Source organism: Streptomyces sp. GbtcB6 (genome assembly GCF_019091475.1).
Classification (GTDB): domain Bacteria; phylum Actinomycetota; class Actinomycetes; order Streptomycetales; family Streptomycetaceae; genus Streptomyces; species Streptomyces hyaluromycini.
In genome coordinates this window covers 1-56,865 of the sequence record NZ_JAGXJL010000002.1, presented here as the reverse complement: position 1 = coordinate 56,865, position 56,865 = coordinate 1, and the positions used below count along the sequence as shown (strand labels likewise).

Genomic DNA, 56,865 nt, shown 5'->3' with positions numbered 1-56,865 from the left:
GCGGCGCCGACCGCTTCGGCTACGACGGCTCCTTCAGCATGATCGGCAACGCCCTGCCCGTCCTCGCGGTCCAGGACGGCTCCGGCTGGCACCTGGACCCGTACACCAACAACGGCGAGTCCTTCTACTCCCTGGCCGCCGACTTCAAGGTGACCCTGGACCACCCCACCAGCATCCTGGTCCCGGCGACGGGCACGTCCACCGACACCCCCGGCTCCAGCGGCCGTACCGTCACCACCGCCACCGCCTCCAAGGTCCGTGACTTCGCCTGGGCGGCCGGGCCGTTCACCAAGATCTCCGGCACCTCCCCCGGCGGGGTCCCGATCAACATCTACTCCGTGTCGGGCATCAGCTCCTCCAGCGCCCAGTCGATGCTCACCACCGCCAAGTCGGCCGTCGACGCGCACGCCGGTCGCTTCGGGGCCTACCCGTACGGCGAGCTGGACGCGGTCATCGACAACAACTTCTGGTTCGGCGGCATGGAGTACCCGGGCTTCGTCCTGGACCTCGTCAGCACCACCGCGCTCACCCACGAGATCGGCCACCAGTGGTGGTACGGCATCGTCGGCGACGACGAGTACAACAGCCCCTGGCTGGACGAGGCGTTCACCGACTACGCCACCGACCTGGCGCTGGGCAGCACCGGCACGAACTGCTGGAACAGCGTCTCCTGGGCCTCCTCGGCGGAGAACATCACCAACTCGATGGCGTACTGGGACGCCCACTCCTCCCGCTACTCCACCGTCGTCTACGGCTACGGCAAGTGCGCCCTGCACGACCTGCGCCGTCTCATCGGCGACACCGCCATGACCAACCTCCTGAAGAGCTACGCCAGTGCGCACTGGTACGGCGTCTCGACCACCGCCGAGTTCAAGGCGGCGGCCCAGGCGGCCACCAGCACCGACCTGACGTCGTTCTGGACCACCCACCGCATCATCGGCTGACACCTCCGGCCCGCAGGGCCGGACAGGCGCGGGACGGCCGACGGCCGTCCCGCGCGCGTCGATGCCTGAAGGGGCGGGAGATTTCCCCGACGGGCAGGAGTGCGGACCAGGGGATCTCTCCCGCTCCGCGCGTACACCGCCATGTGGTACCTCTTGCGTCGTCCGTACGCCGACGAACACCTGGTGTCCTTCACATGAGCAACTCCCGCCCCTTTGTACTGCGTCGCAGCGAGACCGCCGTGAGCCCCGAGCGACTGTCGATGCTCGGCGACGCCGTGTTCGCCATCGCCATCACCCTGCTCGCCCTCGACATCACCGTCCCCGAGGGCCTGCACAACTCGGAAGTCGCCCACGCGGTCCGGGAGGCGCTGCCGGCCGTCGGCGCGTATCTGCTGAGCTTCGCCGTGATCGGCGTGCTCTGGCTGTCCCAGCACGCCCTGTTCGAAGAGGTCACCACCGTCGACCGCCCGCTGCTCTACCTGTACTTCGTGCTCCTGGCCGTGGTCGCCGCACTGCCCTTCCCGACCAAACTGCTCAGCGAGTACGGCGACACGACCACGGCGACGGCGATTTACGCGGGAGCGATCGCCCTGGCCCTCGCCCTCCTCGGCGCTATGTACCTGCGGCTGCTGGCCGTCCCCGCGCTGGCCACCCCGAAAGCGTCGCCGGAGCGGCTGAGGAGGACGGTCCGCCGCAGCGTCCTGCACACCCTGATCTTCGCCACGTCGGTTCCGCTGGCGTTCGTCTCGCCCGGTCTCGCCAAGTACTGGTGGCTGCTGCCGATCCCGGTACGGTTCCTGTCCCGGGAGCCGGCGGAGACCGCGCAGGCACCGGCCGGGGAGGAACTGCCCGGGGACCTGTCCGTGGACACGCAGGCCTGAGCGGACCCTAGGGCTGCTCGGAGACGGTCTCGGCGGCCTGGGTGATGACGGCCGCCACCGAGGCCGGGCGGGAGACGTAGACGGCGTGGCTGCCCGGGGTCTCCGTGACGGTCGCGCCCGCCCGCTCGGCCATGCTCCGCTGGACCGGCGGCGGGATCATCCGATCGTCGGCGGCGACGAGATACCAGGACGGCCTGGTCCGCCAGGCAGGCTCGGACACCGTGCCGCCGAGCGCCTCGACGCCCCAGGGGACCTGCGAGTCGGCCATGAACGCCGCCTGCGCGGCGGGCAGATCGGCGGCGAAGGACGCCGCGAACCTCTCCCGGTCCAGGGCCAGGAAGCCGTCGGCGGGCGGCAGGATCGGCGGAACCGGTGCGCCGGGCGCCGGGTCGGCGACCAACGTGCCGACCGACTCGCCCTTGTCCGGGGCGAACGCGGCGATGTAGACGAGCGCGGCGACACCGGGATGGTGGCCCGCCTCCGTGATGACGGCGCCGCCGTAGGAGTGGCCGACCAGGACGGCGGGACCGTCCAGGCCGTCGAGGACCTGACGGGTGGCGGTCACGTCACCCGCCAGCGACAGGGTCGGATTCTGTACGACGGCCACCCGGTAGCCGTCGGCGGTCAACCGCTCGTGCACCCCCTGCCAGCCCGAACCGTCCACGAAACCACCGTGCACGAGCACGATGTTTCTGATTGTCGTCATGATGCCCCTGACCTGGAGGGACAGGCCCGACGCCCGTCCGCTGCGGATCAGTCAAGCCGGGTCGCCGCGGCCGGACCACGCAGAACAGCACGCAGAAACACCGCACGTTCGGGCAGTCGGCGCGGTCAGGGCGCGGCGGTGGCCCGGGCCGCGCAACGGCGGTGCGCGTCGGCGTCGCCGAGCGTCTCGAACATGAGGGCCGCCCGCGCGTAGGCCAGGCGGCTCTCCGCGTCGCGGCCCTCCTCGGCCAGCAGCGCCGCCAGCTGCTCCAGGGCGTCGGCCTGCCAGTGGCTGGGATCGAGCCGCTCGCCCGGAGCGGTGGCCTCGGTGAGCGCCTCGACGGCCTCGGCCCGACGGCCCAGCAGCGCCAGGGACCCGCCGAGCGGGGCGAGCGCGTGCCGCCGCACGAACGCCGCGGTGCCCGGGGTCATCCCCGAACCCGCGGCGCCCGCGAGGGCGACCACTTCGCGGAGACTCTCCAGCGCCTCCTCGTGGCGCCCCTGGTCCCGCCGGCACAGACCGAGGTTGACGAGACTCGAACAGTAGGCTCGGGTGTCACCGAGCCCCTTGAACATCCGCGCCGCCCGCGACGCCGACGCGGCGGCCTCGTCGAACCGCCCGAGCAGCCGGTAGCCCGGTACGGCACGGCAGTGCGCCCACGCGATCTGCGCCGTGGCGCCGCTGCGGGCGGCGAGGTCCATCGCCTCGGCCGTGCAGCGCAGGACGGCCTCCGCGTCGAGCGTCTGCACCCCGTGCACCCAGGCCACATGGTTCAGCTGGGCCGCGTGCCGCCCATGGTCACCGAGGGCCGCGGCGGCCGTGGCGCCGAGGGTGAAGACCTCGTTCCAGTGCGGGCCGTGCACCCACCGGTCGGAGTACCACCCCATCGACTCGGCGCAGTCGAGCACCTCGGTGTGCCGTCCGCCCTCCGCCGCGAGCCGCAACGCACCCAGCCAGTTGTCCACACCGGCGCGCAGCCACTCGTCCGCCTCCTCCGCGGACGCCAGGGGAGCGAGTCCGGCGAGCCCCGCGTCGGGTGCCTCCGGACGGCCGTCCGCGGGCCCGAACCACGCGCCGGTGGCCGTCGCCGTCCGCAACAGCCACGACGTCGTCCGCTCGGCCAGCGCGGCGCGCTCGGCGACCGTCTCCTCCCGCTGCAGCCGGTCCCGGGCGAAGAGCCGGACCAGGTCGTGGAAGCGGTAGCGGCCCTCGGTGGTGTCCTGAAGCAGACCCAGGTCGACCAGGTCGTCGAGCGCGTCCCAGGCGTCCTCGGCCGAGGTCCCGCCGGCCACCGCGGCGAGCGCGGCGTCCACGTCCCGGCCGGGCACGACGGCCAGCCTGCGGAAGATCCGCCGCGCGGCGGGCGCGAGTTGCTCGTACGACATCCCGAACGCATTGGCGATCTTGAGGTCGCCGGCCCGGAACTGCTCCAGGCGGCGCTCCTCGTCGGCCAGCCGGCGGGCGAGCTCGTCCGCGCCCCAGTCGGGCCGGCTCACCAGCCGGTTGCCGATGATGCGGAGCGCCAGCGGCAGCCCGCCGCACAGCTGCGCGAGCCGGGTGAGCGCCGGCTCCCCGTCGGTGGCGGACCGTTCACCGAGGATGCCGGTCAGCAGTTCGGTGGCCTCCGGCAGTTGCAGCGGGCCGAGCACCAGCCGGCGCACGCCCTCCAGGCCGGACAGCAGCCGGCGGCTGGTGACCAGCACCCTGGCCGTGCCGCCGGCCGGCAGCAGCGGGCGCACCTGCTCCTCGGACGCGGCGTTGTCGAGCAGGACGAGGACCCGGCGCTCCCGCAGCAGCGAGCGGTACAGGGAGGCACGCCCGTGGGTGTCGGCCGGCACCTGCTGGGCGGCGACCCCGAGCGCGCCGAGGAGCAGCGCCAGCGCGTCGTCGACGGGCAGCGGCCGCTGGGACATGCCGAACGGGTCGAGGAAGAACACCCCGTCGGGAAGGCCCGGCCGCGCCGCGTGGGCGGCCCGGACGGCGAACGTGGTCTTTCCCAGCCCGGCCGAGCCGGTCACCAGCCCCACCACGGCGACCCCGGGGGCGAGGTCGCTGCGCACGAGATGGTCGACCCAGGCCAGTTCGGCGGCGCGGCCGGTGAAGTCGTCGACGGAACGGGGCAGTTCGCACAGCCCGGTGGGCCGCGTCCAGTGGTCCCGCAGGCGGGCGCCCCGCGCCAGCTCCAGGAGTTGCCGACGGGCGTCGTCCCCCAGGGAGAGCGCGTCCGCGACGGCGGTGACGGTCCGCTCCTGGGGGCCCTTGCTCCGGCCGCGCTCGATGTCCGACAGGGTGCGCGCACTGACCCCCGAGGCCTCGGCCAGCTGCTCCAGGGTCCAACGGGCCGCGCGCCGATGCCGGCGCAGCAGCTGCGCGAAGGTCGGATGCTCGTCGATCGGGCTGCTCCTTCTCGGCGGAACGGGTGCGGCGATATGGGCACTTGACCCACTTCGATCAGCCGCAAGCCTACTCAGGCTCAGGGGATGGCCAGTTCGGCCCAGATGGTCTTCCCCGACCCGGTGTAACGGGTGCCCCAGCGCTGGGACATCTGGGCGACCAGGAACAGGCCGCGGCCTCCCTCGTCGTCCCGGCGGGCCCGCCGCAGGTGCGGTGCCGTGTGCGCGTTGTCGGAGACCTCGCACAGCAGGCTGCGGTCCCTGATCAGCCTCAGCAGCACGGGCCCGGTGGCGTACCGGATGCTGTTGGTGACCAGCTCGCTCACCACCAGTTCCGCGGTGAACGCCAGCTCGGACAGGCCCCAGGTCTCCAACTGGCGCTCGGTGTCCGTGCGGGCCCGGGCCACCATCGCCGGGTCGGGCGGCAGCTCCAGGTCCACGACCTGGCCGGCGCCCAGCCGCCGGGTGCGCACCAGCAGCAGCGTGGCGTCGTCCGCCTGCGGCCCCGGCGGCAGGGTCGACAGCGCCCGGTCGCACAGCTCCTCCAGCGGGCACCGCTGCCAGGTGAGCACATGGGCGAGGCGGTCGATACCGCTGTCGATGTCGGTACGCCGGTCCTCCACGACGCCGTCGGTGAAGAACGCCACCACGCTGCCGCTGGACAGGCTCAGCTCGACGTTCTCGTAGGGCAGGCTGCCCAGCCCCAGGGGCGGTCCCGGTGCCAGCGCGGACAGCGCCACCGAACCGCTCGCGTCGGCCACGATCGGCGGGGGATGGCCCGCGCTCGCCCAGACACAGCGGCCGCTGACCGGGTCGTAGATCGCGTACAGGCAGGTCACCCCGAGCGCCTCGTCGCCCAGCCCGTCGTCCGCGCGGGACTCGGAGTCCTGCGCCACCAGGCCGTCGAGGCGGGTGAGCAGCTCGGCCGGGTCCAGGTCCAGCAGGGCCAGGGTCCGTACGGTGGCGCGCAGTCGGCCCATGGTCGCGGCCGCGTGCACACCGTGGCCGACCACGTCGCCGACGGTCAGCCCCACCCGGGCACCGGACAGCGGGATCAGGTCGAACCAGTCGCCGCCCACACCGACCCGGCTGTCGGCGGGCAGGTAGCGGTACGCCACGTCGACCGCGCTCTGCTCGGGCAGGTGCTGCGGCAGCAGGCTCCGCTGCAGCACCAGGGCCGCCGCGTGCTGGCTGGTGTACCGGCGGGCGTTGTCGATGCCGACGGCGGCGCGCTCGGTCAGCTCCACGGCGAGCGTCTGCTCCTCGGGTCCGAAGGGGTCGGGGTTGCTGCTGCGCCGGAAGGTGGCGAGGCCGAGGACCGCGTCCCGGGCGACCAGCGGGACGAACAGGCTGGAGCGCCGGTCGGCCGGTGCCGGCTCGTCCGCCGAGCTGTGCGTGGCGGCGTCGACGACGGGGCGGCTGGTGGCCAGACTCAGCGCCTGCGGCGACGACGGCGGATAGGAGACGGGAGTGGTCCGGAACTCCTCCGGGGTGCGGCCGTGCATGCGCAGCAGATTGTGCCCCGGCGCCGAACCTGTCGGCGGCTGCCGGCCCTCGATGACCGCCGGCGGCAGGTCCACCAGCACCTCGTCGGCCAGCTGCGGCACCGCCACGTCGGCGAGCTCCGCTGCCGTACGGCGTACGTCCAGCGAGGCGCCGATGCGCTTCCCCGCCCGCACCAGCAGCGACAGCCGCTCCTGTGCGCGGTAGCGGTCGGTGATGTCCAGGGACTCCTCGAACAGCCCCAGCGGCTCGCCTCTGGCGTCCACCAGCCGGTGGTACGAGCAGGACCAGACGTGCTCGCGCACCGGGTCGGCGGGAGCCCGCCCGCGATAGTGCATGCCCATGATCGGTTCGCCCGTCGTGAGCACGTGCTCCATGATCTGGTCCTCGTCCGGAGGATGGTGGCGGGAGATGAACTCCCCCTCGGGAAAGAGGTCCGCGGCCGGGCGGCCGACGTACTGGGCGATCCCCGCGAGCTCCAGATCGGTGGAGACGTTCCCCCAGACGACGCGCATGTCCGTGTCGAAGATCGTCAGACCCACGGAGGACTCCGTGGCCAGCCCCTGCAGCATGGCCAGCTGTGCCTCCCAGCCGCGCAGCGCCTCCAGCTCCGCCGCGACCACGACGGTCGCGGCCACGCCCTGGGGCGCGAGCGGGCTGAAGGTCACGGCCGCGCGCAGGGTGTGCCCGTCCCGGCACGACAGGTCCAGTACCGTGCTGCGGGGCCGGAGCGCCGTGCAGAGCGCGGAGAGCCGCTGCCCCGGATCCGCCGCCAGCAGGCGGGCCGCCGGCCGGCCGAGCACGTCCTCGGGCGGATGTCCGAGGAGGCGCTGGGCCGAGGCGCCCCATCCCGAGATGCGGCCTTCGGCGTCCAGCACCGCGGCCGCGGCCTTGGTGAGGTCCAGAGGACTGTGGAAGTCGACGTCGGCCGCGTTCGGAAAACGATCCATGGGCACCGCTTCCCTCCGTGCTCCCTCAGCATCCCGTGCCACAGGACGGACGACAACCGCACGCACCGCCGCCTCCGGCGGACGCCGCGTCCCGGGACCGCGCCGGGAGGAGGCCGCGCCTCCTCGCCGGGACCGGCTCCGAGTGCTGCGTCCGCCTGGCGCACGGCCGCGGCCGCAGCCCCTCCGAGCTGGTGCCGATCGGCATCGCGGGCACGCCCCGGCCGGACGAGGACGCCACCGCCTGCCTGATCCGGCTCGGCACCGTCCCGCAGGCCGCCCGCGGCCGCCGGGCCCGCCCGCCGTAGAGGGCCGGCGACGGCATCCGCACGCCGATCGCAGGCCGGCCGCCGACTCCGGCGTGCCGGCACCCGGACCGTCGGGAGTCGGCACGCCGGAGTCGTGGGGTCAGCCGGTGTGGCCCTCGCCGTGTCCGCCGTGGGCCGTGCCGTGGTCGAACTTCATCGCCTCCTCGGGCATGACCACGAAGGGCCGCATCATCCCCGTGTCCTCGTGTTCGAGGAGATGGCAGTGGTACATGAAGCGGCCGTACGCGCCGTCGAACCTTCCCATCACGCGCAGGATCTGGCCGCCCGGCACCCGGAAGACGTCCTTGTGGCCGAGCTCGTTCGGCGCCAGCGGAAGCGGCTTCGCCGCGTCGTACGCGATCGGCTTGCCGGTTCCGCCCACCGCGGGGTCGAAGCCGGAGACGTCGTAGGCGTCGCGGCCCAGCAGCTGGAAGTCGGCCAGGTGGATGTGCATCGGGTGGACGATCGGCGCGAGGTTGAGGAAGCTCCACTGCTCGTAGGAGCCCTCGGCGATGGTGAAGCCCAGCGCGTCGTTGAAGGTCCGGGAGGTGCGCCGGTAGGTCTTCGTCGTGCCGTCCGCCCCGGTGAGCTGGACGATGCCCTCGGCGGGGACCTGGACGGAGCCGGGGTCGGTGACCTCGGTCATCTCCCAGATCTCCGGGTGGCCGCCGGCGCCCTTGGTGGCCGGCGGGGTGAGCACGATCAGGCGGTGGCCGTGCGGGACGTCGTGCGTGAGCCGCCGGAAGGAGCCGGAGAGCACCTCGGGCAGCTCGAAGCCGTCCGCCGCACCGCCGCAGCCGACCCGGAACTCCAGGACGGCCGGGTAGCGCACGTCACCGGCCGGGTCGGGCGCGCCCGGCGGCTGGTTGCGGCCCTTGTTGACCAGGCGCAGCTTCTTGCCGGCCAGGCCCCGGAAGTCGGCGAGCAGGTCGAAGCTCCCCCACTGCCTAAAGGGCGTGGGGGGACCCCCATGGCCGGGGCCACGGTGAGCGTCGGCAGCGCCGCGTCGAAGCCGACCGGGACCGGGCGGGGCAGCAGCCCGCCGTCGCTGCCGATCTGGTGCAGCACGCCCGGGACCGGGTTGCCGTCCTCGTCGACGAGGACGAGTTCGTAGATGCGCGCGTTGGACGCGTTGACGAGCCGGAAGCGGTACCAGCCGTCGGCCACCTCGGCGAACGGCCAGATGCGGCCGTTGACCGTGGTGTACGGGCCGGTGAACGGGGTGGAGACCGGCTTGCCCGTCTCCGGGTTCTGCTGCTGGACGACCACCGTCTTGTGCAGCAGCCGGCCGTTGAGACGGCCGTCCTCGTCGGTGTCCAGGTTGCGGTCGGCGAGCAGCAGCGGGATCTCCCGCTCCCCGCAGGGCAGTTGGAGGGCGTCCTCCTCGTCGTCACGGACGAGGTAGGTGCCGTACAGGCCGGTGTGCACGTTCCACCGGGTCACGTTCATGGCGTGGTCGTGGTACCACCACTGCACCGCCTGGTGGTCGTTCGGGTACTCGGAGAGCTGGGCGTCGCCGGAGCCGACGGCGGTGTCCGCCCAGCCGTCGTTGCCCCCGCCGGTCTGTGCGCCGTGCAGGTGGGTCACCGTCCAGGCGGGCAGGGCGGCGACGTCCTTGTCCGGTTCGACGCCCTCGCGGCCGGGCTCGGTGTTCGCCTGCGGACGGCCGTCGGTGCGCAGCGGCACCTGCACCGAGGTGACCGGATACTCACTGCCCTTGGGGATCCGGTTGGTCCAGGCGATGCGGACGCGCTGGCCGCGGCGGACCTCGATGGTCGGGCCCGGCACCTGCCCGTCGTACCCCCACATCGGGGTCGGCGGGAGCTGCGGGTGCAGCCGGACCCAGGTCGGGCGCAGCGCGATCTCCGTCTCGCGCAGGACGTCGCCGGTGCCGGGCCGCAGGACGGGCGGGATCGGCAACGGCGCGACGTACGGCGTCAGTTCCTCCGGCGTCGGCGCCGCTTCCCCGGCGCTGCTCTCGGTGATCCTGTCGATGATGTCGGTCAAGGTCGAACACCCCCGTGTGTTCTGTGTGCTCTATGGCTCTTGTGTGGTCTGCGGTTCTTTTCCCCTCACTCCAAAGGACTCCCGGTCCACGTCCGACGTTCCAGGAATGCCCTGTTCCACCCGAAAGGGCGAGTATTTCCGGCCAGCCGTGTTCCTGCGCCCGAAACGCCGATCGGCGCGGTCCGGGGAGGAGGACCGTGCCGATCGGGTCGGGGCGGGGGAGGGTCAGGCGGCCGTGCGCTGCCTGCGGCGCAGCGTCAGGTACGAGCCCATGGCGCCGGCGGCCACCAGGGCGCCCGCACCGAGGCTGACCGGAAGGGCCGGGAACTGTCCGGAGTCGGTCGTCGCGGCCGTGTTCACCATCGCCGGGCCCGGGGTGATGTGGGTGCTCACCGCGGAGACGTGGCGGATCGGGCCGATGTGCTTGACGGAGCCGTCCGAGTTCAGCAGCACCTGCTTGTTGTTGGGGTGCCGGAAGTCGAACATGTTCGTCAGCGAGCCCGCGGTGGCGTCGAAGGAGTGGTCTCCGACGCGGCCGGTGCGCCAGTTGTCCTCGATGAAGCGGGTGATCGAGGACTGGTCGGTCTGGGTGTGGTCGACCTTGTTCACCTTGCTGTAGGGCGAGATGACCAGCAGCGGCTGCCGGGTGCCCGGGCCGCAGCGGTCGGCGTAGCCGCCGGACGCGGCCGGGCCCGCCTGGCAGGCCGCGCTGTCCAGGGCCTTGCCGTTGGAACCGACGGTGGAGTCCTTGGAGCCGTTGCGGGGCTTGGCGTAGGCGTGGTCGTACCAGCCGTCGGAGTCGTCGTACGCGATGACGATCGCGGTGGACTTCCACTGCGGCGAGCTCTGGACGGCGTTGATCTCGTTGACGAGGAAGTGCTGCTCGTCGGTCGGGTCCGAGTAGCCGGCGTGGCCGTCCTGGTACTCGCCGGCCTTGAGGAAGCTGACGGCCGGGAGCTTGCCCGCCTTGGCGGCCGCGGTGAAGTCGGTCAGGTCGTAGTTGTGGTTCGCCTGGCCGTTGTGACCGATCTCGTTGACGTTCTTCGGCGCCACGTGGTGCGGGTTGGATGTCGACTTGTAGTACGAGAACGGGTTGTGGTGCGGGCTGTAGTCGACCACGGAGGCACCGCCGACGTTCGTGTGCGTGGTGTCGCACTTGGCGTACGAGCCGGACGTGCCGTCGTAGGCCGTGGACGGGCGGAAGCCGCCCTGGAACCAGCCCCAGGTCACCTTCTTGGAGTTGAGCAGGTCACCGATGTTCTTGCCCTGCAGCGACGCGAGCGCGCTGGTGCTGGTGTGGTCCTTGTCGGAGCAGTCGTCGTAGGCCGGGTCGGGGTCGTTGACGACCGTGCCGACGCCCTTCGCGTCCGGGGAGGCGATGGCGTACGAGTCCGGGGTCGACGTCTGCTTGCCGGTGACCGAGTCCACCGAGATCGCGCCGTGCGTCTGACCCGAGATCAGGTTGAGCGCGCCGGGCGTGGACGGGCCGTAGACCGAGCTGTAGGAGCGGTCGTTGAGGGCGTACTGCTGGGCGTAGTTCCACAGACCGGTGACGGTGTTGCCGTCGTAGTAGTCCATCACCAGGCCCGGCTCGCCGAAGAGGCCGCCGCTGCACTTGTCGACCTCGGTGTTCTGCACGAACTGGTCGGCCTTGCCGCCGTCGTAGGCCAGCTGCTCGGGCCCGTAGGAGTGGTTCTGGTCGCAGGTCATCGCCTGCGACGAGGAGAGCCGCTTGGGCGTGTACTGGTTCGGGTTCTTCGTGAGCAGCCCGGCGTGCGCGACGGTGTCGATGTCCTTCGGGGTCTTCTTGGACGCCGTGAACTTCGTGCCGTCGGTGTTCGCGGCCTTCGGGTAGGTCGCGAAGTAGTGGTCGAAGGAGATGTTCTCGTCGAACAGCACGACCACGTGCTTGATCGGGGTCGCGGTCGACGAGCCGCCGCCGTGCCCGGCGGGTACGGCGGCCCAGCTGGGCGCGGTGCTCCCGAGGACCGTGAGTGCGGCGGCCCCCGCGAGAGCGCCGAGGCTCCTCATCGCCGTTCGTCTTCCTGTGCTGGACATTGCTGGTTCCCCTCCGGGCATGAACGTCACTGCGTCGTACAGGCAGGGATGCTTCGCCCGCTTGCGGGCGCTCCGGCGGAGCCATGATGGCGGGTGAATGAACACCGGGTCAGGGATGCTGGGGCAAACCTTGACTGTGTATTGACCGTTTGGGCTAGGGAATTGCCATGGAGTTGTTCGAACAAGCTCAGGCGAGGAGAGCGCGGCCGAACCAGTCGTTCCGGTCCCGCACCCCGGGCAGGGCGAAGAAGTAGCCGCCGCCGAACGGCGAGATGTAGTCGACCAGCGGTTCCCCGGCCAGCCGCTTCTGGACGGTCTCGAACTGCCGGGCCAGGTCCTGCTGGTAGCAGGAGAACAGCAGGCCCATGTCGAGGTTGCCGTTGCTGTCCATGCCCCGGTCGTAGTTGTAGGCACGGCGCAGGATCCGCTGTTCGGCGGTGGCCGTGGTGCGCGGGTTGGCCAGCCGGATGTGCGCGTCCAGCGGGATGACGTCGCCCTTCGGGTCGTCGGCGTAGTCGGGCGTGTCGTGCTCGGCGTTGCCGTCCAGGGGCGCCCCGGACTCGCGGGAACGGCCGAACATCCGCTCCTGTTCGCTGAGGGAGACCCGGTCCCAGAACTCCACCAGCATGCGGATCAGCCGCACCACCTGGTAGCTGCCGCCGACCGCCCACTCCGGTTCGCCGGAGTCCTTGCCGACCCACACCAGCCGGTCCATCTCCCGGGCGCTGGTGGTCTCCGGGTTGGCGGTGCCGTCCTTGAACCCCAGCAGGTTGCGCGGGGTGCCGGACGGGCGGGGCGGACTGGTGAAGCCGTCCAGCCGCCAGCGGACCTGCATACCGCCCCGGGTGTGCCGGGCGATGTCGCGCAGTGCGTGCAGCACGGTGTCGGTGTCGTCCGCGTGCAACTGCAAACTGAGGTCGCCGTGGCACCACTCGGGCCGCAGGTCGTCGTCCGGGAAGGCGGGCATCTCCGTCAGCCGACGCGGTCTCAGTTTCCCGAGCCCGTACCGGTCGTCGAAGAGCGAGCCGCCGACGCCGACGGTCACCGCCAGCGCACCGGACGGCAGTTGCTCACCGAGGACGCCCGAGTCGGCGGGCGGGGCGGTGACACCGACCGGGTCCGGGGTGCCGCCCGAGGTCAGGAAGCGGGCGCGGTCGGTGAGCGTGTGCAGCAGCTCGGTCAGCTCGGCGCGGCTCTCGGCGGTGAGGTCGAAGGACGTGAACACGGTGGTCCGGCGGGGCGCGGCGATCGCGGACTGCTGGCGGGTGCCGTGGAAGGGGGCGACTGTGCTGGGGGTGGTGGGGTCCGTGCCGGGGGCGGCCGCGCCGCCGGCGGCCAGCCCCGCGCCCGCGAGGGCCGCGCCGCGCAGGAACCCGCGGCGGCCCACTCCGCCCTTGCCGGTCGTCTCGTTCGTGCTCATACCGTCCTCCGCGGATCGCACAGGGTCGCCACCGACGCCAGCCGCTCCACCAGGTCGCCGAGGACCGCGTCGACGTCCTCGCGCTGCCGGTGGCCGAGCTTCCCCAGCGGGGTCCAGGTGCCGCCGTGTCCGAAGCCGTCGAGCGTCTCGCCGGCCTGCTTCAACTCGGTCTCAAGACCGGCCAGACCGGCGTACCGGGTGGCCAGCAGCGGGTGCAGCCGGGACATGACCTCCACCGTGCCGTCCAGGTTGGCGCGGGCGGTGGCGAGGTTGCTGCCGCTGCCGAAGTCGGTACGGCCGGTCAGCTCGAACTGCACCGTGTTCTCCAGGATCTCGTGCGCCCGCAGCCCCAGCTGGGCGGGGTCCATCCGGGTCTGCGCCCAGTCGTCGCGCAGCGCGGTCACCGCCTTCACGAGATCGGCCGCCGGGCCGCGCAGGCCGGTGGCGGACTCGCCGTGCCACAGGCCGTACTCGATCCGGTGGAAGCCGGTGAAGTCCTTGTCGTGCACCCCGCCGGGCAGCCCCGCGTCCGTGCCGTTGATCGCGCCGTCGGCGTCGCCGAAGGCGTCGTACGCCGCGCCCAGCCGCTCGTACTCCAGGTGCGCCGGCAGCCAGGCGGTGCGGGCGGCGGCGAGGTCGCCGTGGTCGATCGCGTCCCGCAGGGCCGTCGTCAGCCGTACGGTGTCGGACAGGCCGTTGCCGACCCACTTCTGGTAGGCGAGCGCGGGCGGGATCAGGTCGTGCTCGGTGACCGGAGCCGCGGCCGGTCCGCTGCTGCCCTTGGTGATCCGGACGGTCGGCCCGGTGACGGCGTCGGCGTCGTCGGGCACGCACTTGAAGGCGTACGCGCCCTTGCCGAGCCGGACGGTCAGCTCCCGGGTCGTACCGGGCCCGATGTCCTCCACCTCGCCGTACACGGCCTGGCTCTTCGGGTCCTCCAAGAGGACCTCGGCGGCCCCGTCGGTCGGGTTGTGCAGGTCGAAGACCTGGACACCGGGCACCGGCGCGCTCCACCCCCGGCCACAGCGGCTGGCGGACACCTCCACGGTGGTGTGCGGCAGCGCGGCCGGGTCGGCGTGTGCGGGGCGTGAGTCGTGCGTGAGCGCCAGAACTCCGGCCACCAGGCATACGACGGCGACACCGACGACCGCCCAGGGACGCAACGACCTCCAGCTGAGGCCGGACAACACCATCCCGAGCTCCCGGGGGTTCGTACCGTTCGTGATCGCCTCATGTTAGGCAGCCCTTTGTACTCGAACGGCCGTCCAGGGAAACCCATGACCAAGAGTTCCCTGCCGGTTCACCGGGCCTCCAGGGAAGCCGCTCAGTCGGTACCGGGCTGGACCATCCTGAAGAAGGCGCGGGCACCGGCGCGCCGCACGGACTGCCGCAGCCGTGCGGGAAGCGGCCGGGAGGGAGCCGGGGCGGGGGTGCCGGCCGCCAGGCGGGGGAAGAGCGCCTCGGCGTTGCCGCGGTCGACGGCCGCGAGGGTGCCGGGGTCGACCCCGCTGTCCAGCCCGTTGGCGAAGTACTGGCCCGCCGCGGCCGGCGCGAACGGCCAGTCGCTGCCGAACAGGACGTGCCCGGGCCGGGCGAAGGCGAGCAGCGTGGGCAGGGCGGCCGGGCTGGAGGACAGCGCGGTGTCGAAGTAGAAGCCGCGGAGGTCCTCCAGGATGTCCAGGGGATTGCGCCCGCTGTCGGCCGCGAGGGCGACGGCCATGCGGTGGGAGGCGTACGGCACGAAGCCGCCCGCGTGGCTGAGCACGAACCGGATGCCCGGATACCGGCGCACGACACCGCCCCGCACCAGGAGGTAGGCGGCCCGGGTGGTGTCGAGCAGGAAGTCGGCGGCGAACGGCGGGATCCCGTCCACGGCGGGCCCGGGCAGCTCGGCCGGGTGGACGAACGCGACGGCGCCGTGCTCGTCCAGGACCCGCCACAGGGCGTCCTGGCCGTCGGCCCCGAGGTAGTCGCCGCCGGTGTTGGCGAGCAGGGTGACGCCGTCGGCGCCGAGCTCGGCGAGGGCGCGCTCGGCCTCCCGGGCGGCCGCGGCGGCGTCCGGCAGGGGCAGGGTGGCGAACCAGCCGAAGCGGCCGGGGTGTTCGGCGGCGAGCGCGGCGGAGAAGTCGTTGAGCCGCCGGGCCAGGGCGGTGGCCTCGCCGGGGTCGGTGAGGAAGCCGGTGCCCGGGGTGGAGACCGACAGGATCGCTGTCTCGGTGCCGAGCAGATCCATCAGCTTCAGCGCCGCCTCGGGACTCCACTCGGGCAGGGAGCGGCCGCCCGCCTCGGTGATCCCGTGCCCGGCGAGGGCGTCCCGGTAGAAGGGCGGGACCAGGTGCTGGTGGACGTCGATCCGGCGCGAGGCGCTGGTCATGGGGCTGCTCTTCCCGTCGGGACGGCACTGGACCGCCTACTGACGGCCTGCGTACCGTAGCGTTTATTACAATTGGAGTAAACACTACGGTAGTGGCTGGTGAGCGGAACCGGTGCCGAGGACGGCGCCCAGGGCGCGGCGGTGATCGGCTACGGGCCCACGGGCGGTGACCGTGGCGAGCCTGCTGGGCGGGGCGCGTTTCTCCCGCGCGCGGGCCGTCGCCGGCCGCAAGGAGGTCATCCGGATCCGGCGGCCGCTCGACCACTGCGGGGGCGTGGGGGTGCCGCTGCGCGACGAGTGCCTGTGGCTGCGCCAGGACTCGGCGGGTTCCGCCGCGACGCTCGCCCCCCTCGACGCTCGCCCCCCGACGCGCCCGCCGCCCTTCGCTCAGCCGTTCTGGGCGGTGGCCCGCAACGGGCATCCGGTACCGACGCGCGCCGCCAACTCGCCCCGCAGGGAAGTCAGTTCGGCGATGCGGGCGTCGACGACCGCGATCTTCTCCTCGAACAGCGTGGACAACGCCCGGGCCGTGTCCGGCGCTTCGCTCAGTTCCGCGAAGTGCCGGCCGATCTCGGCGAGCGAGAAGCCGAGGGTCTGCGCGGTGCGCACGTAATGCAGCCAGGCGACCGTCTCCGGCGGGAAGTCGCGATAGCCGTTGGCCAGCCGACGACCCGTGACAAGGCCGATCCGCTCGTAGAAGCGAATGGTGTCCCTGCTCATGCCCGCCCGCGCGGCCAGCCCCCCGATGCGCACGACCTGCCCCCACTCACACTTGACCTTGGACCGTACTCCACTGTTTAGCGTGAGGCCGCCGCTGCCACTCGACCAGCAGGAGCCTCGCCGTGAGCCGTCCGTCCGCTCCCTCCCGACCCGCCTATCTCCAAGTCGTCCGCGCGAGCGCCTGGTACGACCTCGTCGTCACGGCGGGATTCGCCACGCCCTGGACCTACGCTCTGGTCCATGACTCCCTGTCCTCGATGGGCGGGGAGCTCGGGCTGGGCGTCCTGCCCGCGCTCGATCCGATGCAGACCCTCTACGCGAACCTCATGGGTTCGGTCGTGGTGATCTGGGCACTCCTGCGGATCGTCAGGCCGCAGCCGTCGCACGGACTGTTCGACGGCGCGGCCCGTGTCCTGTTCGCCACCTGGCAGGCGTACGCGCTGGGCCATGGCGCGCCGCGACTGCTGTGGCCCTTCCTCACGCTGGAGGCGGCCTTCGGTCTCGCCCAGCTGTGGCCGGGGTGGTGGACCCGGCGGACCGGCCCCGGCCTCCGCCTCGCACCCACTCGGCCGGCGGGCCGGTACACACGGATGCGACACCCCCTAGCCCAACGGCCTGCCCGCGTCGTCCGTCGCCGCGAGGATGCGGCGGCCGATCTCGTGCAACTGCCGGACCTGGGACCGGGTCAGCGGGTCGAGGACCATCCGGCGTACGGCCGCCACGTGCCCGGGTGCCGAGTCGACGACCTTCTCCCAGCCGGCGTCCGTCAGCGTCGCCACGGTGAAGCGGACGTTGTCCGGGTCCGGCTCCCGGCGCAGCCAGCCCCGGTCCTCAAGCCGCTTGGCGACGTGGGAGGGCCGGGACAGCGAGCCGTTGGCGAACATCGCCAGTTCGCTCATCCGCAGGGTCCGGCCGGGTGCCTCGGAGAGTCCCGCCAGCACCTGGTACTCGAAGTGGCTGATTCCCGCGTCCCGCTGCAACTGCGCGTCCAGCTCCGCCGGCAGCCGGACCAGCACCCCGGCCAGAACGAGCCAGCACTGCGTCTCGTCATCCGTCAGCCAGCGAGGCTCGGGAGTCTCCATGAGAAAAGGCTAGCTTGACGGCTCAACTGTCCATACCCGTGGGTAGGTTATCGCGCGAGGGCCTGACCAGCCCGGCTTGCCCGGCGGGCGCCCTTCAAGTCCCCTCCGGTCACAGTCTGTTCATCCATGCCATGGACGGACGGGCAGTCATTGAGGGGCGAACGGCCGCGGTCCGGCCGGTTCGTCCGGTCCGGCCCCGTGAGCACCGTTACCGACGGTTACGTTGCGCCTGGCGGCGGACGGGCCGAGGCCGAGACGGGCGAGACGGCCGAGGCGTTCACCGTGCCGAGGACGAGAAGGGCGAAAAGGGCGAGGGGGGCGACCGACGCGGTCGACCGCACGCCCGCCCTCGGCGCTTCGGAGATCGCACGCCACCGGCTGATGGCCGACGCCGCCGAGCGGCCCGTGACACCCTGGTCTCCGAGGGGCCGGCCACGCCGGACGGCCTCGCCCGTTGGGACACCGCCTTCCGGAAGGTCGAGGCCGACACCAGCGGACTCCGCTTCTTCGGAGCCTCCTTCGTCACCGGCGGCCGCCGCGCCTGGCCGTCGGCCGTGGCGGCTCGGGCCCGGGCCGGTCGGTGTCCTGCGACGGGTCGGCGTGCTGTGGACGGAACGGGCACGAGAAGATCGTCCGTGACCCACGCGTCCACCCGACCCCGGAAGGAACCGACGAGATCATGCGCCTCATCGTGGCCCGCGGCCCGGCGGAGGTGTCCGGATGACCGGCGCCGAGGAACACGTCCTGCTGCACGTCGACGGACGGGCCGCGCACATCACGCTCAACCGGCCGAAGGCCATCAACGCGCTGTCGCACGCGATGGTGCGCCGCATCGACGAGGCGCTCACCGCCTGGGAGCACGACCCGGCCGTCCGTACCGTCGTCATCACCGGAGCGGGGGAGCGCGGTCTGTGCGCGGGCGGCGACATCCGCGCCGTCCACGACGACGCCCGCGACGGCGACGGGTCGGCCGCGGCTGCCTTCTGGCGGGACGAGTACCGGCTCAACGCCCGCATCGCCCGGTACCCGAAGCCGTACGTCGCCGTGATGGACGGCATCGTGATGGGCGGCGGGGTCGGTGTCTCGGCCCATGGCAGCGTCCGGATCGCCACCGAGCGGTCGCGGATCGCCATGCCCGAGACCGGGATCGGCTTCGTGCCCGACGTCGGCGGCACCTACCTGCTCGGCCGCGCGCCCGGCGAACTCGGCACCCATCTCGCCCTGACCGGCGCCCGGATCGGCGCCGCCGACGCGATGCTGTGCGGACTCGCCGACCACTACATGCCCTCCGGCTCGCTCCGGGCGTTCGTCGCCGACCTCGCCACCCTGGCCGTGCCCGAGGCGCTCGCCCGGCAGGTCCGGCAGGCGCCGGACGGGGAGTTGGCCGGGCACCGGGCGTGGATCGACGCCTGCTACCCGGCCGACACGGTCGAGGAGATCGTCCAGCGACTGCTCGCGCACGGCGACCCGGCGGCGAAGGAGACGGCGGACACCCTGCTCGCCAAGTCGCCCACCGCCCTGAAGGTCACGCTGAAGGCGCTGCGCCGGGCCCGGCAACTCGGCTCGCTGGAACGGGTCCTGGACCAGGAGTACCGCGTCTCCTGCGCGACCCTCGCGAGCCATGACCTGGTGGAGGGCATCCGTGCCCAGGTCGTCGACAAGGACCGTGCCCCGCACTGGTCCCCGGAGACCCTCGCCGAGGTCACCGACGCCGACGTCGACCGCTTCTTCGCCCCGCTCGGCGAGCGCGAACTGGGCCTCGCCCCACCCGTCTGAGCCGTCCCACCGGCCGCCCACCAGGCGCGAGATGAAGATCACGCCTGGTGATGCGGTCTTGGCCGTGCCCCTGACACGCGGTACGGTCTGTCCGATATCGACGACGGCGAGACGGAAGCCGGTGGAAATCCGGAACGGTCGCGCCACTGTATGCGGGAGCCCCAGGGCTGCTCGTGAGTCAGACCCGTGGCCGTCGTCCTGTGCACCACCGAGATGGGACGCGAACTCCCAGAGGAGGTCCTGCCATGGCGCAGACCGTCGCTCCGCCGACAGCCACCACCCCCGCCGTTCCCGCGAAGCTGCCGCTGTCCGCGATAGCTCCCTGGGCGGTGTTCTTCGGCATCCTGATGCTGATCCTGCTCTACTTCGTCGGCGCCGAACAGGGCGCCACCTCCGTGTTCAGCGGCACGGACGTCCACGAGTGGGTGCACGACGCCCGCCACCTGCTCGGCTTCCCCTGCCACTGACGCGAGGGGCGCCGTACCACCCATGAACTCCGCAACGGTCCGGAACCTCCTGGTGCGGGGCATGCTCGCCGGCCTGGCCGCCGGCCTGCTGGCCCTCGTCGTCGCCTACCTGCTCGGTGAGCCGAACGTCGACAAGGCCATCAGCTTCGAGGACGCCCACTCGCACGAGCACGAGATGGAGGTCGTCTCCCGCTCCCTGCAGTCCACCGCCGGCCTGGCCACCGGTGTCCTGGTCTACGGGGTCGCCTTCGGCGGCATCGCCGCCCTGGCCTACTGCTTCGCCCTCGGCCGGGTCGGCCGCTTCTCGCCGCGGGCGACCGCGCTGCTGCTGTCCGGCTGCGCGCTGACCGCCGTCTACGTGGTGCCGTTCCTGAAGTATCCGGCCAACCCGCCGTCGGTGGGCGACCCGGACACCATCGGCAAGCGGACCACGCTGTACTTCCTGATGATGCTGCTCAGCGTGCTCCTCGCGGTCGCCGCCACCATCCTCGGCAAACGGCTCCAGCCGCGGCTGGGCACCTGGTGGGCGACCGTGCTGGCGGTGGTCGCGTTCGGCGTCCTCATCGGGCTGGCGTACCAGTTCCTGCCGGTCATCAACGAGGTGCCGAAGGACTTCCCGGCCACCCTGCTGTGGCGGTTCCGGCTCTCGGCGCTCGCCATCCAGGCGGCGCTGTGGGGCGGATTCGGCCTGCTGTTCGGTGAGTTGGCCGACCGCGTCCTCAACCCGAGGCCGGCGAAGGCGCCGGCCGCCGCACGCACGGTGCCCGCGGCACACTGACCGACTCCGCGGCACACCGAACGACACACGAGGGCCCCCGGGAACCGTCCGGGGGTCCTCGCGCGTCCGCTGTGCCGACCTCACGTGCCGGTGGACGGCCCCACCTTCACCGACAGCTCCGTCGAGCCCTTGAGCGGCAGCGAAAGGGTGCGGAAGCCGTTGGCCGGGTCGCGGATGTAGTCGAGGTAGTCGGGCTCGGCGTTGTCGTTCATCACCAGCGCACCCCGGCGCAGTTGCGGTGCGACGGTCTCCATGACCTGGCGGGCCAGCGAGGGGCCCGAGTCGACCGGCCAGCCGTCGATGAGCGCGAAGTCGACGGGCCCGCCCAGGTCGCGCAGCGTCTCCCGGGCGTCCCCGATCCGGAGGTCGACCAGGTCGGCGAGGCCCGCCTCGGCGAGGTTGCCCAGGGCGGTGGCCGCCTTCTCCGGAACGATCTCGGAGCCGATCACCGTGCCGCCGCCGTTGTCACGGACCGCGGTGGCGAAGTAGAGCGTGGAGACGCCCAGCGAGGTGGCGAACTCGACGACACGCCTGGCGCCGACGGCCCGGCACAGCAGATAGATCAGGTCGCCCTGTGCGGGATGGACGGCGAAGCCGACGTCGGGAAAGGCGTGCGGGTCCCGGGTGCCGCCCCGTGGACCACCCCCGGCGGGGCGGCGGTGCTCGGCCTGGATCCGGTCGAGTACGGCCCGGACCCGGGGATCCTGCAGCGGACTGGTGGCGTGCTCGGTCGACATCCCGAACCCTCGATTCCTGCGGTCAACACCATCGATACGGTCTGTGGAGTATCACGATATATCGATTGGGTGGGTCTGGGGGTCCCTGCGGGTGCTGCCTTGCGCAATCAATGCTTGCGGGCGTCCGGCCGACGGGGCCGTATCCTTCGGGCCGTGACGGCGACTTATGTACTGGACGGCACCGAGATCAGGACCCTGGAGGACTTCTGGCGGGTGATCGGCGAGGCGGTCAACGGGCCCGGCGGCTACTTCGGCCGCAACCTCGACGCGTTCGTCGACTGTCTCAGGGGCGGCTTCGGCACACCCGAGGACGGTGATTTCGTGTTCGAGTGGCGCGACCACGAGACGTCCCGGGCACACCTGGGCCATGCGGAGACCGCTCGTCAACTGGAGCTCCGGCTCGCCCGCTGCCACCCGGCCAACCGTGCGACGGTCGCGGCGGAGTTGGCCGAGGCCCGCGCCGGTCGCGGGGCCACCGTCTTCGACTGGCTGGTGGCCATCTTCGAAGAGCAGGCCCCCGGTGCGGTACGACTGCTGTGAACCCGCCGTGAACCCGTGGTGTCTTCGGCGCGCGGCCGGTGCCGCACTCGCGTCCGCGGCCGCTGACAAGGAAAGATGGGCGGCGAGCGATCGATCAACGACTGCGGAGGAAGTGGACTCATGCCGCATGAGCGAGCGGGCCGGCCGGCGGCTCCGGAGGACCTCGTCGACGTGGCCCGGCTGGTCACGGCCTACTACGCGCTGCACCCCGACCCGTCCGACCCGGCCCAGCGGGTGGCGTTCGGCACCTCGGGACACCGCGGATCGTCGCTGACGACCGCGTTCAACGAGGACCACATCGCCGCCACCAGCCAAGCCATCTGCGAGTACCGCAGCGGCCAGGGCACCGACGGCCCCCTTTTCCTCGGAGCCGACACCCACGCCCTGTCCGAGCCCGCCAAGGTCACCGCACTGGAGGTCTTCGCGGCCAACGGCGTGACCGTCCTGATCGACAGCGCCGACGGCTACACCCCCACCCCCGCCGTCTCGCACGCCGTCCTCACCCACAACCGGGGCCGTACGACCGGCCTCGCGGACGGCGTCGTGGTCACCCCCTCGCACAACCCGCCTGCCGACGGCGGCTTCAAGTACAACCCGCCCAGCGGCGGCCCCGCCGCCTCCGACGCCACCTCCTGGATCCAGGACCGCGCCAACCAGATCATCGCGGGCGGGCTGAAGGACGTACAGCGCATCCCGTACGAGCGCGCGCTCGCCGCGCCGGCCACCGGCCGGTACGACTTCCTCGGCACCTACGTCGACGACCTCCCCAGCGTCCTGGACCTCGACGCGGTCCGGGCGTCCGGGCTGCGCATCGGCGCCGACCCGCTCGGCGGTGCCTCCGTCGCCTACTGGGGGCGGATCGCCGAACGGCACGGGCTCGACCTCACCGTGGTCAACCCGTACACCGACCCCACCTGGCGGTTCATGACGCTGGACTGGGACGGCAAGATCCGCATGGACTGCTCGTCGCCGTACGCGATGGCCTCCCTGATCGAGAAGCGCGCCGAGTTCCGGGTCGCCACCGGCAACGACGCCGACGCCGACCGGCACGGCATCGTCACCCGCGACGCCGGCCTGATGAACCCCAACCACTACCTGGCCGTGGCCATCTCCTACCTCTACCGCCACCGCGACCGGTGGCCGGCGAGCACCGGCATCGGCAAGACCCTCGTCTCCTCCTCGATGATCGACCGGGTGGCCGCCGACCTCGGCCGTCAACTGGTCGAGGTCCCGGTCGGGTTCAAGTGGTTCGTGGACGGACTGGCCGGCGGCGCCATCGGGTTCGGCGGCGAGGAGTCGGCCGGCGCCTCCTTCCTGCGCCGGGACGGCTCGGTGTGGACCACCGACAAGGACGGCATCCTGCTCGCCCTGCTCGCCTCCGAGATCACGGCCGTGACGGACAAGACCCCGTCCGAGCACTACGCCGACCTCACCGCCCGCTTCGGCGAACCCGCCTACGCCCGCATCGACGCCCCCGCCTCCCGCGAGGAGAAGGCCCTCCTCGCCAAGCTCTCCCCGGCCCAGGTCACCGCCGAGACCCTGGCGGGAGAGCCGGTCACCGCCGTCCTCACCGAGGCACCGGGCAACGGCGCGGCGATCGGCGGGATCAAGGTGACCACGGAGAACGCCTGGTTCGCGGCCCGCCCGTCCGGCACCGAGGACGTCTACAAGATCTACGCCGAGTCCTTCCGGGGCCCCGACCACCTGGCCCGGGTACAGGAGGAGGCCAAGGCGGTGGTGAACACCGCACTCGGCGGCTGACGACGGGGGCGGCCCGGTGCCGGGCCGTCAGGTCGCGAAGGTGCGGCGGCGGGCCCGGGCCTCGGCCAGGTCCGCCGCCGCCCGGCGGGCGTTCGCCGCGAGGTGGGCCGATCCCCAGGCGTGCGCGGTGCGTTCGGCCAGCGCATAGCCCTCGGCCGCCGCCCGGTCCTCGCCGAGAAGCCGCTGCAGGTCGGCGAGGGCATGCGCGAGCGGACGGCTCGCGTACACCGCGCCCGCCGCGCCCGCCAGCTGGTCCCGCAGCGGCAGCAGATGCCCGAGCAGGGCGGCCGCCGAGTCGCGGTCCCGGTGGAGCACGGCGAGCTGGGCGCGGAAGTCGAGCTCCAGACCGTAGAGATGGTCCTGCAACGGCTCCGGGGACACGGGTACGGCCAGGGCCTCGTCGAGTCTGCCCAGCCGGGCCAGGACCAGTGCCCGGGGCACCGCGACCGGAGCTCCGGCGGACTCGTACACGGCACGGACCACCGGTTCGATCTCGGCCGCCCGGCCCTGGACGAGCCGTATGTTGATCAGCGCCAGCGCGCGCACACCGGTGGCGTGGTGGGCGCCCACTTGCCGCAGCAGGGTGTCCGCCTCGGCGTAGGCGGCCTCCGCCGCCTCGAAACGCCCGGCCACGGTGGCCAGCATCGCGGAGGTCGCGGCGCTGAGCCCCTGCGCCCACACCATGCGGTAGCGGCGGGCGAGGACCAGGCCCTCCGCGGTGTGCCGCTGCACGGCGGCGGGGTCGTTGCGGGCGGCGGCGGTCATCGCGTCCAGGTTCTCGCAGACCCAGCGATAGGCGGGCAGGTCGTGGGCGTGGGCGAGTTCGCGCAGTTCGGCGGTGAGCGACGGCCGGGTGCCGGTCCGGGTCTCGTGCGGCAGCAACCGCGCCGAGGTCATCAACGCGGCGGCCATCAGGGAGGGTTCGCCGTCGGCGCGGGCGAGTGCCAGCTGGTCGCGGGCCGCCTCCAGGGCCCGGGGCGGGTCCTCGGCGGCGACCGCGTCGACAAGGGCCTGCAGGACTCGGGCCCGGGTCGGGCCGTCGAGGCCGGGATCGGCCGCGAGCCGTTCGAGGCGGGCCAGCGCGGTCCGGTCGTACCGTCCCTCGAGCCGGCTGCGCCAGGCCGCGGGCTCGGTCCACACCCCGTACACGGCCGCGACCAGGTCGCCCCGGTCGGCCTGTTCGGCGAGTTCCACCGCGCGCTGCCGGGTGCGCCTGGCCGCGTCCGTGGCACCGGTCCGCACCTGCGCCCCGAGCAGCCGTACCAGCAGCTCGATCAGCCGGTCGGGCGGGGCGTCGTCGCCGGTGGTCGCGGTATGGGTGTCGATCGCCTGCTGGATCAGGGCGACGGCGACGTCGTGGGCGTAGCGCCGTTCGGCGGCCTCGGCCGCCCGCAGCGCGTAGTCCACGGCGAGCGGGGCGTCCGCCGCGCTGCCGGAGCGGGCGAAGTGATGTGCCAGAGCCGCGAGTTCGGCGGGACGGTGGTGGCGCAGGAGGCGCGCGACCCGGGCGTGCAGCCGGGAGCGCCGGGCACCGGACAGGTCGGCGTAGACGGTGTCGCGGACCAGGGCGTGCACGAACCGGACGCGGCCCGGCCCGGGTTCGGCGAGCAGACCGGCGGCCAGCGCCGCGTCGAGACCCTCCAGCACCTGTTCCTCGTCCGCCTCGGCGGCGTCCACGAGCAGCGCGACCTCGGCCTCCAGGCCCAGCACCGCGGTGAGCTGTACGACGGACCGGGCGGCGGCGGGCAGCAGGGCGAGGCGCCGGCGCAGCACGTCACGCACGCCCTGGGGGACCTCGGAGACCGCGACCAGGGCGCCCTCGTCGGCCAGGAGACGGGCGCTCTCCAGGACGTAGAACGGATTGCCGCCGGTGCGCTCGGCCAGCGCCGTCACGGTCGCCGGATCCACGGGCGCCCCGCAGACGGCGTCGACGAGGGTGGCGGTCTCCCGTGGGGTCAGGCCGCCGAGCGTGATCCGGTGCGGGGCGGCCGGGGCGAGCTGGGCGAGGGTCTTGAGGAGGTGCTCGCCGACCTCGGTGGGCCGGTAACCGGCGACGGTGAGCAGGGGCACCCCGGTGACGGCGGCCGCCGCCTCGACCAGGGCGAGGGTCTCGGCGTCCGCCCGGTGCAGGTCCTCCAGCAGGACGGCGAGGGGAGCGCGGGAGGCCGCGTCGCGCAGCCAGGCGGCGAAGGCGCGGTGCATACGGAAGCGGCCGGCGGTGGCCTCGGACTGGGTCGGGCCGGCCGTGCTCTCCGGCTCCCGCAGCAGTACCGCCAGCTCCTCCGGGCGGGCCGGCGGCACCTCGCGGGCGAGCGCGCCGAGCGCCTCCACCCAGGCCCAGGCGGGCGGTGCGCCCTCGTACTCGGGGCAGCGCCCGATCACCACCCGCCAGCCCGCCTCCCGCAGCCGGGCGGCGGCCCGGTCGAGGAACGCGGACTTGCCCGCCCCGGCCGCGCCCGTGACCAGCACGAGGCCGCCCGTCTGCCGCGCGGCCCGGGCCGCCCCGTCCAGGCTCCGCAGTTCCGGGCCCCTGCCGACGAACAGTCCGCGCCCGGTGCGCGCGGCGAGTTCGGCGACGGGCTCGGCCTCGGGCACGGCCGCACGCAGCACGTCGAGCCGCCCGTTGAGCACGGCGTGCTCCAGCTCCCGCAGGGCGGGCCCGGGGTCGCAGCCGAGTTCGGCGCGCAGCACGGCGGTGGCCCGGCGCAGCGCGGCGAGGGCGTCGGCCCGCCGGCTGCAGGCCCAGTGGGCGAGGGCGAGCAGCCGCCAGCCCTCCTCGCGCAGCGGGCTGTCCCGGACGAGCGACCCGGCGTCGGCCGCGGCCTGTGCCGCCCGGCCGGTGCGCAGGTCCGCGGCCACGGCGAGTTCCCGGGCCTCCGCGCGCAGCCCGGTCAGCCGGGCCACCTCGACGGCGGCCCACTCCTCGTCCGCGTGCTCGGCGAAGGCCGGTCCCTGCCACCAGCCCAGCGCCTCGGCGAGCAGCCGCCGGGCCTCCTCGGGCGGGGCGGTACGGGCACGCCCGATCCAGGTCTCGAACCGCCAGGCGTCCACCGCGTCCCCGGCCAGCCGCAGGGCGTATCCGGGCGCCGTGGTGACCAGGACGGTGGCCGGGGCCCGTGGCGGCCGCCCCGGCTCCAGCGTCCGGCGCAGGTTGGACAGGTAGGCGTGCAGCGACACGGCGGCCTTGGCCGGCGGCTCGCCCCGCCACAGCGCGTCCGTCATCCGGTCGACCGGCACGACACCGCCGCGGGCCGCGACCAGCAGGCCCAGCACGGCACGCTGCCGCGGAGCACCCAACTCGACGGGTGTTCCGGCGACTTCGGCACCCAGCGGACCCAGGACTCGCAAACGCAGCACGGCGCGGGAATCTACCCGAGCGCTGCATCGATCCTGTCAACAGATGTTGAACGCGCGCTGTACGAGGCCGGCGGGCCGACCGTCGACGCGCCGCCGATCCGGGCGCCAAGCCGGTCGCCAAGCGGACGCCAAGAGAGGTGGGCAACGGTGGGCGGCTGACGTACACACCAGATCGTTGGAGCAGGAAAGCGTGTCCCTCAACAGCAGTCACGGCGCCTCCGCCACCGCGGAGCGTCCTCATACCCACGAGATGGTCGTGGTCCACCGGGTCTTCCGCCGCGAGTCGGCGCTGCTGCCCCGGCTGGTGCGCGCGGTGCCCGACGGCGACCGGGCCCGTGCGGTACAGGTAGCCGCCGCCCTGCGCGACTACACCCTCGGCCTGCACCACCATCACCACGCCGAGGACGAGCTGATCTGGCCGCTGCTGCGGGCCCGGGCCGCGCACGACGAGGCGCTGGTGGAGCGGATGACGGAGCAGCACGAGGCGATCGACCGCACCCTGGCGGCGGTCACCGAGTGGATGCCCCTGTGGGAGCGGTCCGGAGACCGGATACCCGGCGAGGAACTGGCGCTGGCGCTGGACGCGCACCGGATCGCGCTCCTGGACCACCTCGACGAGGAGGAACGCTCGGTGCTGCCCCTGATCGCCGAGCATCTGACCGTCCCGGAATGGGAACTGGTCGGACAGCGCGGCCTGGAAGGGCTGCCGAAGAACAAGCGCCTGCTGGCCCTCGGCGCGATCCTGGAGGAGGCCACCCCCGAGGAGAGCGCCGTCTTCCTGGGCAAGGCCCCGCTGATCGGCCGGCTGCTCTGGCAGGCCGTCGGCCGCCGCCAGTACGCTGCCTACTGCCGGACCATGCGCGCCCCGCTGGACGGAGAGTAGACCATGGCCCTCCTCGACTCCGCCCCGCTCGACGTCCTGGACGCCTACCGGACCTGCGAGTTCGTCACCCTGGGCCGGGACGGCACCCCGCTCGCCTGGCCGACGGCCGTGCGGCGGCGCCCGGACGGGACGCTGCTGCTCAGCACCTCCCTGGCGTTCGCGCAGAAGGCGCTGAACATCCGCCGGGACGGCCGCGTCGCCCTGCTCTTCTCCGACCCCACCGGCAGCCGCCTGGAGAAGGCCCCGCAGATATTCGTCGGCGGCCACGCCGACTGCCCCGACGAGATCATGACCGGGCCGCAGGGCGCCGAGGACTACTGGCGGATGCTGTTCGAACGGCAGCCGCACAGCAGGTCGTACGTCACGGCACCGATGCGGCTGGTGATGGACTGGTACTACCTGCGGCTGCTGATCACGGTGACGCCCGACCAGGTCGTCGTACGGCCGCCGTTGCCCACGTCCGACGTGCCCGCGCCCGCGCCCGCGCCCGCGGCGGCGGCCGGTGACCTGTTGGGCGCCGCGCAGCTCGCCCGCTTCCCGACGGCGGTGCTCGCAGCGCGCGACGCCTCCGGGGCGCCGGTACTGGCCCGCACCCGGCCGGTGCCCGCGGGCGAGGGGTTCGCCGTGGACGTACCGGCCGACTGCCCGGCCGCTCCGGGCCCCGCCGCCCTGCTGGTGCACCGGCACGACGAGCGCCTCAACCACATGCAGAACGCGCTCGTGCGCGGCGAACTGCGCGAGAGCGGCTCCGGACTGCTGCTGGTCCCCACCAAGGTGGTGGAGCCGATGGGATCGGGCCGGGTCAGCGACGCGGTGAACGTGCTCCGCAGCACCAGGCGGGCCACCGACCGCTATCTGCGGCGGCGCGGCCTGTCCCGGCCGCAGGTGGAATGGCGGGAGTTCAGAGCGCTCGCGCAGGAGTCACGGCGGCGCGACGGGGCCTGATCCTGGCGCGGAGCTCCGGGCCGTCCCCGTCAGGACGGCCCGGAGGCGCCCGTCAGTGCGGGGACGCGTTGCAGGTGACGTCCGTGGCCGGCAACCGCCCGGTGGCCAGGTATGCGTTGACCGTCGTGTCGGCGCAGTCGCTGCCGTAGACGCCGAACACCGCGTGCTGGTCGGCGCCGCTCAGGGTCACCAGCCGGGAGCCGGGCCAGGCACGCCGCACCGCCTGCGCACCCTGATAGGTGGTGCGCGGGTCGCCGGTCGCGTTGACGAGCAGCGCCGGCAGGTCGTCCCTGATCGTGGTCGGGCGCTCGCGCGGCGCGTCCCAGAACGCGCACGGTCCGATGTCGTTGGTCACCGGCCCGAACAACGGGTCCTGCGTCCGGGCGCGTTGCACGTCACGCCAGTACGTCTCCGGATCGCGCGGCGCGCCGACGTCACCGCAGAGGATGGACGTCTGCACGCTGCCGTACTCCGACTCGGAACCGGTCAGCAGAAAGCCGAGCGAGTCGGCGAGCCACGGACTCGGGACGACCGTCCTGCCGTCGGCCGCGTCACGCAGGTCGCGTACGGCCGCCGCGAAGTCGCCGTACGCCGCGTCGTTGTCCTGCGAGAGGCCGTTGAAGACGACCATCGGCGCGACGCTCTCGTCCACCCGGTAGCCGCCCACCCGCAGCGGCGCGCGCCCGGCGGCGGCCTGGACCCGGTCCACGACCGCCAGCACCGCGTCCCGACCGCGGCCCAGCCCGTACGTCGTGTCGCGGGCGGCGGCCCAGGCGGCCCAGTCCCGCAGGGCGTGCCGGTTGGCGGACTCCGCGCCGCGCAGCAGCCGCGGGTTGTAGCGGTCGGGATCGATCACCCCGTCCAGGACGACCCGGTCCGTGCGTTTCGGGAACATCGTGGCGTAGACCTCGCCGAGGTAACTGCCGTACGAGTAGCCGAGGTAGGAGATCCGCCGCTCACCGAGCGCCGCACGGATCACGTCCATGTCCCGTGCGGTGTTCCGGGTGGTGGCGTACGGCAGCACGTCGCCCTCGTACTTCCGGCAGTCGCGGGCGAGTTCCTCCGCGAAGGCGGTCGAGCGGTCGAAGCCGGCGCGGTCGGGCCCCGGGCTGCGGAACTGCGACCCGGTCGGCCAGTGGCAGTCCAGCGGGGTGCTGCGGCCCACGAAACGGGGATCCACGCCGACCACGTCGTACCGCTCGCCGGTGTCCTTCATCGCCTCCCGCACCCACGGCGGGTCACCGAGTGTCTGCCCGCCCGGGCCACCGCTGTTGAGCAGCAGCGCGCCGACGCGGTGCGCGGTGTCGGTGGCCCTGATCCTGGAGACGGCCACGGTGATCGTACGGCCGCCCGGGTCGTCGTAGTCCAACGGCACGGTGACGTCGGCGCATTGGGCGCCCGCCTTCTCGAGGTCCTTGCCGGTGTCGTCGTCGGGACCGAGCACGCAGCTCCTCCAGGCGAGGTGCTGGTGGTGGTAGCGGGCCAGCGGGTCCGGGGTGTCGGCGGTGACCGGTGTGGTGCCGAGGGCCAGGGCGCTCGCCAGGGCCAGGGCGGCCGTGGCCGCGAAGCCGGTCATGCGGAGGTCCTTTCGGAGTCGCAGAGGGACTTGTCGACGAGGTCCTGGAAGTCCAGTTCGGCCTGGAGGCCGTCCGGCACCTGGTTGAGGGCGACGGCCACACTGCGCCCGCCGGGGCCGACGGCGACCAGCGCGCGATGGCCCCCGGGCACGGTTCCGGCATGCCCCCACCACATCCCGCCGCACGACAACGGTGAGGAGATGAGTCCGAGCCCGTACCGGGCACCGGGCCACAGCCGGTCCGGGGCGGCGGCCACCGTCCGCCGCATTTCGGCGAGTTGGGCGGCGGGCAGCAGCCGGCCGCCGAGCAGCGCGGTGGCGAACCGGGTGAGATCGCCCTGCGTGGAGACGAGGGCACCACCGACGCCGCCGAAGGAGGTGTTCCACTCGGTGCCGTCGACGCGTCGCCCGTCGCCGGAGGTGAAGTAGCTGTGGGAGTAAGCCCCTTGGATACGGGTCTCGTCACCCGGCCAGTACGTGTCGCGCATCCCGAGGGGCTCGATGATCCGTCGGCTGATCTCGTCCTCGGGACCGTGACCGGTGACCTGCCGGACGATCAGGCCCAGCACCAGGTAGTTGGTGGTCGCGTAGTGCCACGACTGCTGCGGACGCGGCAGTTCGAGGGCGCGCGCGATCAACTCACGTGGCTCGAAGTGGCGGTACCTCAGCAGCTCCGGGTGCTCCCACTCGGGTGCGTCGAGATAGTCGGGCAACCCGCTGGTGTGGCGCAGGAGTTCTCGTACGGTGATGTGGCGTCCGTCGTAGCCGTGGGCATTGATCAGCCCGGGCAGGTAGCGGTCGACGGGGGCGTCGAGCGAGAGCCGGTGCTCGGCGGCGAGCTGCAGGACGACGGTCGCGGTGAACGTCTTGGTGACGCTGCCGACGCGCAGCCGGTCGGTGGTGTTCATGGGGCGGCCGGTGCGCAGATCGGCCGTACCGGCCGTCTCGGTCCAGTGCCCGCAGGGGCCGTCGGCGAGGACCGAGGCTCCGGCGATGTGATCGCGGGTGGTCAGGGTGGTGAGCGCGCCGCGGACGCCGTCATGCGGACCGCAGCGCGCGGACGGCCGCGGAGGCGACGACTGCGCGGTGGCCGCCGGTGCGCAGGCCAGCACCGTCGCCGCCACCGATAACGCCAGGGCGGCCTTCAAGGAGTGGGTTGCCATGCGTCCACAGGCTAGGCAGGGCGGGCCGCGCGATCACTCCAGTGGGCTGCCGTATCCGGAGTCGGGGCAACCCCCGGCCTGAGCCTGCGGTCAGCCCCCGGCACCGCGACACTCGATGAGCCGCCGCTCCAGGAACCTGCGTTCCGCCGTGTTCTCCACCAGCTCCAGTGCCCGCACGTATGCCTCGGCCGCCTCCCGCGTACGCCCCATGCGGCGCAGCAGGTCGGCGCGGGTCGCGGGCAGCAGGTGGTAGCCGGCCAGGTTGTCCTCCGCCTCCAGCTCCGCCACCAGGGCGAGCCCCGCCTCCCCGCCCTCGGCCATGCCCACGGCGACCGCGCGGTTCAGCCGGACCACGGCCGAGGGGACGTACCGCTGGAGTTCGCCGTAGAGGCCGGCGATGTCGGCCCAGTCGGTGTCGGCGGCTGCCGGCGCGGTGGTGTGACAGGCCGCGATGGCGGCCTGGATCTGGTAGGGGCCGGGGCGGCCCCGGCGCAGCGCGCCCTCCAGGAGCGCGGTGCCCTCGTCGATCTCGGCGCGGTCCCAGGCCGTGCGGTCCTGGTCCTCCAGGGTCACCAGGTCGCCGGCCGCGTCCACCCGGGTGTCCCGGCGGGCGTCGTGCAGCAGCAGAAGCGCGAGCAGCCCGACGACCTCCGGTTCGTCGGGCATCAGCCCGGCGAGCAGCCGGGCCAGCCGGATCGCCTCGGCGCACAGGCCGGTCCGCATCAGGTCGGCGCCGGCCGTGGCCGCGTACCCCTCGTTGAACAGCAGGTAGAGCACGCCGAGGACGCCCGTCGTGCGTTCGGGCAGCAGATGCGCGGGCGGCACCCGGTACGGGATGCCGGCGTTGCGGATCTTCCGCTTGGCCCGCACCAGCCGCTGTGCCATCGTCGCCTCGGGGACGAGGAAGGCGCGGGCGATCTCGGGCGTGGTCAGCCCGGCGAGGGTGCGCAGCGTGAGTGCGACCCGGGCCTCGATGGGCAGCGCGGGGTGGCAGCAGGTGAAGACCAGCCGCAGCCGGTCGTCCGCCACCCCGCTGTCGTCGCCCTCGTGGTCCGGGTCGTACGGTCCCTCGTCCCGTGCCGGCACCGCCGCCTCCCGCAGCTTCCGGGCCCCCACCGCTTCCCTGCGCAGCACGTCCAGGGCGCGGTTGCGGGCGGTCGTGGTCAGCCAGGCGCCGGGGCGGCCCGGCACGCCGTCGCGCCGCCACCGCTCCAGCGCCTGGGCGAAGGCGTCCTGCGCGCACTCCTCGGCGAGGTCCCAGTCGCCGGTCACCCGGATCAGGGTGGCGACGACCTGGGCCCACTCCGCGCGGAAGGCGGCGGCGACGGCCTCCGCGACCTCGTCCGTGGTGCTCACTCCCAGACCGGCCGTACCTCTACCGAGCCGCCGGCGAGCGTCGCGGGGTGCCGGGAGGCCAGCGCGATCGCCTCGTCGAGGTCGGCGACCTCGATGACGTCGAAGCCCGCGATGTACTCCTTGGTCTCGGCGAACGGCCCGTCGCTCAGCAGCACTTCGTCACCCTGGACCCGGACGGTCGTCGCGTCGGCGGCGGGCCGCAGCCGGGCACCGCCCCTGACGACGTCCCGGGTACGGACCTCGTGGAGGTACGAGGTGAAGCGCGGGTCCTCGGCGATCTCGGCGGGGCCGAGCTCCGCACCGCCCACAGGTGTGCAGATGAACATGACGTACTTCATGACGGCTTCGCCTCCAGGGGCACCGAGACGTGTTCATGGGCGATCAGCCAGCTGAAACCGGTGTCCCGGTAGCCGGTGGTCGCACGCACCACCCGGTCCAGGGGCTCCCCGGTCACACGGGTGCCGTGGATCCGGACGAGGGCGTGGCTGAAGGTGCTGCCCTCCCCGGGGCGCACGCGGAGTTCGAGCACCTCGCGGTGCACGGGCCCGCTCAGCGTCGCGAACCACGCCTCGACCGCCTTGCGCAGCGCGCCGATTCCCGACTGCACCTCTGCACCGGTGGGCCCGAAGACCTCCGCGTCGGGCGCGTAGCAGGCCGTCATCCGGTCGATGTCCCGGTCGCGGGCCGCCTCCGTCAGTTCGGCGTCGATCCGGCGGACGGCCGTCTCGGCGTCCTCCATGAGCCCCTCGTCCCAGAACGGGCGTACCTCCATGGCCCCGATCGTGGCCACCGGGTGCCCGGCGGCGACCCGCACGGCCTCCTCCAGGCTGTCGCAGTCGACGACGTCGAACCCGGCCACGTACTCCTTCGTCTCCGCGAACGGCCCGTCGGTCCGCAGCACCTCCCCGTCCCGCACCCGCACGGTGACCGCCCGGTCCGGCAGCTGCAGCCGGTGGCCGTACAACCGGACCCCGCGCCGGACACCGTGCTCCTCCACCCAGGGTTCGACCGGCGCCATCCCGGACGCGTCGGCGGTGTCGTCGCCGCAGACCAGCAACATGTACTTCATGGTTCCTCCCGGTCCTCAAGAGCTTCCTGTATCCCACCGACGAACGGAGCCGGCCGGAATCGACACCACGGCGGAACCCGATGCCGACGCTCCTGTCCGCTCCCGCCTCACGACGGTCCCCACAGGCCGTGCCCCCGGCCCAGGATGCCGTGCGGGTCGTGGACGCTCTTGGCCTCGGCGAGGGTGCTCCACTGGCTGCCGTAGTGCTCCCGCCAGTCGGCGGGGGACATCGGCAGCGCGTTCACCGGATAGGCGACGGCGCCCTTCGCCCGCGCGTACTCGTACGCCCTGCGGTTGGCGGCCACCATCGGGTCTGCCGTGCCGGGGGCCGCGGTGCGCAACAGGGCGAGCAGATGGACGACCTCACCGCGCGGACGGCGGAACAGCGGGGCCCGCAGGGTGCGGGTGAGCAGGGGGTAGAGCAGGACCAGGCCGCCCGCGCGCAGGTCCCGGTAGCCGGGGTCGGCGAGGATGCCGGTCACGACGGAAGCGGCGGTGTCCTCGGGGAGCAGCAGGTTCAGCCAGGGATGCGGGTGCAGCCACTCGCCGGTGGCGCGCAGGATCTCCTCGTCGGTGGCGACCCGGTTCGCGAACTCGGCGTATCCGAGGTCCGTGCTCTCCGACGTGGCGAAGGAGAGGTCACCGAGGAGGAGCCTGTCGTCGGGCGGGGTCGGCCCCTGGTGGGCGGCCACGGCCTCGACCATGTAGGTCCAGCCGCCAGCGGTGTCCTCGGCGGTGTCCTCGGCGGGGCGGGCCTGGCCTTCGAGGTGGTCGAAGCGCCGGTCCGTCGCCAGCAGGTGCTGGTCGGCCAGGTAGGTGTCGAGGTCGGGGTAGTACAGGCAGTAGCGGCGCACCAGGGCCGGTGCGGGGGACAGGCGCAGGGTGGCCCGGACGATGACGGCCACCTGCCCCAGGCCGGCCAGGACCGCGTGGAAGAGGGCGCCGTGGTGTTCCGGGGAGCAGACCAGGTGCTCGCCGGCCCCGGTCACCACCTCCAGCTCCAGCACCGAGTCCGCGACCAGGCCGTGCCGGTGACTGGCGCCGCCCAGCCCGCCCACGCTCAGCACACCGCCGACACCGGCACCGAGGTAGTCGGTGAGCACGGGCGGGGCGAGCCCGTACGGCAGGGTCGCCGCGAGCACGTCCCGCCACAGCGCCCCCGCCCGGACCTCCACCCGGTCCCCGGCCACCGGCCCGACCGCGCTCAGCTCGCGCAGGTCGAGGACGAACCCGCCGCGGGCCTGGCCCTGGCCGTACATCGAGTGACCGCCGGCCCGCGCCGCCACCGGGATCCCGCGCGGCCCGGCATACGCCAGCGCGTCCCTGACCTCGGCCGCCGACCGGGGCCGCAGCACGCCCAGCGGCGGTGCGCTCACCAGGTGGCCGAAGTCCTCCGCGGCTTCCCGCAGGGTCTCCGGGCGGGTGTCCAGCAGTTCTGAAAATCGTGCGGAGACACGGTCCGACGACGTCACGCGGCACGCTCCAAAGAGGCATCGGTCGACACGGGCGGAACCATCTTCGTGCCGAGGCGCATCGAACGGATCTCGTTTCCCCCTTTGCATTCGAACAGCATGACGGGTTTACTCCGCTGGAATCCGGAGAGCAGCGTGACCGGAGTCCCCCCCGCCCCCCGGGCCCCCGTCGCTCTGCGGAGCGCATGTCGTACGAGAGGTGTTCTGGTCTGTCCGGCTTCCGCGAAACAGCAACCGCAGTCGACAAGTCGCCCGCTCCCGCGCCCGCCGCGGACCGCGCACCGGTCCCGCCGCCCCGTCCGGGCCCGGCCGACCGCAGCGGTCCACCGGCCGCACGCCGCGACGCCTACTTCGACAACGCGAAGTACCTGGCGATCGTGCTGGTGGCCGTGGGGCACGCCTGGGAGCCGCTGCGCTCGGACAGCCGTACCGTCACCGCGCTCTACACGTTCGTGTACGCCTTCCACATGCCGGCGTTCATCGTCGTCTCCGGCTACTTCTCCCGCAGCTTCGACGCGAGCCCGGCCCGGATCCGGCGGCTGGTCACCGGGGTCGCCGTGCCCTACGTGGTGTTCGAGGTCGCCTACACCCTCTTCACCCGCTGGAGCGACCACGCCCCGGACCGCGAGATCAGCCTGCTGGACCCGCTGTATCTGACCTGGTTCCTGGCGGCCCTGTTCATCTGGCGGCTGACCACGCCGGTCTGGCGGCTGCTGCGGTGGCCGCTGCCCGTCGCGCTCGCGATCGCCATGCTCGCGAGCCTGTCGTCGTCCATCGGCAGCGACCTCGACCTGCAGCGGGTCCTGCAGTTCCTGCCGTACTTCGTGCTCGGCCTGTGCCTGCGGCCGGAGCACTTCGGTCTGCTGCGCCGCTGGAGCGTGCGCCTCTGCGCCGTCCCCGTCGTCGGCTGCGCGCTCGCCGTGGCCTACTGGTCGGTGCCCCACCTGGGCTACCGCTGGTTCTTCCACCGGGACAGCGCCGAGCAGCTCGGCGTGCCCGCCTGGTACGGGCCCGTCATGACCCTCGCCACCTTCGGCTGCTCCCTGGTGCTGGCCGCCTGCTTCCTCGCCTGGGTCCCGGGCCGCCGCACCTGGTTCACCGCCCTCGGTGCGGGCACGCTGTACGGCTATCTGCTGCACGGCTTCGTCGCACAGGGCGCCAAGCCCGCCCACTGGTACGCCCCGGCCTGGATGCACGGCCCGCTGGGCGCGCTGACCGCCACCCTCGTCGCCGCCGTGGTGGTGAGCCTGTTGTGCACAGCGCCGGTGCGCCGGGCCTTCCGGTGTGTGATGGAGCCCAGGATGGAGTGGGCGTTCCGGGCGCGGGAGGGGCGCCCGGCACGGGCAGGGGAGGGCCGCCCGGCGCAGGACGGCCGGCGAAACGCCGCACGGGTCCTTTCCGGGAGCCGCTGAAGCGGCAAATATGCCGCACCATGGACATTCTGCTCGTCGCAAGCGCGTTCAACAGCCTGTCCCAGCGGGTCTACGCCGAACTGTCCGACCTCGGCCACCGGGTGGACGTCGTCCTCGCCGGCCACGGCCCCGACGCCGTCCGCCGCGCCGTACGGGACCGGCGCCCGGAGATGATCATCGCGCCGATGCTGAAGACGGCACTCCCCGAGGACGTCTGGCAGCGGCACACCTGCCTGATCGTCCATCCGGGACCGCTCGGCGACCGGGGCCCCTCCTCCCTCGACTGGGCCATCGCCGGCCGGGCGGCCGAGTGGGGGGTGACCGTGCTCCAGGCCGAGGCGGCCATGGACGCGGGCGCGGTCTGGGCGAGCGAGCCGTTCCCGGTGGCGCCGGTCGGCAAGAGCGACCTCTACCGCAACGAGGCCGCCGACGCCGCCCTCACCGCCGTCCACCGGGCCGTACGACGGTACGCGGACGGCTCGTACAAACCGCGTCCGCAGAGCGATCCCGCCATCCGCGGGCAGGTCGTCTGGCGTGACGTCTTCCGGCAGCGGCGGCGGTGGATCGACTGGGCGAAAGACGACACCGCGACGGTGCTGCGCAAGCTGCGCGGGGCCGACTCGCAGCCCGGGGTGCTGGACGAACTCCTCGGCCGTGAGGTGTTCCTGCACGGCGGCCACCCCGAGGACCGACTGCGCGGAGCACCCGGTGAGCTGCTCGCGACCCGGGCGGGCGCGGTCTGCCGGGCCACCCGCGACGGCGCCGTCTGGATCCCGGAACTGCGCCCCCGCAAGAACTCCGGCGACCCGGCCCCCTTCCGCCGCCCCGCCACCGACGTCCTGGCCCGCCCCGCCACCGACGGCCTCGCCACCCCGGCCCTCCCCGAGAGCCCCGCCCCGCTCGAACTGCCCGCGGACCGCCGCACCTGGACCGACATCCGCTACCGGCAGCTCGGCGACGTCGGCCTCGTCGGCTTCTCCTTCCCCGGCGGGGCGATGAGCACCGACCACTGCCGGCGCCTGCTCGCCGCCTACCGGTACGCCCTGGACCGGCCCACCCGGGTCCTGGTGCTCGGCGGCCGGCGCGACTTCTTCTCCAACGGCATCCACCTCAACGTCATCGAGGCCGCCGCGGACCCCGCCGAGGAGTCCCGGGCCAACCTCGACGCCATGGACGACCTGGTCGAGGCCGTGCTGCGGACCACCGACCGGCTCGTCGTGGCCGCGCTCGGCGGCAACGCGGCGGCCGGCGGTGCCATGCTCGCCCTCGCCGCCGACGAGGTCTGGTGCCGGGCCGGTGCCGTCCTCAACCCGCACTACCGGCGGATGGGCCTGTACGGCTCGGAGTTCTGGACGTACTCGCTGCCGCGCCGCGCCGGCGCGGACACCGCCCGGCGGCTGACGGAGCAGGCCCGGCCGGTGAGCGCCGCGACAGCCGCCCGGACCGGGCTCGTCGACCGGCTGCTGCCGGTCCCCGCGCAGGGCTTCACCGCCGAGGTCGAACGAGTGGCGGCCGAGCTCGCGCGCACTCCGGATCTCCACCGCCGGATCGCCGCCAAGGCCGCGGCGCGCCGGGCCGACGAGGAGGAACGGCCGCTCGCCGAGTACCGCAGGGACGAACTCGCCCGGATGCACGCCGTGTTCTTCGACCCGGGCGCCGCCTACCACTCCCTGCGCTCCGACTTCGTCCGCAAGGTCCCGGGCGGTGCCCGGTGACGCGGCTGCTGGTGGCGGGCGTCGGCAACATCTTCCTCGGCGACGACGCCTTCGGCCCGGAGGTGATCCGCGCCCTGGACGCGCGTCCGCTGCCACCCGAGGCGCGGGTCCGGGACTACGGCATCCGGGGCATGGACCTCGCCTACACCCTGCTCGACGGCTGGTCGGTGGTCGTGCTCGTGGACACGGCCGCACGCGGCGAGCACCCCGGCACCCTGTCCCTCGTCGAGCCCGAACCCCCCGACGGCCGCCCGGCGGCCCCGCCCGAGGCGCACGGTATGGACCCGGCGAAGGTGCTCGCGCTCGCCGCCCACCTCGGCGAGGAGGCCCTGCCCCGCGTCCTCGTGCTCGCCTGCGAGCCCGGGGAGCTGCCGCGCGGCGACGAGGACATCGCCCCCGGACTGAGCGCACCCGTCCGGGACGCGGTCGGACGGGCCGTCGCCGCCCTGCACCGCCTGGTCCCGGCGCTGCTCGCCGATCCCCTGGTCACGCCTGCGTTGGACCGCCCGGAGGAATCCACGGCCGCCGCCGCGGCCGGTCGCCCGCTGACAGCCGCCACCGGCGCGGAGGATCGCTAGCGGACCAGGACGCGGACCCACCCGCCCCGCAGGTCCTTCCCACCACCTCAGCGATCGAGGAGCGCCCCATGTGTCAGTCTGAGGAGGTCACCCGGGCCGTCCTGGCCCGGAACGACGGCCTGGCCGCGAGCCTGCGCAGCGACCTGGCCGCACGCGGGGTGGGCGTGGTGAACCTGCTCTCCAGCCCCGGCAGCGGCAAGACCGAACTGCTCGGCCGGGTGCTGGCCCGGGCGGGGGAGCGGGGCGTCCCCGTCGCCGCCTTCACCGCCGACCTCGCCACCGAGAACGACGCGAAACGCCTGGCCCGTTCGGGAGCGCCGGTGAAGCAGCTGCTCACCGACGGGCTGTGCCATCTGGAGGCCCGGCAGGTCCGCGGCCATCTGGAGGGCTGGCTGCCGCCGGACACCGCGCTGCTGTTCGTGGAGAACGTCGGCAACCTGGTCTGCCCGGCCTCCTACGACCTCGGCGAGCACTTGCGGATCGTGCTGATGGCGGTGACCGAGGGCGAGGACAAGCCCTCGAAGTACCCCACCGCCTTCGGCTCCGCGCACCTGGTCGTGCTCACCAAGACCGACCTCGCCGGGCCGGCCGGCTTCGACGAGACCGCCTTCGCCGAGCACGTGCGGCGGGTCAACCCCGGGGTGGAGATCATCCGCTCCTGCGCCCGCACCGGGGAGGGCGTCGACACGGTCCTCGACCGGGTGCTCGCCGTACGGGACGGCGCCCCCGTGCACACGCCACCCCTCGCCCCGCACCCGCACGGTCACGTCCACGCTCCCACCGCCTCGTGACGGCGCCCGCCACGACGGCTGCCGTCCGCCGGCGCATCACCGTGCGCGGGACCGTACAGGGCGTGGGCTTCCGCCCGTACGTCCACCGCCTGGCCGCCGAACTCGCGCTCACCGGGTTCGTCGGCAACACGGCGAGCGGGGTGCTCATCGAGGTCGAGGGGGCGGCGGCCGGCGTCGCACGGTTCTGCGAGCGGCTGGGCGGCGAGCCGCCACCGCTGGCCACCGTGACCGCCGTGGGTATCGAGGAGGTACCGGTCACCGGGGCGGAGCCCGGCTTCACCATCCGCGCCACCGAGCAGTCGGCCCCGGGCCGCACCCTCCTCCCGCCCGACACCGCCACCTGCCCCGAGTGCCTGCGCGAACTGGCCGATCCGGCCGACCGCCGGCACCGCCACCCCTTCATCACCTGCACCCACTGCGGACCCCGCTTCACCATCGCCACCGGAATGCCGTACGACCGCGCGGTCACCACGATGTCCGGCTTCCCCATGTGTCCCGCCTGCGCCCACGAGTACGACGCCCCGGCCGACCGCCGCTTCCACGCCCAGCCCGTGGCCTGCCCGGACTGCGGTCCCCGGCTGCGGCTGGTGCCCGCCGCGGGCAGCGGAGTGAGAGGCGCTCGCGACGGTGATGCCCTCTCACGGGCACGAGAGCTTCTCGCCGGCGGGCAGATCGTCGCCGTGAAGGGCATCGGCGGCTACCACCTGGCCTGCGACGCCTCCCATGCCCGGGCCGTCGACACCCTGCGCACCCGCAAGGCGCGGGGCGACAAGCCGTTCGCTGTGATGTGCGCGGACCTCGGCGAGGCGGAGCGGATCGGCGAGATCGGGACGGCCGAGCGGACCGCGCTCACCAACCCCCGGCGCCCCATCGTCCTCCTCCGCCCCCGCCCCGCCGCCCGGCTCGCGCCCGGCGTCTGCCCCGGCAGCCCGCACCTCGGCGTGCTGCTGCCCTACACCCCCGTCCACACCCTGCTGTTCGGCCTCCCCGGCGACCCGCCCGGCCCCCGCGTCCTGGTCATGACCAGCGGCAACCGCTCGGGCGAACCGATCGTCACGGACGACAACGAGGCGCTGACCCGGCTGTTCGGACTGGCCGACGCCTGGCTCGCCCACGACCGGCCCATCGCCTCCCCGTGCGACGACTCCCTGCTGCGGGTCCGCGCCGACGGCACCGAGCAGGTCCTGCGCCGCTCCCGGGGATACGCGCCGCGCCCGCTGCGCCTGCCGGTCCCGGTGCGGCCCGCGCTCGCGGTCGGCGGCGACCTCAAGAACGCGCTGTGCGTCGGCGAGGGCGACCTGGCCTGGTTCGGGCCGCACATCGGCGACATGGGCGACCTGGCCACCCTGGAGGCGGCCGTCAGGGCGGAACGGCACGTGTACCGGCTGACCGGGGTCCGCCCCGAACTCGTCGCCGCCGACCGCCACCCGGGCTACCACTCGGCCGCCTGGGCCCGCCGACGGGCCACCCGACTCGCCCTGGGCAAGCCGGTGTTCGTCCAGCACCACCACGCCCACATCGCCTCCGCCATGGCCCAGGCGGGCCTCGACGGCACCACACCCGTCATCGGCGTCGCCTTCGACGGCACCGGCTACGGCGACGACGCCACCGTCTGGGGCGGCGAGGTGCTCGTCTCCGACTACACCGGCTACCGGCGCCTCGCCCACCTCGCCCCGGCCCCGCTGCCCGGCGGGGACGCGGGCGTCGCCAACCCGTGCCGGACCGCACTGGCCCGGCTCTGGGCGGCCGGACTGCCCTGGGACCCCGACCTGCCCAGTGTCGCCGCCTGCTCCCGCGAGGAACTCAGGCTGCTGGCACGGCAGTTGCCGAGCCAGGTCGGCTGTGTCGCCACCTCCAGCATGGGCCGCCTCTTCGACGCCGTGTCGTCCCTCGCGGGCGTGTGCCACCGCGCCGGGTACGAGGCCCAGGCCGCCCTGGAGCTGGAGGCGCAGGCCTGCCAGGCCTGGGGCGAGGAGACGGCCGCCTACCCCTTCGGCGACCGCTTCGACCCGGCCCCCGCCCTGCGTGCGATCATCGCCGACCTGCGGCGCGGCACGCCCGTTCCGGTGATCGCGGCCCGCTTCCACCGAGGGGTCGCCCGAGCCGTTCTGGACCTGTGCCGCGGCGCGCGCCGGGCCACCGGACTGACCACCGTCGCCCTCACCGGAGGCGTGTTCGCCAACGCGCTCCTCGAAGACGCGAGCACGGACCTGCTGCACGGCGCCGGATTCACGGTCCTGCGGCACGGCGAAGTCCCGCCGAACGACGGCGGACTGGCCCTCGGGCAACTGGTGGTCGCGGCCCACCGGCGACGACCCGACGACGACCGACGTACCGCAGCCAGCGACGAGACGGAGTGACCCATGTGTTTGGCAGTGCCCGGAAGAGTCGTGAGCATCGACGACACCGCCGATCCGCTCACCGGCCTGATCGACTTCGGCGGGGTGCAGAAGCAGGCGTGTCTGGAGTACGTGTCGGACGTCAAGGTCGGCGAGTACGTCATCGTCCATGTGGGCTTCGCCCTGCAGCGACTTGACGAGGAGTCGGCCCTGGCCTCCCTCAGGCTCTTCGAGGAACTGGGGCTCCTGGAGGAGGAGTTCGGCGACGCCTGGCAGCAGGCGGCCCAGCAGTCCGAGGGGAGCGAGACCCGGTGAAGTACCTCGACGAGTTCAACGACCCCCAGCTGGCCCGCCGGCTGCTGGACGAGATCCGGGCCACCGCCACCCGGCCCTGGGCCCTGATGGAGGTGTGCGGCGGCCAGACCCACTCGATCATCCGGCACGGCATCGACCAACTCCTCCCGGATGAGGTGGAGTTGATCCACGGACCGGGCTGCCCGGTCTGTGTCACCCCGCTGGAGTGCATCGACAAGGCACTGGAGATCGCCGCCCGCCCCGACGTGATCTTCTGCTCCTTCGGCGACATGCTCCGGGTCCCCGGCACCGACCGGGACCTGTTCCGGGTCAAGGGCGCGGGCGGGGACGTCCGCGTGGTCTATTCACCGCTCGACGCGCTCCAGCTGGCCCGGCGCCACCCCGACAAGCAGGTGGTGTTCTTCGCCATCGGCTTCGAGACCACCGCCCCCGCCAACGCCATGGCCGTCCACCAGGCCAAGCGCCTCGGCCTGGCCAACTTCACCCTCCTGGTCTCCCATGTCCGGGTCCCCCCGGCCATCGAGGCCATCATGACCGCCCCCGCCTGCCGGGTGCAGGGCTTCCTGGCCGCCGGGCACGTGTGCAGCGTGATGGGCATGGCCGAGTACCCCGAACTCGCCGCACGGCACCGGGTCCCCATCGTCGTCACCGGCTTCGAACCGCTCGACATCCTGGAGGGCATCCGCCGCACGGTCGGCCAACTGGAGCGCGGCGAGCACCGGGTGGAGAACGCCTACGCCCGCGCCGTGCGCGCCGACGGCAACCCGGCCGCCATCCGCATGATCGAGGAGGTCTTCGAGGTCACCGACCGGGCCTGGCGCGGCATCGGCCGCATCCCCGGCAGCGGCTGGCGGCTGAGCGAGGCCTACCGCGCGTTCGACGCCGAGCACCGCTTCGACGTCACCGGCATCCGCACCGAGGAGCCCGCCGAGTGCCGCGCCGGCGAAGTCCTGCAGGGGCTCATCAAACCCACCGACTGCGCGGCCTTCGGCACCAGCTGCACCCCACGCACCCCGCTCGGCGCCACCATGGTCTCCAGCGAGGGCGCCTGCGCCGCCTACTACCTCTACCGCCGGATGTCCGAACCGGCCCTCCCGCGCGAGGAGATGAACCCCGTTGGCTGAGCAGACCGTCGTCGACCCCGCGAACTGGAGCTGCCCGGCGCCGATCCGCGACCAGCCGGTCGTGGTCATGGGCCACGGCGGAGGCGGCGCCCTCTCCGCCGAACTCATCGAGCAGATCTTCGCCCCCGCCTACGGCAACGCCCTCCTTGCAGGGATGACCGACTCCGCCGTCCTCCACCTCGGCGGCGCCCGCCTGGCGTTCTCCACCGACTCCTACGTCGTACGGCCGCTGTTCTTCCCCGGCGGCTGCCTCGGCGACCTCGCCGTCAACGGCACCGTCAACGACCTGGCGATGAGCGGCGCCCGCCCCGCCTACCTCTCCGCCGCCTTCGTCCTGGAGGAGGGTGTCGAGCTGACCGTCGTCGAACGCATCGCGCGGGCCATGGGCGCGGCCGCCGAGACGGCCGGTGTCACGATCGCCACCGGCGACACCAAGGTGGTCGAGAGCGGCCACGGGGACGGGGTGTACGTCACCACCGCCGGCGTCGGCCTCGTCCCCGAGCGCGTCGACATCCGGCCGCAGCGCGCCCGGCCCGGCGACGCCGTCATCGTCAGCGGGCCGATCGGGCTGCACGGTGTCGCCGTGCTCAGCGTGCGCGAGGGGCTGGAGTTCGGCGTCGAGATCGCCAGCGACACCGCGCCGCTGGCCGACCTGGTCGCGACCATGCTGGACGTCACCCCCGACATCCACGTCCTGCGCGACCCGACCCGCGGCGGCCTGGCCGCGTCGCTGAACGAGATCGCCCGCGCCTCGGGAACCGGGGTACGGCTGGCCGAGCGCGCGATCCCGGTACCGGACGCGGTCGCCAACGCCTGCGGTTTCCTCGGTCTGGACCCGCTGTACGTCGCCAACGAGGGGCGGCTCGTCGCCTTCGTCCCGCCGACGGAGGCCGAGGCCGTACTCGCGGCGATGCGCGCCCATCCGCAGGGGACGGGCGCGGTGGTCATCGGCCAGTGCGTGACCGAGCACCCCGGCATGGTGGTGGTGGCGACCGGCCTGGGCGGCACCCGGGTCGTCGATCTTCCGCTGGGGGAGCAACTGCCCCGTATCTGTTGACGACAGGACGACGACCCCGGCGGCGGCCCGGGCCTTCCGTGGCACCGGCGGGGTCACTCGACCTCGGTGATCTCCAGTTCCCGGCCGCTGCGCAGCTCGGTGGAGGGACGGTCGCAGCGCGGGCACCAGAAGAACGGCGGCATGCCCACCGCGAACTCCTCGGCGCACGGCCCGCACCAGGCCCGCGCGGTCACCTGCTCGACCACGAGCCGGGCACCGGCGAGGGCGGTGCCGTCGCGGGCCACCTCGAAGGCGAAGTCCAGGGCGTCGGGGACGACCCCGGACAGTTCGCCGACCCGGACGGTCACCGCGGAGACGTTGTCCGCGCCGTCCGCCCGGGCCCACTCGTCGGCCTGCTCCACGATCGCGGTCGCGATCGACAGTTCGTGCACGACCGGCTCACGGATACCGGTGACCGGCGCGCAGCCCGCCGGCGATCCGCCAGATCCTCATCTCGCGCATCAAGCTGGGGATCTCGGTGACGAACAGCGCCAGGAGCAGCGCGCCCACCACGGCGACCTCGGCGGTCAGGACGCGTTGGGCCGCCGTTCCGGCTCTCTTGCGTTGCATCTTCATAGGGGGCACTCCCTGTTCTGTGTCATCCGGGTGGGATGTTCGGCATGACGTCCAGCAGCACGTCGTGCCGCTTCCAGTGGATCCCGGTCGAGCGCCGCGCGTCGGCGGTGCCGTCCTGGTGGTGTCCCGTCTGGGCGGTGTTCGGCCCCCGGTTGCCCTGGTGCATGCCGGGCACGTGGGACGGTGTGTCGGGCCGGGCCTGGGCTCGGCCGACTCTGATGCTGCCCATGGGGTTTCTCCTTCCTGTGTTGCCGTTCCTCAAGGCCGCTCGGTGAGCTCCTCGAAGAAACGCTCCACGGCCGGCCACATCCGGCCGCCGCCGGACAGGCCGCGCCACTCCCGGCGGACCACGGCGAGCATGCGGAAGCAGTCGTCGACCGGGACGATCCAGTGGTGGTCCAGGCCGTGCACGGTGTTGACCAGCAGCGCCTCGACGTCGGGGGGCATGCCGGCCAGGGGCGGGCAGCCGACGACCGCACGCTGCCAGGCCGCCGCCTCCACCTCCCAGCGCATGGCCCCCGCCGGGCTCGGCCCCTCGGCGGTGACCGAGCCGTCGGCGCGCGGCACGAAGAAGACCAGGCCGACCGGGACCCCGAGGGCCGCGGTGTCGACCTTCGGGAGGCGGACCCGGCGGGTGGGGATCAGCCGGAACTGGCCGTCGCCCGCGCCGATGCCCTGCCGGGTGTCGGCGAACAGCACCGAGCAGGCACGGCAGGCACAGCGGACCTCGGCCTGCCCGGTGTCGTACAGATGCGGATGGTCCCCGGCCAGCGGCTCGGCGCACAGGTCGCACACCTCCGCCCCGGCCGCCGGCTGCCGGTCGGCCGAGGAACGGATGAGGCGGGCCAGGGCTCCGTCGGTTGTCACCGGGCCTCCTGCGGCCGGCGCAGGGAGTCCAGGGGCACGAAGGCGGGCGCCGGGGCCTCGGGCACCGGCTGCACGTCGGCCAGCTCGGGAGCCGCGGCGAGCACCGCCTCCCGGACGGCGTCGGTCACCTCAGTGGTATCTCCGCCGCACCCCGAGCCGCAACCGCCGCCCGTGGCCAGCCGCACCCGGCCCACCTCGCCCTCCACACCGGCCCACTCGACGTCACCGCCGCGCTCCTGGACGGCGGGGCGCAGCCGCTCGACCGCGCGGGCGGCCCGCAGCTCGGGCGGGTCGGGATGGATGTCGTGCAGGACGAGCAGGTGGTCGAGGAGCTCGTCGTCGGCGAGCTGCCGGACGGCCGCCGGGTCCGCGTGGTCGAGGACACGGGCGAGCGCCTCGCCGTAGACCTCGGTCAGCAGCCGCACCGCCTCGACGGCCGAACCGCCGGTCGGGCCGGGAGCGGACTCCAGGCTCTCCAGCAGCGCGTCGAGCCGGGCCAGCCGGGCCTCGACCGCAGGGCTGTCGAGCCGTCCGGCGTCAGCCATGATTCGCCCCGTACGTCGGCGAGTGCGTGACGGTCAGCGTCTTGCCCTTGCCCGTGTACATGTGGACACCGCACGGCAGACAGGGGTCGAAGCTGCGGACCGTACGCATGATGTCGACGCCCTTGAAGTCGTCCGGGCCGTTCTCCTCGAAGATCGGCTGGCCCATCACGGCGTCCTCGTACGGACCCGGGGTGCCGAACTTGTCGCGGGGGCTGGCGTTCCACGGGGTCGGCGGGTACGGGTGGTAGTTGGCGATCTTCTTGTCCTTGATCACCAGGTGGTGCGAGAGTACCCCGCGCACGGCCTCGTGGAAGCCGCAGCCGATCGCTTCGTCCGGCACCTCGAAGTCCTCGAACACCTTGGTGTCGCCGGACCGGACCAGCCCCATCGCCTCGTCCAGGAACTGCAGGGCCATGGCGGCCGCGTAGGCCACGAAGTACGGCCGGGCGCGGTCGCGTTCGAGGGTGTTGGACCACTTCGGGATCTTCCACTCCAGCGTGGTCTCCGGCAGGGACTCGCCCTTGGGCAGCGAGATCCGCACGCTGTGGCCGGTGGCCTTGATGTACGGCGTGTCGACGATGCCGTTCAGCGCGGTCGACCAGAGCCGGGCCAGCGGGCCGCCGCCGGTGTCCAGGGCGAGGTGGTCGCCGGTGCGCTGGTCGAACCAGCGCGGGCTCATCACCCAGCTGTAGTTGCCCTCGAAGTCCCGCTTCTGCGGCACCGGGAGGGTGGTCTGGTTCCACGGGTGCCGTATGTCGACGGGGTTGCCGAGCGGGTCGTGGGTGACGAACGGGTCCTCGTTGACCCAGTCCTCGTAGAACGAGCTGCCCAGCATGATCCGCAGGCCCAGGTTGATGTCGACCAGGTTGTTGGTGACCAGCTCGCCGTCGACCACGATGCCCGGGGTGACGTACATCGCCTTGCCCCAGCGGTTCATGTTCTCGTACTTGTAGTCGACGACCTTCGGGTCCTGCCAGGCGCCCCAGCAGCCGAGCATGATACGGCGCTTGCCGACCTCCTCGTAGCCGGGCAGCGCCTCGTAGAAGAAGTCGAAGACGTCGTCGTTCATGGCGACGGCCTTCTTCACGAAGTCGATGACGTGCATCAGCCGGCTGAGGTAGTCGGTGAACGCGGTCGGCGACGGCATGGTGCCGACACCGCCCGGATACAGCGTGGAGGGGTGGACGTGCCGGCCCTCCATCAGGCAGAACATCTCACGGGTGGTCCGGGAGACCTTGAGGGCCTCCTTGTAGACCTCGCCCTCGAAGGGGTTGAAGGCCTTCATGATGTCCGCGATGGTCCGGTAGCCGTGAATGTCACCGCGCGGCGCGTTGGTCTTCTGCGCGCGGGCCAGGACGCTCGGGTTGGTGGCCTTGACCATCTGCTCGCAGAAGTCCACGAAGACCAGGTTGTCCTGGAAGATCGTGTGGTCGAACATGTACTCGGCCGCTTCGCCGAGGTTGACGATGTGCTCGGCCAGCGGCGGCGGCTTCACGCCGTACGCCATCTGCTGGGCGTAGTCGGAGCAGGTGGTGTGGTTGTCGCCGCAGATGCCGCAGATGCGGGAGGTGATGAACCCGGCGTCGCGCGGGTCCTTCCCCTTCATGAAGACGGAGTAGCCGCGGAAGAGGGAGGAGGTGCTGTGACACTCCACCACCTCCTTGTTGGCGAAGTCGATCTTCGTGTAGATGCCCAGGTTTCCGATGATCCGGGTGATCGGATCCCAGGACATGTCCACGATCTGCGCGGGCTTGCGCCCTTTCTGCCGGGCCTCTGTTGTCATCAGCGTCGCTGACCTTTGCTGTGGGGGGACTTGGGGGTCGGGAGGGCGCCGGTGTGTCAGGGGCGCCAGCGCGGGGCGTAGCCGCTGGTGAGCTTGCGCTTGTTGTGGCGCCACTTCGGCTCGTGGTTGACCAGCTCGTTGGTGAAGCCGCGCAGCCTGCGGATGACCGCCCCGTACGGCTTGATCGCGAGCGACGAGAGGGTGCCGCCGGGCGGCTCGTCCATGAACGGCATGAACGCGTCCGGGAAGCCCGGCATGGTGCAGCCGATGCAGATACCGCCGACGTTCGGACAGCCGCCGATGCCGGCCATCCAGCCCCGCTTGGGCACGTTGCAGTTCACGACCGGACCCCAGCAGCCCGTCTTGACCAGGCACTTGGGCGAGTTGTAGTCCGTCGCGAAGGACGCCTGCTCGTAGTACGAGCCCCGGTCGCAGCCCTCGTGCACCGTGCGCCCGAACAGCCACTGCGGCCGCAGCATGTGGTCCAGCGGCGGCGGGGGAGCGGTGCCGGCGGCGTGGTAGAGCACCCAGACCAGGGTCTCCATGAAGTTCTCCGGCTGGACCGGGCAGCCCGGGATGTTCACCACCGGCAGCCCGCCCTGCGACTTGAAGTCCCAGCCGAGGTAGTCCGCGAGGCCCATGGCGCCGGTCGGGTTGCCGGCCATCGCGTGGATGCCGCCGAAGGTGGCACAGGTGCCGACGGCCACCACCGCCCAGGCCCTGGGCGCCAGTTCGTCGATCCAGTTGTTGAGGGTCTGCGGCTGGCCGGTCTCCGGGTCGTTGCCGAAGGACGTCCAGTAGCCGTCGCCCTCGATGATGTTCTGGTTCGGGATCGATCCCTCGATGACGAGGATGAACGGCTCCAGTTCGCCCCGCGCGGCCGCCCGGTACGGCGCGAGGAAGTCCTCGCCGCCCAGGCTCGGCGAGAGCACCTTGTTGACCAGGTTGACCTTCGGTATCCCCGGGATCAGGCCCAGGACCAGGTCCTCGATGGAGGGCTGGTCGGCGGCCGTCACGGAGACGGTGTCGCCGTCGCAGCTCATGCCCTCGGAGATCCAGAGGATGGTGATCTCGTCGAACCCCTGGTGCTCGCCGTCGGCTCGGCCGGGTTCGCCGCCGACGGCCGTGGTGCCGTTCTTGCTGGTGCTCATGTGCTAGGCCTCCGATGGAGTGGGTCCCGGGGACGGCTCGGCAGCCGTCGCTGGATCCGGGACGTCGGTGCCCCCGAGCGGCTCGACTTCGTCGGGCCGGAAGTAGTGGAAACGGCCGTACCAGCCGTGCAGTTCGGCCGCCGGATCGTCGTCCACGGTGACGGCGAGATGGGTGCTGCCGTCCACGTCGTGGAAGACGGCGGCCACGGTCGCGGTCCGGCCGGCCAGGAACATGTCCTGGGCGTCGGCACCCCTGCCCCGCGGGCACAGCCGCACCGGACTGCCACCACCGACCCGCACACCGCCGACCAGGACGGTGTCGGTCGCCGGGGAGATCCCGTCATCGCCGCCCTCCTGCCACCAGACGGGACGTTCGGCGAGGGAGCTTGTGCCGGCGGGGTGTGCGGCGAGGGTGAACTGGCCGGTGGAGCCGTCCCCGACCGACGCTTCGCTGATCGGGTTGAGTGAGCGGATGGCGCCGTGCAGCCGTTCGAAGACCTCCGGTGGCATGGTGTCGACCCGGTCGAGGATCTCGGCGGCCCGCGGGTCGGTGGCCCGGGCCTCCCGCTTCTCCTCCTCCGTCAGCAGCATGGTGCGCAGGGTCAGGATCTCGTCGATCTCACCGGCGTCGTGCAGGTCACCCGGGCTCTCCGGCGCCACCTGCGGATGGTCGGGGAGGATGATCGGCGAGGAGAGCAGCAGGGCGGACACCGAGCCGTCCGCGGGGGCGGTGGCCGGGGGAGTGCCGCCGAGCACCGGGAAGGTGAAGTCGTTGCGGCAGTTCCGGGCGGCCTCCTGGAGGGCCGGGCCCGGGTCGATCAGGGAGACGAACTCCGCGCCCTCGACGCCGAGGAGGGTGTGGGTCGCGATGAGCGCGTGCCGCAGGGCCCGGTCGCGCGGGGCGTGCGGATCTCCCACGTGCCCCTCGTTGGCGGTGCGCACCCGGAGCCGGAAGAGCCCTTCGCCGAGCCGCTCGGCCACGAGGACGGTACTCGCCCGCACTTCCTCCCGGCGCCGTACCACCCGCCCGGCGCCGGAGGACAGCTCCTCCGTGTCGGCGCCGGCCGGGGAACCCACCGGAAACCTGTGCTCGCCCTCGTCCAGCGCGATGGTGAGGTCTGCCTCGCGCGCCACCGCTTCCTCGAAGGTCAGCTGCACGGTCCCGTCCTCGCAGCTCAGCGACTCGACCGGCCGCCCGTCGCCGTCCTCGACCTGCTTGTGCTGCACGTGCAGATACCGCACCCGCAGCCGTACGACCGCATCCGGCCGGCGCACCCGCAGCAGGCACTCCGTCTGCTGGTACCAGGAGTCCGCCGAACCCGACACACCCGGTCTGACCGGACCGTCGGCCTCCACCCAGTCCCGGGGCAAGAGGACCCCGAACTGCCAGCGGGCACGATTCTTCGGCGAGGACCGCCGATAGGGGTAGAGGAGGTAACCCTCGTAGAGCACGGCATCGGCGACGGCACTCATCTGTTCGAAGGTCGGTGCGGGGCGGCCGGAACCGTCCACCAGGGCAGTGCGGGGCGCTCTGCCGTCGACCAGTCCCTCGGCCATGCAGCCTCCTCGGATCCGTGCGCGCGCCCATACCTTCCACCACGGTCACACCGGTCACGCCCGCTCGCCTCTTCTGGCCGAGCGGCGTTAGGCCGGTCGGGGGTGGGGGTGGTGGTGCATGCGCGTACGCCGGTTCAGCGGGCGGAGCGCCGACCCGGTCTGGCGGAAGCGGCCCGCTTGAGCGGGCCCCGAAGGAGGCTCTGGAAGGGGACTTCGACGACGGCGCCGGTGCTCGGGGCCACCCGGATCAGGCCCGTGTACGGCAGGTTCTCCGGCTCGGCCGACTGAGGAGCCGACCGACGAGCGTGCAACCGCCGGCGGACCAGGCGCACCCCGACTCCCCGGGGCTCAGCGGCATGTCCCGGTCGCCCTTCCCGCATCCCTTGCGCCGCACGGCCGTTCGAGGGGCGCAGCCCTAGGACCTGCCGGGCGGCGGCCTTTCGAACATCTCCGCCGTGTTTGGGCGTGGTCAGGGGGCGACGAAAAGGGCGGGGAAGCGAGGTCCGAGCCAGGGCTTGCGGCCGAAGGCGAGCACCTGACCCCGGGCCATCGCCAGCCAGGGGTTGCGGCGGCCGAGGGCGATGAGCAGGAAGGCGACCGGATCGATGAGGATCGTGCAGTCGGGGCGGTCGCGCGGTTCCGGTGCCACCTGTACGGCACCGTCGGCGAGGGTGACGCCGAAGGCACTGTCGCCACCGCGCAGCCGGATCGTGTAGCGGGCGGTCAGGCCGGCGGTGGCCGAGCCGTCGGCCACGGTCGGCATCACCGAGAGCATGAACGGCATGCACCACGCGACCCGTTCGGCGTCGATCATGTGCGGGCGCCGCAGCGCACGCGCGAGGTCGTAGCCGTGGCCCAGCATGTGGGTGAGCAGATAGGAGGCGAGGACGGACCGGTCCATCGGGCCGAGCGGGGTCACCGGCGCCGGGCCGTCGGCCGTCGCGGCCAGCGCGTCGGCGCAGCGCTCCGCCTGCTCGGCGATCATCGCCGCGAGCGGCGCCGCCCGGCGTTCCCCGAACGCGGCCAGCGACTCGGCGTTGGCCGCCGCCAGGCTCTGCGGCGTGCCGTCCCCGTACGGGCGCTCCCGGCCCTGGGCGAGGTCGGCCATCAGCTCGTTGGCCAGCGCCAGATGCGCCGCCGCCTCGCCGACCGTCCACTGCGATCCCGGTACGGCGCCACCTGTGTCGGAAACGCCGTCGAGCACGGCCGTGATGTCGGCGGCGGTCTGCCGTATCGCCTGCCCGAGCCCTGCGGGCAGCGCCCCTCGGACGTCCTGCCGTGCCGCCTGATCCACGCTGGTCACCCCTGTTCTGTCGCGCGGTACCCAATCAGACGCACGGGCGCACCACAACCCCCGCGGCGATCACCGCGCCCCGAGCCCGCGCAGAAAGGTGTCGACGACCGTGTCGGCGGCCTGGGCGGCGGTGAGCTCGGGCAACTGCTGCGACGCCAGATGCATGAGCTGCGGCAGCAGTGAACTCGCCCAGGCGAGGGGCAGGTCGTCGCGGAGCAGCCCCTCGTCGGCGGCCCGCCGCAGGGAGTCGTCGACGTCCCGGACCAGGGCGTCGCGACGCTCCCGGATCGCGTCGTCGGCCCGCAGCCGGGTGAGCTCCACGGGCCACCTGCGATTGACGCCGATGATCTCCTCGACGTACCGGTGCAGTGCCACGGCGACGGGGGCCTCCCGCAGCCTGGCGTGCTCGACGGCCCGCTCGACCGCGTCGTACCGGGCCTCGTAGATGGCCGCCAGCAGCTCCTCGCGAGACGCGAACCGCCGGTAGACGGTGCGCCGGTCGACGCCGGCCTCGGCGGCGATCGCGGCGATGCTCGCGCCCGGGTCGGCGGCGAGCATACGGGCCCCGGTCGTCAGAACGGCTTCCAGATTGCGTGCTGCGTCAGCTCTCACGCACGGAGCATAGCCGGAGATGTGGCACCTACCACACCTACCGACTCAGCCATGAGCTGGAGTGAACTGCAAGTGCTATTTTGATGTGACAGATAGCGGATGGATGGCAAACCCGATTCGCTCCGATCCTCGGGAGAGGGCACATGATCACTTACGACCGTCTCTACATCGCGGGCTCCTGGACGGCGCCCAGCGACCCGGAACTGCTCGACATTCGCTCGCCGCACGACCAGGCCGTCATCGGCCGTGCCGCCCAGGCCCGGCCCGCCGACGTCGACCGAGCCGTTGCCGCCGCCAGGGCCGCCTTCGACGAGGGCCCCTGGCCGCGGACCAGCCCGGCGGAGCGCATCGCTGCCGTACGGCGGCTGAACGCCCTCCGTGAGGCCGACGCCGAGAAGATCGCCGACCTGATCTCGGCCGAGAACGGCTCGGCCCGCTGGTTCACCGGGGCCGGCCAGCCGGGGCTCACCCGGCAGGCCGAGGCCTACCTCAGGGCGGCCGAGGGGTTCGGCTGGGAGGAGATGCTGGAGTCCGCCGCCGCGGTCCGGACCGTGGTGCGCCGCGAGCCGGTCGGCGTCGTGGCCGCCGTCATCCCCTGGAACTCCCCGTTCTCGGCGGCCCTGGCGAAGATCATCCCGGCGCTGCTGGCCGGGAACACGGTCGTCCTGAAGCTGTCGCCGGAGAACTCGCTGAGCATGGGGCTGCTCGCGGAGCTGCTGGAGCGGACCGGCCTGCCGGAAGGCGTGATCAGCGTGCTCCCCGCCGACCGGGGGACCAGTGAATACCTCGTTTCGCACCGTGACATCGACAAGATCGCGTTCACCGGCTCGACCCTGGCCGGCCGCAGGATCGCAGCCATCGCGGGCGAGCAGTTGAAGCGGGTCAGCCTGGAGCTGGGCGGCAAGTCGGCCGCGATCATCCTGCCGGACGCCGACGTCGACCGGGCGGTGCAGGGGCTGAAGTTCGCCTCCCTCCTCAACAACGGCGAGGCGTGCATCGCGCAGACCCGCGTCCTCGCGCAGCGCGGCCGGTACGAAGAGGTCGTCACCGCCCTCAAGGACCTCGTGGAGTCGCTCAAGGTCGGCGACCCTGCCGACCCCGACACCTTCATCGGCCCGATGGTCCGCCGGGACCAGCAGCAGCGGGTGCGCGACTACATCGAACTCGGCATCAAGGAGGGCGCCCGGCTCGTGACCGGCGGCCCCCAGGTCCCGCCGGGGCTGGAGAACGGCAACTACGTCACCCCGACCGTGTTCGCCGACGTCGACAACTCCCTGCGGATCGCCCAGGAGGAGATCTTCGGCCCGGTCCTCGTGGTCATCGCCTACGACGACGAGGACGACGCCGTGCGGATCGCCAACGACTCCGAGTACGGCCTCTCGGGGGGCGTGTGGTCAGCCGACGAGACCCACGCCCTCGAAGTGGCCCGCCGACTTCGCACCGGCACGGTCACCGTCAACGGCGCACCCGTCTCCTTCGACGGCCCGTTCGGCGGCCACAAGGCCAGCGGCATCGGCCGCGAGTACGGCACGGCGGGACTGTCCCAGTACGTCGAGTACAAGACCGTCACACTGGCGGCATCCGGGGCCTGACCTGCGACCGCACGGGCATCCCCTGGCGCTACCTGTCCCACGACTTCCCGCCTCACCAGAGCGTCTACGGCTACTGCGCCCTCTGGGAAGCCGACGGCATCTTCGACCAGCTCACCGGCCTGTTACGCGGCAAAGTCCGCCAGGCCGAGGGCCGCACCGGCGAACCCGGCGCCTGCCTGATCGACAGCCAGAGCATCAAAACCTCCGCCACCGTCCACCTGGCCGGCCAAGGCATCGACCCGGCCAAGAAAATCATCGGCCGCAAACGGCACAGCGTCACCTACACGCTCGGCCTCCTGCTCGCCGTGACCGTCACCGCCGCCAGCGCCCACGACTCCGCCGCCGGCACCCAACTCCTGACCCGAGTCCGCGACCGCCACCCCGCCATCACCAAAGCCTGGGCCGACAACGGCCACAAAACCAAAGCAGTGGAACAAGCCGCCCACCTCGGCATCGACCTCGAAATCATCCAACGCGCCCCCACCATCCGCGGCTTCCACGTCCAGCCCCGCCGCCGGGTCATCGAACGCACCCTCGGCTGGCTCATGCACCACCACCGCCGCCTCGCCCGCGACTACGAAACCCACCCCCTCCGATCGGCCACCATGATCCAACTAGGGCCTGTTGCGAAAGTGGATCAAGGTCGTGCGATGGTCGCCGATCGTGCTGCGTGGTGATCTGACGAACGGTCAGTGGGCGCGGTTCGAACCGTTGTTGCCGACGGGCAAGAAGCCGGGCCGGCCGCCGACGTGGACGCGTCGGCAGCTGGTCGACGGCATACGGTGGCGGACCAGGACCGGTGCGCCGTGGCGGGATCTCCCCAAGCGGTACGGGCCGTGGGACCGGGCCTACGACCTCTTCCGACGGTGGCAGCGCGACGGCACGTGGAAGCGGATATTCGAGCAACTGCAGGCCGAGGCCGACACGAAGGGCCTGATCACCTGGGACGTCAGCGTGGACTCCACGATTGCCCGTGCCCACCAGCACGCCGCCGGGGCTCGCAAAAGGGGGATCTGCAGAAGGAGCCTCCCGGCGGCGTCGACACCGAGCCCGACGACCACGGTCTCGGACGCTCGCGTGGCGGACTGACCACCAAGCTGCACCTCGCGGTCGAGCAGGGACAGAAGCCGCTGTCCCTGCTCGTCACCGCTGGCCAGAGGCACGACAGTCCGCACTTCCAGCCCGTACTGGAAGGCATCCGGGTGCCCCGCATCGGCCCGGGTCGACCTCGCACCAGGCCAGACAAGGTCCGCGCCGATAAGGCGTACGGCTCTCGCGCGAACCGCGCCTACCTGCGCAGACGGGGCGTCCCCTGCACGATCCCGGAGAAGTCCGACCAGGTCCGCAACCGCAAGAAACTCGGCTCGCGAGGCGGCCGACCGCCCAAGTTCGACAAGGCCGACTACAAAGAGCGCCACGCGGTGGAATGCGGGATCAACCGGCTGAAGCGCCACCGAGCCGTGGCCACGCGATATGACAAGCTCGCCGTCCGCTATAAGGCAACAGTGCTGGTCGCAGCCATCAACGAGTGGCTATGACCAACAGCCCTCCCGGACTCTCAACGTGTCGGATACCGGTCGCCGATCACACGGGCTCGACCACTCGGAAGCGTTCGGCAACAACGAGAGTGTCGTCGTCAATGAGGGGGGTGCGACCCAAGAACTCGCTCACGCCATCGCTCCGGAAGAACTCTTCGTGGGCTGCCCGCCACTGGGGAACATCGGAGTAGCCACGCCCCTCGGCTCGCGCGAAGTCATCGTCGATTTCCTTCATGGGAACGACCCGTACATCGAGGAGCTCGATCGTGACGGCCGGATGACCCCCGGAGTCGAGCACCGAGAACCGCTGGCCGGTCTGCGGCACCGCCTCTCCGGCGTGCTCGTAGATCTCCACAAGGCCCGTGAGCGCGGTTTTCTGACCGCTCAGGATCGCCGCCACGCCACGGTCACGTTCCGGTCCGGGAAAGGCGAGTTCAAGAGTCGGAAGATCCTCATGTCCCATCGGAAGATGGTACGAAGCCCGTTCCCGTTGATCAATGGTCATCGCCGCGTTGACCCCAGTACCCACAGCAAGCACTTTCACAACAGGCCCTAGCCGCCATCAACCTCATGACCCGCCGCCTCACCCACGAAGCCACCGCCAACTGGCGCGACACCTAAGCCAGATGAAACAGACGACCGCGAATCAAACGCTCACTAGGTCAAGCCCGGCGCCCGCCGCCGGTCACTCGCCCCGGGGCGGGTGCCAGTCCACCGGCGGCGGCAGCGTGCCCTGCGCGATTATGTTCGCGTAGACGCTCTCCAGCGCCTGGCTGAGCGGCCCGACAAGCTCGCG

Annotated in this window: 48 protein-coding genes, 4 pseudogenes and 1 riboswitch (1 of these 53 only partly in view); of the genes and pseudogenes, 22 read left to right on the top strand and 30 right to left on the bottom strand. The window is 72.7% G+C overall.

What is annotated here, in order from left to right:
• A protein-coding gene (locus tag KVT45_RS03215; protein WP_217544922.1) for a M1 family aminopeptidase crosses the window boundary here: on the top strand, positions 1–944 show its 3' portion. Its footprint begins 895 nt before the window's first position; the window shows 944 of its 1,839 coding nt (coding positions 896–1,839); the start codon falls outside the window, past its left edge; it ends in the stop codon at positions 942–944.
• Between the two features lie 194 nt (positions 945–1,138).
• Positions 1,139–1,825, top strand: a complete 687-nt coding sequence (locus tag KVT45_RS03210; RefSeq protein ID WP_217544921.1) for a TMEM175 family protein — start codon at positions 1,139–1,141, stop codon at positions 1,823–1,825.
• A 7-nt stretch (positions 1,826–1,832) separates the two neighbouring features.
• On the opposite strand, the gene KVT45_RS03205 is transcribed toward KVT45_RS03210, so the two are convergent.
• From KVT45_RS03205 to KVT45_RS56090, 4 genes and pseudogenes are all read right to left on the bottom strand, one after another.
• Positions 1,833–2,531 carry an alpha/beta fold hydrolase gene (locus KVT45_RS03205; RefSeq protein WP_217544920.1) on the bottom strand — a complete coding sequence of 233 codons (699 nt, stop codon included), beginning with the start codon at positions 2,529–2,531 and terminating at the stop codon, positions 1,833–1,835.
• Between the two features lie 125 nt (positions 2,532–2,656).
• A complete protein-coding gene (locus KVT45_RS03200) occupies positions 2,657–4,591 on the bottom strand; it encodes a tetratricopeptide repeat protein (RefSeq protein ID WP_308310630.1) in 1,935 nt (644 codons plus the stop codon).
• 138 nt (positions 4,592–4,729) lie between these two features.
• Positions 4,730–4,894: pseudogene (locus tag KVT45_RS58375) on the bottom strand (helix-turn-helix domain-containing protein); the annotation flags it as partial.
• Between the two features lie 110 nt (positions 4,895–5,004).
• Positions 5,005–7,377: a SpoIIE family protein phosphatase gene (locus tag KVT45_RS56090; RefSeq protein WP_254646277.1), complete on the bottom strand. Its 2,373-nt coding sequence runs from the start codon at positions 7,375–7,377 to the stop codon at positions 5,005–5,007.
• A 35-nt stretch (positions 7,378–7,412) separates the two neighbouring features.
• On the opposite strand from KVT45_RS56090, the gene KVT45_RS03195 reads away from it, so the two are divergent.
• Complete coding sequence (locus KVT45_RS03195) at positions 7,413–7,682, top strand: hypothetical protein (protein WP_217544918.1); 270 nt, start codon at positions 7,413–7,415, stop codon at positions 7,680–7,682.
• Between the two features lie 100 nt (positions 7,683–7,782).
• On the opposite strand, the pseudogene phsA reads toward KVT45_RS03195, so the two are convergent.
• From phsA to KVT45_RS03165, 6 genes and pseudogenes are all read right to left on the bottom strand, one after another.
• Positions 7,783–9,689 (bottom strand): annotated as a pseudogene (gene phsA, locus KVT45_RS03190) (O-aminophenol oxidase PhsA).
• A gap of 225 nt (positions 9,690–9,914) precedes the next feature.
• The gene (locus KVT45_RS03185) at positions 9,915–11,720 is read right to left on the bottom strand and encodes a phospholipase C (RefSeq protein ID WP_217544917.1); all 1,806 of its coding nucleotides are present in this window, start codon (positions 11,718–11,720) and stop codon (positions 9,915–9,917) included.
• Positions 11,721–11,934: 214 nt separating this feature from the next.
• Complete coding sequence (gene efeB / locus KVT45_RS03180) at positions 11,935–13,167, bottom strand: iron uptake transporter deferrochelatase/peroxidase subunit (RefSeq protein WP_217544916.1); 1,233 nt, start codon at positions 13,165–13,167, stop codon at positions 11,935–11,937.
• The gene (locus KVT45_RS03175) at positions 13,164–14,360 is read right to left on the bottom strand and encodes an EfeM/EfeO family lipoprotein (protein ID WP_217544915.1); all 1,197 of its coding nucleotides are present in this window, start codon (positions 14,358–14,360) and stop codon (positions 13,164–13,166) included. The genes efeB and KVT45_RS03175 overlap by 4 nt, the downstream gene beginning before the upstream one ends.
• A gap of 131 nt (positions 14,361–14,491) precedes the next feature.
• On the bottom strand, positions 14,492–15,541 hold the full coding sequence (locus tag KVT45_RS03170; protein WP_217544914.1) for an amidohydrolase family protein: 1,050 nt from the start codon (positions 15,539–15,541) through the stop codon (positions 14,492–14,494).
• 387 nt (positions 15,542–15,928) lie between these two features.
• Positions 15,929–16,294: a MerR family transcriptional regulator gene (locus KVT45_RS03165; RefSeq protein ID WP_217544913.1), complete on the bottom strand. Its 366-nt coding sequence runs from the start codon at positions 16,292–16,294 to the stop codon at positions 15,929–15,931.
• An 89-nt stretch (positions 16,295–16,383) separates the two neighbouring features.
• Here KVT45_RS03165 and KVT45_RS56085 point away from each other — a divergent pair.
• Positions 16,384–16,797, top strand: a pseudogene (locus tag KVT45_RS56085) (hypothetical protein); the annotation flags it as partial.
• Between the two features lie 66 nt (positions 16,798–16,863).
• Here the strand turns inward: KVT45_RS56085 and KVT45_RS03160 are convergent.
• Positions 16,864–17,343: a MarR family winged helix-turn-helix transcriptional regulator gene (locus KVT45_RS03160; RefSeq protein WP_217544912.1), complete on the bottom strand. Its 480-nt coding sequence runs from the start codon at positions 17,341–17,343 to the stop codon at positions 16,864–16,866.
• Between the two features lie 720 nt (positions 17,344–18,063).
• Here KVT45_RS03160 and KVT45_RS03155 point away from each other — a divergent pair.
• The 3 genes from KVT45_RS03155 to KVT45_RS03145 all read left to right on the top strand — a co-directional run bounded on the left by KVT45_RS03155 (position 18,064) and on the right by KVT45_RS03145 (position 20,364).
• Positions 18,064–19,119, top strand: coding sequence for an enoyl-CoA hydratase/isomerase family protein (locus KVT45_RS03155; protein ID WP_217544911.1), 1,056 nt, complete (start codon positions 18,064–18,066; stop codon positions 19,117–19,119).
• Positions 19,120–19,186: 67 nt separating this feature from the next.
• Positions 19,187–19,328: riboswitch (cobalamin riboswitch) on the top strand.
• Between the two features lie 36 nt (positions 19,329–19,364).
• Entirely contained in the window at positions 19,365–19,586 is a 222-nt protein-coding gene (locus tag KVT45_RS03150) for a CbtB-domain containing protein (RefSeq protein WP_089103609.1), read from the top strand.
• Between the two features lie 22 nt (positions 19,587–19,608).
• Entirely contained in the window at positions 19,609–20,364 is a 756-nt protein-coding gene (locus tag KVT45_RS03145) for a CbtA family protein (protein WP_217544910.1), read from the top strand.
• Between the two features lie 80 nt (positions 20,365–20,444).
• On the opposite strand, the gene KVT45_RS03140 is transcribed toward KVT45_RS03145, so the two are convergent.
• Entirely contained in the window at positions 20,445–21,101 is a 657-nt protein-coding gene (locus KVT45_RS03140; RefSeq protein WP_217544909.1) for an O-methyltransferase, read from the bottom strand.
• Positions 21,102–21,254: 153 nt separating this feature from the next.
• Here KVT45_RS03140 and KVT45_RS03135 point away from each other — a divergent pair, with 153 nt between their 5' ends.
• The gene (locus tag KVT45_RS03135) at positions 21,255–21,641 is read left to right on the top strand and encodes a barstar family protein (protein ID WP_217544908.1); all 387 of its coding nucleotides are present in this window, start codon (positions 21,255–21,257) and stop codon (positions 21,639–21,641) included.
• Between the two features lie 120 nt (positions 21,642–21,761).
• Positions 21,762–23,402: a phosphoglucomutase (alpha-D-glucose-1,6-bisphosphate-dependent) gene (gene pgm / locus KVT45_RS03130; protein WP_217544907.1), complete on the top strand. Its 1,641-nt coding sequence runs from the start codon at positions 21,762–21,764 to the stop codon at positions 23,400–23,402.
• A 27-nt stretch (positions 23,403–23,429) separates the two neighbouring features.
• Here pgm and KVT45_RS03125 read toward each other — a convergent pair whose 3' ends face one another.
• Positions 23,430–26,759, bottom strand: coding sequence for a BTAD domain-containing putative transcriptional regulator (locus KVT45_RS03125; RefSeq protein WP_308310629.1), 3,330 nt, complete (start codon positions 26,757–26,759; stop codon positions 23,430–23,432).
• A gap of 175 nt (positions 26,760–26,934) precedes the next feature.
• Here KVT45_RS03125 and KVT45_RS03120 point away from each other — a divergent pair, with 175 nt between their 5' ends.
• Positions 26,935–27,642, top strand: a complete 708-nt coding sequence (locus KVT45_RS03120) for a hemerythrin domain-containing protein (protein WP_254646276.1) — start codon at positions 26,935–26,937, stop codon at positions 27,640–27,642.
• Between the two features lie 3 nt (positions 27,643–27,645).
• Positions 27,646–28,587, top strand: coding sequence for a pyridoxamine 5'-phosphate oxidase family protein (locus KVT45_RS03115; protein ID WP_217544906.1), 942 nt, complete (start codon positions 27,646–27,648; stop codon positions 28,585–28,587).
• A 52-nt stretch (positions 28,588–28,639) separates the two neighbouring features.
• Here KVT45_RS03115 and KVT45_RS03110 read toward each other — a convergent pair whose 3' ends face one another.
• The 6 genes from KVT45_RS03110 to KVT45_RS03085 all read right to left on the bottom strand — a co-directional run bounded on the left by KVT45_RS03110 (position 28,640) and on the right by KVT45_RS03085 (position 35,223).
• Positions 28,640–30,163 carry an alpha/beta hydrolase gene (locus KVT45_RS03110; RefSeq protein WP_217544905.1) on the bottom strand — a complete coding sequence of 508 codons (1,524 nt, stop codon included), beginning with the start codon at positions 30,161–30,163 and terminating at the stop codon, positions 28,640–28,642.
• Complete coding sequence (locus KVT45_RS03105; RefSeq protein ID WP_217544904.1) at positions 30,160–31,326, bottom strand: serine hydrolase; 1,167 nt, start codon at positions 31,324–31,326, stop codon at positions 30,160–30,162. The genes KVT45_RS03110 and KVT45_RS03105 overlap by 4 nt, the downstream gene beginning before the upstream one ends.
• Positions 31,327–31,416: 90 nt before the next feature.
• Positions 31,417–32,682: an RNA polymerase sigma factor gene (locus tag KVT45_RS03100; protein ID WP_217544903.1), complete on the bottom strand. Its 1,266-nt coding sequence runs from the start codon at positions 32,680–32,682 to the stop codon at positions 31,417–31,419.
• Positions 32,679–33,020: a YciI family protein gene (locus tag KVT45_RS03095; protein WP_217544902.1), complete on the bottom strand. Its 342-nt coding sequence runs from the start codon at positions 33,018–33,020 to the stop codon at positions 32,679–32,681. The genes KVT45_RS03100 and KVT45_RS03095 overlap by 4 nt, the downstream gene beginning before the upstream one ends.
• A complete protein-coding gene (locus KVT45_RS03090; protein WP_217544901.1) occupies positions 33,017–33,751 on the bottom strand; it encodes a nuclear transport factor 2 family protein in 735 nt (244 codons plus the stop codon). The genes KVT45_RS03095 and KVT45_RS03090 overlap by 4 nt, the downstream gene beginning before the upstream one ends.
• Positions 33,752–33,858: 107 nt before the next feature.
• Positions 33,859–35,223 (bottom strand): FAD-binding protein, encoded by a 1,365-nt coding sequence (locus KVT45_RS03085; protein ID WP_308310628.1) that lies wholly within the window; start codon positions 35,221–35,223, stop codon positions 33,859–33,861.
• 185 nt (positions 35,224–35,408) lie between these two features.
• Between KVT45_RS03085 and KVT45_RS03080 the strand changes: the two genes are divergently transcribed.
• The 8 genes from KVT45_RS03080 (at position 35,409) to hypE (ending at position 44,554) form a co-directional block, all read left to right on the top strand.
• Entirely contained in the window at positions 35,409–36,635 is a 1,227-nt protein-coding gene (locus tag KVT45_RS03080) for an acyltransferase family protein (protein WP_217544899.1), read from the top strand.
• Between the two features lie 20 nt (positions 36,636–36,655).
• Positions 36,656–38,350: an enoyl-CoA hydratase-related protein gene (locus tag KVT45_RS03075; RefSeq protein ID WP_217544898.1), complete on the top strand. Its 1,695-nt coding sequence runs from the start codon at positions 36,656–36,658 to the stop codon at positions 38,348–38,350.
• On the top strand, positions 38,347–38,928 hold the full coding sequence (locus KVT45_RS03070; protein WP_217544897.1) for a hydrogenase maturation protease: 582 nt from the start codon (positions 38,347–38,349) through the stop codon (positions 38,926–38,928). Before KVT45_RS03075 ends, KVT45_RS03070 begins: the two co-directional genes overlap by 4 nt.
• A gap of 68 nt (positions 38,929–38,996) precedes the next feature.
• Entirely contained in the window at positions 38,997–39,719 is a 723-nt protein-coding gene (gene hypB, locus KVT45_RS03065) for a hydrogenase nickel incorporation protein HypB (protein WP_217544896.1), read from the top strand.
• Positions 39,716–42,079 (top strand): carbamoyltransferase HypF, encoded by a 2,364-nt coding sequence (gene hypF, locus KVT45_RS03060; protein ID WP_217544895.1) that lies wholly within the window; start codon positions 39,716–39,718, stop codon positions 42,077–42,079. Before hypB ends, hypF begins: the two co-directional genes overlap by 4 nt.
• A gap of 3 nt (positions 42,080–42,082) precedes the next feature.
• Positions 42,083–42,373: a HypC/HybG/HupF family hydrogenase formation chaperone gene (locus KVT45_RS03055; protein WP_217544894.1), complete on the top strand. Its 291-nt coding sequence runs from the start codon at positions 42,083–42,085 to the stop codon at positions 42,371–42,373.
• Entirely contained in the window at positions 42,370–43,497 is a 1,128-nt protein-coding gene (gene hypD, locus KVT45_RS03050; RefSeq protein ID WP_217544893.1) for a hydrogenase formation protein HypD, read from the top strand. Before KVT45_RS03055 ends, hypD begins: the two co-directional genes overlap by 4 nt.
• Positions 43,498–43,564: 67 nt before the next feature.
• Positions 43,565–44,554, top strand: a complete 990-nt coding sequence (gene hypE, locus KVT45_RS03045; protein ID WP_254646300.1) for a hydrogenase expression/formation protein HypE — start codon at positions 43,565–43,567, stop codon at positions 44,552–44,554.
• A 53-nt stretch (positions 44,555–44,607) separates the two neighbouring features.
• Here hypE and hypA read toward each other — a convergent pair whose 3' ends face one another.
• From hypA to KVT45_RS02995, 10 genes are all read right to left on the bottom strand, one after another.
• The gene (hypA, locus tag KVT45_RS03040) at positions 44,608–44,946 is read right to left on the bottom strand and encodes a hydrogenase maturation nickel metallochaperone HypA (protein ID WP_217544892.1); all 339 of its coding nucleotides are present in this window, start codon (positions 44,944–44,946) and stop codon (positions 44,608–44,610) included.
• Positions 44,947–44,953: 7 nt separating this feature from the next.
• Entirely contained in the window at positions 44,954–45,124 is a 171-nt protein-coding gene (locus KVT45_RS03035) for a hypothetical protein (protein WP_217545327.1), read from the bottom strand.
• 28 nt (positions 45,125–45,152) lie between these two features.
• Positions 45,153–45,359: a hypothetical protein gene (locus tag KVT45_RS03030; RefSeq protein ID WP_217544891.1), complete on the bottom strand. Its 207-nt coding sequence runs from the start codon at positions 45,357–45,359 to the stop codon at positions 45,153–45,155.
• 29 nt (positions 45,360–45,388) lie between these two features.
• On the bottom strand, positions 45,389–45,997 hold the full coding sequence (locus KVT45_RS03025; protein WP_217544890.1) for a DUF5947 family protein: 609 nt from the start codon (positions 45,995–45,997) through the stop codon (positions 45,389–45,391).
• Positions 45,994–46,542 (bottom strand): NifU family protein, encoded by a 549-nt coding sequence (locus KVT45_RS03020; protein ID WP_217544889.1) that lies wholly within the window; start codon positions 46,540–46,542, stop codon positions 45,994–45,996. Before KVT45_RS03020 ends, KVT45_RS03025 begins: the two co-directional genes overlap by 4 nt.
• Entirely contained in the window at positions 46,535–48,325 is a 1,791-nt protein-coding gene (locus KVT45_RS03015) for a nickel-dependent hydrogenase large subunit (protein ID WP_217544888.1), read from the bottom strand. Before KVT45_RS03015 ends, KVT45_RS03020 begins: the two co-directional genes overlap by 8 nt.
• Positions 48,326–48,381: 56 nt before the next feature.
• Positions 48,382–49,476, bottom strand: coding sequence for a hydrogenase expression protein HypE (locus KVT45_RS03010; RefSeq protein WP_217544887.1), 1,095 nt, complete (start codon positions 49,474–49,476; stop codon positions 48,382–48,384).
• Positions 49,477–49,479: 3 nt separating this feature from the next.
• Positions 49,480–50,949, bottom strand: coding sequence for a hypothetical protein (locus tag KVT45_RS03005; RefSeq protein ID WP_254646297.1), 1,470 nt, complete (start codon positions 50,947–50,949; stop codon positions 49,480–49,482).
• A gap of 553 nt (positions 50,950–51,502) precedes the next feature.
• The gene (locus tag KVT45_RS03000; protein ID WP_217545291.1) at positions 51,503–52,327 is read right to left on the bottom strand and encodes a maleylpyruvate isomerase family mycothiol-dependent enzyme; all 825 of its coding nucleotides are present in this window, start codon (positions 52,325–52,327) and stop codon (positions 51,503–51,505) included.
• A 69-nt stretch (positions 52,328–52,396) separates the two neighbouring features.
• Positions 52,397–52,885, bottom strand: coding sequence for a TetR/AcrR family transcriptional regulator (locus KVT45_RS02995; RefSeq protein WP_217545290.1), 489 nt, complete (start codon positions 52,883–52,885; stop codon positions 52,397–52,399).
• Positions 52,886–53,082: 197 nt separating this feature from the next.
• On the opposite strand from KVT45_RS02995, the gene KVT45_RS02990 reads away from it, so the two are divergent.
• The 3 genes and pseudogenes from KVT45_RS02990 (at position 53,083) to KVT45_RS02980 (ending at position 56,069) form a co-directional block, all read left to right on the top strand.
• On the top strand, positions 53,083–54,531 hold the full coding sequence (locus KVT45_RS02990) for an aldehyde dehydrogenase (protein WP_217544885.1): 1,449 nt from the start codon (positions 53,083–53,085) through the stop codon (positions 54,529–54,531).
• Between the two features lie 5 nt (positions 54,532–54,536).
• Positions 54,537–55,208 (top strand): annotated as a pseudogene (locus KVT45_RS02985) (IS5 family transposase); the annotation flags it as partial.
• Positions 55,195–56,069 (top strand): IS5 family transposase gene (locus KVT45_RS02980; RefSeq protein WP_217545289.1). Its coding sequence is split into 2 segments (ribosomal slippage): positions 55,195–55,539 and positions 55,542–56,069, totalling 873 coding nucleotides; the frame shifts between segments, so codons are not numbered across the junction. The pseudogene KVT45_RS02985 and the gene KVT45_RS02980, both read left to right, overlap by 14 nt.
• Positions 56,070–56,115: 46 nt before the next feature.
• On the opposite strand, the gene KVT45_RS02975 is transcribed toward KVT45_RS02980, so the two are convergent.
• Positions 56,116–56,532 carry an ASCH domain-containing protein gene (locus tag KVT45_RS02975; RefSeq protein ID WP_217544884.1) on the bottom strand — a complete coding sequence of 139 codons (417 nt, stop codon included), beginning with the start codon at positions 56,530–56,532 and terminating at the stop codon, positions 56,116–56,118.
• Positions 56,533–56,865 lie beyond the last annotated feature (333 nt).

Excerpts from the sequence above, each read along its gene's own strand:
- KVT45_RS03095 (WP_217544902.1), bottom strand. The coding sequence starts at position 33,020 with ATGAAGTACGTCATGTTCATCTGCACACCTGTGGGCGGTGCGGAGCTC.
- KVT45_RS03015 (WP_217544888.1), bottom strand. The coding sequence starts at position 48,325 with ATGACAACAGAGGCCCGGCAGAAAGGGCGCAAGCCCGCGCAGATCGTG.
- KVT45_RS03075 (WP_217544898.1), top strand. The coding sequence starts at position 36,656 with ATGGACATTCTGCTCGTCGCAAGCGCGTTCAACAGCCTGTCCCAGCGG.
- KVT45_RS03145 (WP_217544910.1), top strand. The coding sequence starts at position 19,609 with ATGAACTCCGCAACGGTCCGGAACCTCCTGGTGCGGGGCATGCTCGCC.
- KVT45_RS03105 (WP_217544904.1), bottom strand. The coding sequence starts at position 31,326 with ATGGCAACCCACTCCTTGAAGGCCGCCCTGGCGTTATCGGTGGCGGCG.
- efeB (WP_217544916.1), bottom strand. The coding sequence starts at position 13,167 with ATGAGCACGAACGAGACGACCGGCAAGGGCGGAGTGGGCCGCCGCGGG.
- KVT45_RS03055 (WP_217544894.1), top strand. The coding sequence starts at position 42,083 with ATGTGTTTGGCAGTGCCCGGAAGAGTCGTGAGCATCGACGACACCGCC.
- hypB (WP_217544896.1), top strand. The coding sequence starts at position 38,997 with ATGTGTCAGTCTGAGGAGGTCACCCGGGCCGTCCTGGCCCGGAACGAC.
- KVT45_RS03010 (WP_217544887.1), bottom strand. The coding sequence starts at position 49,476 with ATGAGCACCAGCAAGAACGGCACCACGGCCGTCGGCGGCGAACCCGGC.
- KVT45_RS03150 (WP_089103609.1), top strand. The coding sequence starts at position 19,365 with ATGGCGCAGACCGTCGCTCCGCCGACAGCCACCACCCCCGCCGTTCCC.
- KVT45_RS02975 (WP_217544884.1), bottom strand. The coding sequence starts at position 56,532 with ATGGGACATGAGGATCTTCCGACTCTTGAACTCGCCTTTCCCGGACCG.
- KVT45_RS03110 (WP_217544905.1), bottom strand. The coding sequence starts at position 30,163 with ATGACCGGCTTCGCGGCCACGGCCGCCCTGGCCCTGGCGAGCGCCCTG.
- KVT45_RS03030 (WP_217544891.1), bottom strand. The coding sequence starts at position 45,359 with ATGGGCAGCATCAGAGTCGGCCGAGCCCAGGCCCGGCCCGACACACCG.
- KVT45_RS03155 (WP_217544911.1), top strand. The coding sequence starts at position 18,064 with ATGACCGGCGCCGAGGAACACGTCCTGCTGCACGTCGACGGACGGGCC.
- KVT45_RS03090 (WP_217544901.1), bottom strand. The coding sequence starts at position 33,751 with ATGAAGTACATGTTGCTGGTCTGCGGCGACGACACCGCCGACGCGTCC.
- KVT45_RS03210 (WP_217544921.1), top strand. The coding sequence starts at position 1,139 with ATGAGCAACTCCCGCCCCTTTGTACTGCGTCGCAGCGAGACCGCCGTG.
- KVT45_RS03115 (WP_217544906.1), top strand. The coding sequence starts at position 27,646 with ATGGCCCTCCTCGACTCCGCCCCGCTCGACGTCCTGGACGCCTACCGG.
- KVT45_RS03080 (WP_217544899.1), top strand. The coding sequence starts at position 35,409 with ATGTCGTACGAGAGGTGTTCTGGTCTGTCCGGCTTCCGCGAAACAGCA.
- KVT45_RS03170 (WP_217544914.1), bottom strand. The coding sequence starts at position 15,541 with ATGACCAGCGCCTCGCGCCGGATCGACGTCCACCAGCACCTGGTCCCG.
- KVT45_RS03185 (WP_217544917.1), bottom strand. The coding sequence starts at position 11,720 with ATGAGGAGCCTCGGCGCTCTCGCGGGGGCCGCCGCACTCACGGTCCTC.
- KVT45_RS03205 (WP_217544920.1), bottom strand. The coding sequence starts at position 2,531 with ATGACGACAATCAGAAACATCGTGCTCGTGCACGGTGGTTTCGTGGAC.
- KVT45_RS03020 (WP_217544889.1), bottom strand. The coding sequence starts at position 46,542 with ATGGCTGACGCCGGACGGCTCGACAGCCCTGCGGTCGAGGCCCGGCTG.
- pgm (WP_217544907.1), top strand. The coding sequence starts at position 21,762 with ATGCCGCATGAGCGAGCGGGCCGGCCGGCGGCTCCGGAGGACCTCGTC.
- KVT45_RS03005 (WP_254646297.1), bottom strand. The coding sequence starts at position 50,949 with ATGAGTGCCGTCGCCGATGCCGTGCTCTACGAGGGTTACCTCCTCTAC.
- KVT45_RS03175 (WP_217544915.1), bottom strand. The coding sequence starts at position 14,360 with ATGGTGTTGTCCGGCCTCAGCTGGAGGTCGTTGCGTCCCTGGGCGGTC.
- KVT45_RS02990 (WP_217544885.1), top strand. The coding sequence starts at position 53,083 with ATGATCACTTACGACCGTCTCTACATCGCGGGCTCCTGGACGGCGCCC.
- KVT45_RS03035 (WP_217545327.1), bottom strand. The coding sequence starts at position 45,124 with ATGCAACGCAAGAGAGCCGGAACGGCGGCCCAACGCGTCCTGACCGCC.
- hypE (WP_254646300.1), top strand. The coding sequence starts at position 43,565 with ATGGGCCACGGCGGAGGCGGCGCCCTCTCCGCCGAACTCATCGAGCAG.
- KVT45_RS02995 (WP_217545290.1), bottom strand. The coding sequence starts at position 52,885 with ATGCTCGCCGCCGACCCGGGCGCGAGCATCGCCGCGATCGCCGCCGAG.
- KVT45_RS56090 (WP_254646277.1), bottom strand. The coding sequence starts at position 7,377 with ATGGATCGTTTTCCGAACGCGGCCGACGTCGACTTCCACAGTCCTCTG.
- KVT45_RS03160 (WP_217544912.1), bottom strand. The coding sequence starts at position 17,343 with ATGGAGACTCCCGAGCCTCGCTGGCTGACGGATGACGAGACGCAGTGC.
- KVT45_RS03140 (WP_217544909.1), bottom strand. The coding sequence starts at position 21,101 with ATGTCGACCGAGCACGCCACCAGTCCGCTGCAGGATCCCCGGGTCCGG.